This window comes from Pseudoalteromonas sp. GutCa3 (assembly GCF_002836155.1).
GTDB classification, from domain to species: Bacteria; Pseudomonadota; Gammaproteobacteria; order Enterobacterales; family Alteromonadaceae; genus Pseudoalteromonas; species Pseudoalteromonas arctica.
Genome location: NZ_PJBK01000026.1, coordinates 1 through 47611, shown reverse-complemented (window position 1 = coordinate 47611; position 47611 = coordinate 1). Strand labels below are relative to the sequence as shown.

Below are 47611 nucleotides of genomic sequence, written 5' to 3'. Positions count from 1 at the left end.
TGAATTAATGAATTTAAATGAAATCAATTCTTATTACCTATTAAATAAATTGTTGCAAATTTATTACAAGCAATATAACTTGTGTCTCAGCCCAGCTGGCAATAATTATTGGTAATGTTTGTTTGTAAACCAAGAGTGGTTTTTTTACATTTTACTTATTACCAATTACACATAAAAACACAAGTTAAAACCTGTTTACAGGCGGTGATCTAGGCTCAAGTGAAATACTCATTTATAGCCATGTAGTAAGATTTTTTCATGTACAGGTTTGGAGAAATAAAGATAATGATTAACCAAAAATCCCTATTTATGCTTGCAGCAATGACTGCTAGCTCAAGTTTTGTACAAGCGGCAACTGTTAATAATGCTGGATTTGAAGATGGTTGGAATAACTGGAATGAAACAGAACCAGCGGCTATTTCAGGTAGTGCTTACAAGGGCTCTAAATCATTAAAAATTCAAGGTAGCCCAGGGCGTGTTTACCAAAATGTAGATGTAGATCGAAATACTCAGTACACGTTAAGTGCGTACGTACTTGGCAAGGGACAAATCGGCATTAACGATCTTAATGGTTTGTTTAAAAGTGAGAAATTTAACGTTTCTTCGTGGACAAAAGTATCTAAAACTTTCACTACAGCTAATACAGGTACGCTACAAGTATTTGCTAAGCATGATAAGAGCTCAAGCGATGTTCGTTTTGATGACTTTTCGTTAACTAAGGGGAGTTCTTCTGGCGGCGGAGACACAGGTGGTGGTGATACTGGCGGTGGCGACACTGGTAGTGGCTCAGGTATAGCAAGCAACATCACCAACGGTAGTATTTTTGACCTTGAAGGTAACGATCCTCATCCATTAGTAAATAGCGACACTTTAGAGTTTGTTCCTCTAGAAGCGCGTCATATCACTCCAAACGGGAATGGCTGGCGTCATGAATATAAAGTAAAAGAAAGTGCACGTGTTGCAATGACCGAAACCTATGAGGTTTTTGAGGCAACTGTAAAAGTTGAAATGTCAGATGGTGGTAAAACGATTATTTCTCAGCACCACGCTAGCGATACGGGTACGATTTCAAAAGTATATGTTTCAGATACTGATGAATCCGGTTTTGATGATAGCGTAGCAGATAACGGGATTTTTGACGTTTATGTTCGCCTGCGTAACACCAGTGGTAAAGAAGAAAAGCATGCACTAGGTACTATCAGAAGTGGTGGTTCATTCAATCTAAAAGTAGTTAATAATTACGGTGATGTAGATGTGACTGCATTAGGTACTACCTTTGGTATTCCGGTAGAAGATGATTCAGAATCTTACTTTAAGTTTGGTAATTATTTACAATCACAAGACCCATATACACTAGATGAGTGTGGCGAGTCAGGAAACTCAGATTCATTTAAAGAGTGCTTTAAGGATTTAGGAATTACAAAAGCTAAAGTAACAATGACTGACGTTAGTTATACGCGTAAAACTAACTAATTATTTAGTAGTTTAGAAAGCCACTCAGTTTAAAACTGAGTGGCTTTTTTAATGCTTTTTAAATGTATAAACTTAATTTATAACCATTTTTTATTTTTAAAATACACACCAATACCGCCAGTAAGTACAATCAAAAATATAACAAACGCACTAAATGCATAGGGGCTCTCGGTACCCGGAATACCCCCTACGTTTACGCCTAACAGGCCGGTTAAAAAGCCTAAAGGTAAAAACAATGCAGCTACAACCGACATTACATACATACGCTGATTTAATTGCTCAGACACTTGGTTAGTGATTGTTTGCTGAATGATTTGCGCACGTTCAATAGAGCTATCAAGCTCCTCTAAATAACGAATAAGTAAGTTTGTTGTTTCGTTTAATTTTGCTTTATCGTCATCTAACAGCCACGGGTAGTGATTATTTACCATTGAGCTAAGGGCTTCTTTTTGCGGTTTTAAATAACGCTTTAAGGCAATTGTTTGACGGCGCAACTGTGATAAACCTTGGTTATCAAACTTTTTACTTGGTTCATCTATTTCTTCTTCAAACTCGTCGAGTGTTTCATCTAGTGAGTCAATAACGCTTTGCATGCGAGAAGTTAGTTTTTGTGTAATAGAGCACACTAATTCAGAAATATTGCATGGGCCTTTATTTTCATTTAAACAGGTGAGCGTATCCTGCACCGATAATAAACGACGCTTGCGGGTAGTAATAAGAATGTCTTCGCTAATAAATAAACGAATTGAAACCATGTCTTCAGGGCTTTGTGCTGGATTTAAATTTACACCACGTAAAAATAACATATGTCCGTTAGTCGTTGATGTAATTCGCGGGCGTGTTTCATCAGCAATTAAGGACTCTAATTCGTAATCGTTTAAATGAGGTTGTGCCTTGAGCCACTCAACAGCCTCGCTTTGGCTATAGTCCATGTGCACCCAAAGTTTTCCGTGGCTTGGTTGCCAGCTATTTAGCTCATTAGTGCTTTCAATAGGGCGAGCGCCGCCTTGTCCATCAAGTACAAGTGCATGTAGTAAACCATTAATCATAATTATTTCTCATAATAGTGTATTTTTAATACCGTTAACTATAGTGTATCTACTTAAGTATTTTAAACTTACCTTTATTTTTAATAAGTTAAGCTTAAATAGCAAAATATATGCAGAGCCTTTGGGCTGAGTAAAGTGGCATAAAGTACTATTCAGCAAGGCGTGCATTGTGTGACCAGTTGTTTAAAAAGATCAATTTAATTTACTAATCGACTAGATAAATTTATTTCGTTGGTGTTTTTTTACCTGTAGCGTATAAGTCACTTTTTTATTAAGGGCACATTTATGACAGCAAAGATCACAGTTGGTTGGCGTGAGTGGTTAAGTTTACCTGGGCTTGGTATTAACGAGATAAAAGCAAAAATTGATACTGGCGCTCGCACTTCATGTATTCATGCAATTAACATTGAAGAATACGAAGTTGACTCAGAAAAATGGGTTAAATTTACGGCCCAGCCACTGCAAGATGATGAGCAAACACAAGTCACTTGCAATGCAAAAGTTAAAAAAATGAAGTACGTAACCAGCTCAAGTGGGCAAAAAGAGTTACGTTACTTTATAGAAACTACATTGCATGCAGGCGAGCATAGCTGGCCTATCGAGCTTACTTTAACAAGCCGTGCAACAATGAAGTTTAGAATGTTATTAGGGCGTACAGCCATGGAAAATCGTATAGTCGTTGACCCGGCTTTATCTCAACTATTAGGTCGTAAGGTTTAACTATGAAAATCGGTATTTTATCTCGCAACAGAAAATTATATTCAACACGTCGCTTAATTGAGGCGGCAGAGGCACGCGGTCACGAAGTTAAAGTGATTGATGCATTGCGCTGTTATATGAATATCAACTCTGAGCAACCAGAAATTCACTATCGCGGTGAAAACTTAAAAGAATTTGACGCAATCGTCCCGCGTATTGGTGCATCGGTTACATTTTATGGCTGTTCGGTACTTCGTCAGTTTGAAATGATGGGTGTTTACCCTGTAAACGAATCAGTCGCTATTTCTCGTTCGCGCGATAAATTACGCTCACTTCAGTTACTTTCGCGCAAAGGCGTTGGTATGCCAGTAACAGGTTTTGCTAGCAAACCAGATGATGTAAAAGACTTACTAGAAATGGTAGGCGGTGCACCTGTTGTAATTAAATTACTTGAAGGCACACAAGGCATTGGTGTTGTACTTGCTGAAACACGCAAAGCGGCAGAAAGCGTTATTGAAGCATTTATGGGCTTAAAAGCTAATATTATGGTTCAGGAATACATTAAGGAAGCGGGTGGTGCCGATATACGTTGTTTCGTATTAGGCGATAAAGTAATAGCAGCTATGAAGCGCCAAGCACAAGAAGGTGAGTTCCGTTCTAACCTTCACCGTGGCGGTAGTGCTACATTAGTTCGTATTACTCCAGAAGAACGTAAAACGGCAGTAGCGGCGGCTAAATCAATGGGCTTGAACGTAGCGGGAGTTGATTTACTTCGCTCATCTCGTGGACCACTTGTGATGGAAGTAAACTCATCACCAGGTTTAGAGGGCATTGAAATAGCAACAGGTAAAGACATTGCAGGCATGGTGATTGATTTCATCGAAAAAAATGCTTCAAGTAAAGGAACAGCAACACGTGGCAAAGGTTAAAATTAACCGTCCTTTTTCCTTATTAGGAGAGAGTGTAGGCGTAGGCGAGCGTAAAACACTTGCCTTAGAGGCAGCTAAACTTTATACCCATTCACCACTTAATATTCCTATTGAAGTGGTTAACGGTGTAATGGAAGGTCCTGTGCTTATGGTGTGTGCGGCTATTCATGGTGATGAGCTAAATGGCGTAGAAGTTGTGCGTCAGTTAATTGCTAAAATAGACCCAAGCCAACTGCGCGGCACAATAATCGCTGTGCCTATTGTGAATGTGTTTGGCTTTATTCATAAATCGCGTTACTTACCAGACAGACGTGATATGAACCGTAGCTTTCCAGGTTCTGAGCGTGGCTCACTTGCTGGGCGTATGGCTTATATGTTTTTTAATCAAGTGGCAATACATTGTACCCACATTATTGATTTACATACTGGCGCTATTCATCGAACTAACTTACCGCAAATTCGCGCTAACTTAGCTGATGAAGCAACCGCTGAAATGGCTAAAGCATTCGGCACGCCAGCAGTTATAGATGCATCATTGCGTAATGGCTCACTACGAAGTGAAGCTGCAAACCTAGGTATACCGGTTATAACCTATGAAGCTGGTGAAGCACTGCGTTTTGATCCAATCGCAATTGCGGCAGGTGTGCAGGGTGTTGATTATGTTATGCGTCATTTAAAAATGATCCGTGGCAAGCGTCCTAAAAAGTTACCAGATCCTATTATTGCAGGTTCAACTAGTTGGATACGTGCTGAAGTTGATGGCATTGTGCGTGCACAAGTATCACTAGGGGAACATGTAACTAAAGGGCAAGTACTTGCTTATATTAGTAGCCCACTAGGTGACTCTGAGCTTGAGCTTTTAGCGCCTAAAGGCGGTATTGTTATTGGTCAGCAAACTATGCCATTGGTAAATGAAGGTGATGCGGTATTCCACCTTGCTTACTTTGCAAATGACAATAGTTTAGTAGAGCAGCAACTAGAGAACTTTATTGATGAGATAAACGATTTAGATGACGAGCTTAAAACAGCTGAACTAAATAACTAATAGTTAACCTTAATTTTGGTTAGTTAAAGCATTAAAAAAACCGCAGAAGTTAATTACTTACTGCGGCTTTTTTGTGACTATTACTTTTTTAACTATGTTTTTTAGGGCCAATAATACGCTTTATAACGGGAGCTTTTGTTGGCTTTGGTTCTTTATTTAAAACCATGACAGGGCGTGTCACAAATAAATTATTAGGGTAAATTACACGGTGCCCATCAATATGCTCAAGTACTACATTCATTAAGCCCATTTCAACAATGCGGCCTTCAATATGATTCGCACCATCAATAATTCGTACCCAATAGCCAACACGGCAATCGTTTTGAATAAACATTAGTAAAAATGCGGTGAGATTACTCAATAATGACCAAGCGGCAAAAAGTGCTACGCCCAACATAGCGAATAAAGAAGAGCCTAAAACCAATAAACCACGCAGCTCTATACCCCAAAATACTAAAACCAAACACAGGACTACAAAGGCGAGTATAATTTTTAGTAAAAGCTCTGCACGGTATTTTCGGTGTAAATCAACTTTCCCCTTAATTGCTTTTTCGAGTAATTTTTTGGTTATTTTTAATAGCAGAGGGAAAACCAAAATAGCGATTATAGTTACAACCAACTTATATTGTGATGCAAACAATTCTAAAACTTCTATTATTTCCACATTAGGTCCTGAACTTTCATAACAATGTAATTTAATGCAATTGGTATTAGTTTAACGTGTTTGTATTATTTAAAAAGTGTTTTTAACGCTTACTAGCCACTGTACTGAGTCTACGTCATCGTAGCTATCAACTGGGGCGGCAATATCAATGTGGATCATGGTTCCTGAATTTGCACGACTCGGTGCTAAACGAAGACCCACGCCTATATTTTTTAATACATGTGCGTTTTCACCATTATCTTTATCGTTAAACCATGCTCTGCCCACATCTACAAAAGCTGCGCCACCCACTTTAAATAGTTGTAGTAAATCGTACTCCCAGTAATAGCGCTTTTCTAGATTAACTAAAAAGCTGCGGTCGCCATGTTGATAATCCATAGGGTAACCACGCAGGCCTGTTTCGCCGCCTAAAGTAAGCTGTTGATCAGCAGTAAGGTTTTTTGCGTATTGCACGCGGGCTTTAACATACCAAGATTGGTCTTCACTGGTATTTAAATAATATTGTACTTGGCTGGTGGCCATAAAGTTTTCGAGTTTTTTCTGTTCTTTATTCCAATAGCCATCAATATCAGCACTAAAACGCCATAAGGTATTATCGTTAGTAAAGTGGGCTTTTTTAAAGTTAAAAGAATACACCGCGCGGCTGTCGTCATTACTTAATGATTCGTCTGAATAGCCAATTAAGCTTTTAATATTCCAACCTAAGTTTAAATCCTCAGTGCGAGATATACTGTCAAAATTGCGTACTTTTATGTAGTTATCTTCAAACCAATGGCCGCTTATAAAGGGATAACTTAAACTTCTGTCATCGGCAAGTGGTGCAAATGTAGTGTCTATAGCTTCAAAGGTATGCTGCTCGTCGGTATAACCTAAGGTTAAGCGTTGGGTCCAATTATTATTAAGCGCTTTAGAGTGTCCTATAAATGCACGGTTTAAATCGGTAGTTTGATCAAATTCGCTAAACTCTTCGCCGCGTTTATATAGTGACTCTTCGCGCTGCTCAGAATAGCTTAAAATACCGTAACTAAAAGGGGTGTCTATCGCGTAAAATGGATAGGTTAGCTCAAGTAAATGGCGCTTGCCATCGCTGTTATCAGCGTACTCTAAACGGCCGCGGTAGCGAGTAGATAAAATATTAGGATCGTCGTAAACAAATAAATAACCGCTACGATCGCTGTCGGTCGTGCGTGACAAAGAAAGGCGCTTCCCCCAACCAAGCAGGTTTGATTCTCTAAAACCTATACTCGATTTATTTTCTCCGCCGCTACGGCTAAAGTTTACTTCAGGTAAAAGTGTCCATAAGTCGCGGGTAACCACTTCTACATTAACGTCACCGTCGCAGTTTTCGATTGCACTAATTTGTGCATCATATAAGTAGCTTTCTTTACGAAGTAGGCGCTCAGACTCTGCAAGCTTTTTAGCATCGTACTTGTCACCAGGGGAGAATAATAAAAGGTTATTAATGACATCGGGCTCTGTTTGAATATGAGCGCGGTTAGCAAATCGGAATAGGGCATTATTTTCCTCTTCAAGCTCAGTATTAAATACATTAAGTTGCTTGAGCTTTATTGAGGCTATTTTAGCGTTACTATTACTGTGCGTGAGGGTTGTTTTGTCTTGAACTTCTCGGCGTAAGTTTTTATTTGTGCTTAAATCTGTCTGTTCTACAAGGCAGTTATCAGTTTTCGTTGAAGATTGTTGTGCGAATGCATTAGGCACATAAAAGCTTAAAACCGTTAAGCTAATACAACATTGTGCTATCCATTTCTTGTTCACCATTAAACCTCTTTACTGCTACGTAGCAAATGACTATCGTAATATCAGCTTACATCATTGTTATTATAATGTAAGTAAAAGGTATGGATTTTGAAACTAATTAATTGTTACTCATATTCACTTATGTTAATAACCAACCTGGTTTAGAACCGCCTGTGGGCGGGGTATTAAAAGCTAACTTAAATAAAATGCTAAAGCTGCTAATAAGTGCTCAGCTTCATGGCCTTCGGCATTAATCCAAATACTTTGGCTGTAATGCTCATAGTTTAAATTAAAGGTCTGCTGATTATAGGTAAAGCGGACTTGATGGCGATCGGCGCCTGCAGAATACTCATTGAGTGTTACATCGTCTGAGTGTAAAAAGAGTGTGCTCCACAGTTCAAAGTCTTCATCGTGTGGAGGCTCGACTGGCGTAATTAAAATGTATTTATGGGCGTGGTCATATTCTATTTGGGTCATAACATACTTAATTTGTAGCTAGGTAATTGCGAATTGCAGTTAAAAATTCGCCGCCGTACTTATTTAACTTAGTAAAACCCACACCCGACACTTTTAAAAATTCACTGTCGTTTGTTGGCATAAGCTGCGCCATTTCGGCTAGCGTTTTATCATTAAATACCACATAAGGTGGTACATCATCGGCATCAGCAAGTTCTTTACGTAGTGCGCGCAGGCGAGCAAACAGTTTTTTGTCGTAATTAAATTGTGCTAATTTATCTTGATAAACGTGTTTGGCTTGCAGGCGTGGCTCGGCTAATTGCAGTGCGTACTCACCTTTTAAAATTGCACGCGCGGCTTCGGTTAACCTAAGTGACGCACCTTGCGTTATATCTTGGCTAAGTAAGCCTTGATGAATAAGTTGGCGTAAAATACTAAGCCAAAATTCACTGCTTTTATCTTTACCTATGCCGTAAGTGCTTAGCTCATGATGATTGTTATCGCGTATGCGGCTAGTATTTGCACCACGTAGTAATTCAACAATGTACCCAAGACCAAAGCGCTGGTCAGCTCTATACACACAAGAAAGCGCTTGTTGGGCAACCAATGTACCATCAAAGCTTTTAGGTGGATTTAGACAAATATCGCAGTTACCACAAGGTTCGCGCTGATACTCACTAAAATAGTTAAGCAATATTTGGCGGCGACACGTTTGTGCTTCTGCAAAGCTTGCCATTGCGTTAAAGCGTTGTTCTTCTACACGGCGGCGTTGCTCGTCGTCTATGTCTTCAAAAAAGCGTCTTACACGGCCAATATCAGCTGGGTCAAAATACATTATGGCTTCTGCGGCAAGTCCATCTCGCCCAGCACGCCCCGTTTCTTGATAGTACGACTCGATACTTTTTGGAATATCGTAATGCAATACAAAGCGTACATTGGGTTTATTAATCCCCATACCAAAGGCAACGGTTGCGACCACTATTTGTATATCGTCACGGGCAAAACCAGTTTGTACAAATTGTCGTTGCTCGTTACTCATACCTGCATGGTAAGCGGCAGCGTTTAGCCCTGCATCTGCAATTTTTTCAGCAATGTCGTCTACGCGTTTACGGCTGGTGCAATAAATAATACCGCTTTGGCTTTTTTGCTCTTTTAAGTAGCGAAGCAGTTGCACCATAGGTTTAAATTTTTCTTCTATGGTGTAGCGAATATTGGGGCGATCAAAGCTGCCAGTATGAATATAAGGCTGTTGTAGTTTTAGTTGCTCAACTATATCAAAACGGGTGGCTTTATCGGCAGTTGCAGTGAGCGCCATCATGGGTACATGTGCAAAACGTTGCTTTAATTCGTTTAAGCGAAAGTAATGAGGCCTAAAATCGTGACCCCAATGCGACACACAATGCGCTTCGTCAATGGCAAATAAGCTTACATTTAAATGCGATAAACGCTCTAAAAATTCGCGTTGTAATACTTTTTCAGGTGCCACATATAAAAGCTTAATTTGCCCCTGATGAAGCTGTTGATACACCAATTGCTGCTCTTCTCGCGCTAAGCTGTTATTTACGTAAGCGGCTTTTACCCCAAGAGCTTGCAGTTGCGTTACCTGATCTTGCATTAGCGAAATAAGCGGAGATATAACAATAGTGACGCCTTCAAGCACTAAAGCGGGTATTTGATAGCAAACCGATTTTCCGCCGCCAGTAGGGAGCAATACAAGCGAGTCTTGGCCGTTAATAGCAGCATCAATAACTGTTTTTTGGCCGTCGCGAAATTCACTGTAGCCAAACACTTGTTTGAGGACAGTTTCAGGTTTACGCACAAGGGTGCTAGAAGGTGGTGTTGATGTATTCATTGGCGGGTATTTTAGTGGTTTTTTAGTGGGATGTCTTTAGCTGAGTTACTTATACCAATCCGCAATACTACTTAATCAATTTGAGGGATCAAATCTGACGCTAGCTGCGTTAAAAATTTCTGATATAGAACAACTAAATAACGAGTTTTTTGCCTTGTTATAGACACTATTTTCTTACCTCCAGATAGATCACTTAATTAAGCTAATTGGTATTAACCTCAACTCTATTGTAAGTAAATTAAACTCTGGTAGTGTTGAAACCGCTTATTAAGATAGATCTGCTTTCTTAAAGTTAGGTTGCTAAGTAAATGATTTAACTAGAACCTCGTAGTTTTGCTTAAGTTATGCTTTACTCATCGTACCAGTTTAAACATAGAGAATAATAATGAATAAGGAAATGTTAATTGAACAAGTGGGCGCATTATTTGTAAATGGCATGCCGTTTAACCAGTTTTTACAAATATCGGTTGAGTCGTTGAGCCCTGAACAGGCCAAAATTACGTTTCCGTGGCAGGATGTACTCATTGGTAACCCTGCGCAAAAAATACTGCACGGTGGTGTTATTTCAGCCGTACTTGATAATGTAGGCGGTATGCTCGCTGCAGCAAGCGTGATTGATAAGCTCACCGATTTAGATATCACAAGTGTGCAAACAAAATTAGCCACGCTTGGGACTATCGACTTGCGCACTGATTATTTGCGCCCTGGTAAAGGAGAGAGCTTTACAGCGAGTGCCACACTTATTCGCTCAGGTAATAAAGTATGTGTATGCAGAATGGAATTACATAATGAGCAATCAGTTCAAATTGCTTTTGGGACAGGCACGTATTTAGTTGGATAAAACGTGTATGGGAAGTAAACTAGCGGCCTTTTAAATCACTAAGTGTTTATTATGTCGATTGATACTGAGCAGCGTAAAGGTGCTATTTTTGCTTGTCTTGCTTTTTTTATGTGGGGCCTTGCGCCAATATATTTTAAGTTAATTCAGCATGTTTCTGCCTTTGAAATTTTAATGCATCGGGTTGTTTGGTCGGTTGTATTTTTAGTACTAGTAGTAAGTGTTTTAAAGTATTGGGATAAAGTTAAACGCATTATTGTTCAGCCTAAGCTTTTGCTTATGCTTGTTATTACCTCAACATTACTAGGGTTTAACTGGGGTTTATTTATATGGGCTATAAATAATAACCATATGCTTGATGCGAGTTTGGGCTATTACATAAACCCTCTTTTAAATGTATTACTGGGTATGCTCTTTTTAGGTGAACGCCTGCGTAAGTTTCAAGGTGTAGCAGTGGCACTGGCCTTTACCGGTGTTGTGCTGCAGCTAATTAGTTTTGGCTCGTTTCCGGTAGTGGCATTTTCATTAGCTATATCGTTTGCGCTTTATGGTTTGTTACGTAAAAAACTACCCGTTGAAGCCTTGCCTGGCATTTTACTCGAAGCACTTATATTACTGCCTGTTGCACTCATTTATTGGTGGTTAATGGTGCCTACAGCAACATCAAGCCTGCCAGCTAACGATTGGCATACTAATGCATTACTGATTAGTGCAGGTATTGTAACTACATTACCATTGCTGTGTTTTACCGGCGCCGCTAAGCGTTTGCAATACACTACATTAGGCTTTTTTCAGTATATTGGGCCAAGCCTAATGTTTATATTGGCAGTGGTGTTTTACGGTGAAGTGTTTGACGCTGAGAGATTAGTAACGTTTGCATGTATTTGGAGTGCGCTAGCTATTTTTAGTTGGGACTCTTACCATCAATCACGCAAACGTAAAAAAGCGGCTATTACAGCCGCAGAAGTATAATTAACCTAATAGAGCTGTTAGCTAACTACTTTATTACGACCAGATTCTTTAGCGTCGTAAAGCTTTAAATCGGCCTGTTTTAATAATTCATCAATTTGATAAACAGGCCCATCTGCAAAACCAATAGATATAGTAAATTTGATTTTTTCTTTACTAAACTCTTGGCTGTTCGCCTCTATAAAGTACCTAAAACCTTCAAGTCTTTTTAGTGCTTCTTGTTTATCCGCATTTGCAAAGTAAACGGCAAACTCTTCACCACCTAAGCGGGCCACTAAATACTTTTTAAAATATTTACTAAAGCAAATGGAGAGCCCTTTTAATACTTCGTCGCCTACATCATGCCCGTGAGTGTCATTAATTATTTTAAAATGGTCAATATCAAGCATGGCTAGCGCTCCTGAACCTTGCTTATTTTTAATATTTTTAAGTGATTTGCTTGTTTCTTCAAAAAAGTAACGACGATTAGGTAGATTAGTTAGGTAATCGGTGTTGGCTTGGCGTTTAATTGTGGCTATTTGCTCTAGCATATCGACGTTTTGGCTAAGCCTGCAGTAAAACTCTTCACTATTAAAAGGTTTATGTAAATAATCGTTTGCGCCATTTTTTAAAAATAAACTAGAAAGCCCTAAAGAGTCAGAGCCCGAAATACCAATAATGGCTTTTTCGTCGTTGCTATATAAGCGGCGAATTTCGCTACATAACTCATCACCATTCATGTTTGGCATTTCGTTATCAGTAATGATGACTGAAATGTCGGGTGAATTTTCGAGCATTTTTAATGCTTCTTGTCCGTCTTGTGCTTCAATAATTTGATATTTGTGACGAACTAACAAGCTGCAAATGTATCGGCGAGTCGATTTAGAATCATCAACAACGAGTACTTTTACATTTTCATTGCGAGGTAAGCGGTGTAATTGTTTTTCTAGGTATTGGTAAGCTTGTTTGTTTTCTTTAATGATGTAATCGATGATTGGGTATTTTTCTACGGTGTCGCGAGTTTTTTTATCAATATTGCCCGTCATTACAATCGTTGGAATATCAGCATTAACAGTGCAGGGTACTGCTTCACCTGATGGGGCATCAGGTAATATAAAGTCAACTACAGCGCAAAAGTAGCTATTTTTACTTATAAGCTCTTTTGTTTGTGCTAATGACTCTGCTATATCAACTTCATAGCCTGCTTTAAGCGCGATGTGCTTTTGCACTCGCGCCATTGCAGGTGTATCTTCAACTATTAGTATTTTTCGCGTCACGGAACAACCCTGTTTATATTTTGCAAAAATATTTGCTTATACAAGTTGTAACTGTTAAAACGCAAAAAAGCAAATAACTTAAGTACTTACAGATTATCCGCTTCTGAATAATACTCTTGGCTAATCGGTGCCGGTCCTGACATTTTTGAGCGGCCAAATAAAGTATGAAACTTAGTTTTACAGGTCGTTAGCTTTAAGTATTTTACCCAAGCACGTTCGATTGGATTAGTAGGTTCTTGTGAGCCAGTTACTACTGCTACAAACTGTTCTTGATGTTCGTTTTGCGGCTCAATTGTTTTACTGTATAAGCCTCTTAATACAACACCGTGTTGTTCTAATATACTGGCTTCTAATAAGGTGAAGTTTCCGCTGCGGCTAAAACCACGTGGAAAATTCTGATCATCATAAAATTGACGTTGGCTAACAAATGCTTGGCGTAGTAATGAAATGTTATTGCTCATAGCTTTATCCTCATACCCTATTAATTAGCTGGAGTATGATGCAAGTTTGGCAATTTATTAAACAAATTATTTTTATCGTGAGGATAAAAAATTGGATATCGATTTATTAAAAACATTTGTTGAAGTAGTGCGTACGCGTCACTTTGGTAAAGCGGCCGAAAACCTTTATATTACGCAGTCTGCAGTGAGCTTTAGAATTCGCCAATTAGAGCAAGGGCTTGGTGTTAATTTGTTTATTCGCCAGCGTAATAATATTCAACTTACAGCACCTGGCGAGCGCTTATTACCGCACGCACAAATGATTATTACGGGCATGCAGCGCGCCAAAGTCGATGTTGCACTTGCCGACAATATGCATAAGCAAATTAGCTTAGCAGGAACGCCTAATATTTGGGATGCTTTTTTACAGTTTGGTATAACAAATATTGTATCGGCGATGCCGGGCGTGTCGTTGGTTGCAGAAGTTAAAGCACAACAAGAGAGCACTCGACTTTTATTAGAGCGTACTCTCGATTTGGCAATATTATTTGATCCGCCAAAAGTAGATGAATTAGTGGTAGAGCGAATTTGTGAGTTGCCAATCATTCCAGTAAGCGGATACGACACCGCAACGAACGAAAACTTTTTTGATAATCAATATGTGTATGTTGATTGGGGAACTACTTTTTCTCTTTGGCATGCGCGTCAGTTTACAGGAAAAACGCCACCTTACTTTAGAACCAGCACGGGACGTATTGCACTTGATTTAATACTGCAATGTGGTGGTAGTGCATTTATACCTCAAGTATTGGTTGAAGGGCATTTAGAAAAAGGTGAGTTGTTTCATGTTAAAGGGGTAGAAAACACCTCAAGAGACGTATTTATAGCGTATCACAGAGACAACGAGCAAAAAGAGCTAATAGAAACCTTAGTTAATTTACTTTCGAAAATGACGCCAAGCTTGTCATTAAAGCAAGATAAGTAAGTACGACCACTTACTAGGCTTTCATGTTATTTTGATTTCACATTTAATGCATTTTTATTAACAAAAAAAGACATTAATATTTCCGTTGTAATATTACTGTCATTTATGAATGACAAAATGCAGCAGTTTTGAAAATTAGTCTTTTGTGATTATCCAAGGAAATAACATGAAATTTGTAAAATCGAGCTTATGCTTAGCACTATTAAGTGGTTTATCTTTTAATGCACTTGCCGACGTAGACATTTACGGTAAAGCGAATGTAACAGTGCAATCATCTGATGATGGCGAAGGGTCTTTTACCGAGATAAAAAGTAATGCATCTCGTCTTGGTGTTAAAGGTTCTGAAAAAATAAATGATAGTTTAGAAGCGGTATATAAGTTTGAGTTTCAAGTTGATGTGTCTGATGCTGATTCAAAAGGCGATAACGACGACAATATTTCTGCGCGTAACCAATATGTTGGTTTAAAAGGTGCGTTTGGTCAGGTTGTAATTGGTCGTAACGATACTGCGCTTAAGCAATCTCAAGGTAAGTTAGATTTATTTAACGATCTTGAAGGCGACATTAAAAATGTATTTAAAGGTGAAAACCGCTTAGGAAATACAGTTAGTTATTCATCAAACTCATACGAAGGCTTTAAAGTACTTGCTACTTTTGTAGCTGAAGATGATGTAGACGCTGATAACGGTTACTCAATGGCGGTGACATACGGTGACGTGGCACTTAAAAAGAGCGCGGTATACGCCTCTATTGCAGCCGATAGTGAAGTAAATGGCTACGACGTAGTGCGTGCATCAATCCAAGGTAAAGTTGAAAACTTTAAATTGGGCGCAATGTACCAAACACAAGAAGCAGTAGATGGCAGCGCAGAAGCGGATGGTTACTTGCTAAATGCTGCTTACAGCATGGGTAACAACACATTTAAAGTGCAATACCAAGATATGGACTTTGACGACAGCGACGATAAGTCAGCAATTTCAGTTGGTCTTGATCACAAATTAAATAAAAATATTAAAGTATTTGGTTTTTATTCAAGCTTCGATATGGACAACAACGTTGACCAAGACTACGTAGGCTTAGGTATGGAATACAAGTTTTAACGATTAGTTAAAACACTCCCTTTTTAACCGCGCTCTTTTGAGTGCGGTTTTTTTTGCTTTAAATTATTTACTTAGCCGCCCATAATAGAGCTTCATTTGGAATGAGGTGCGAGTCCTCGACTGTTCCCGCAACTGTAATTAGCGCAAAGCTTTAAGTCAGATACAAATGAGCAATACCAATCAGCATAAATATTTGAACAATTTAACGAATTAAATTTATCGCTTAATAGGTTCTATATCTAAATAGATTGGTATAATTTTTTAACGAGCGGGTTTACTCATTTTTATTAATGCACTAGTTATTGTTAGCTGTATTGTTAGTGAGTACACGCCTACCAAGGACTCACTGTTGCACACTAAATCAGCGCTAAACACGCCTTTACTTAACGTTAAAAATGTTTCGTGGGGGATTGCCAATAAAAGCATTTTAAATAATATTAATTTGCAAATATCGCCAGGTAAATTTGTGGGTTTAATAGGCCCAAATGGGGCGGGTAAGTCGAGTTTGCTGCGTTGTTTATATCGTTTTAACCGGCCAATATCAGGGCAGGTTACTTTTAATAACCACGATATTTGGCAACTTAAAAGTGAAGATTATGCAAAGCAAGTCGCTGTGGTACTTCAAGAAACACCTTCGCAATTTAACTTAAGCGTATTTGATGTTATTGCGCTTGGCCTAACGCCTCATAAATCGCTATTTAGCTCAATAACTAACATTGATAAACAAAAAATCATCCAAGCTATCAACACCGTAGGGTTGGCAGATCATAGTGATCAAAGCTTTGAGTCGCTCTCAGGCGGTGAAAAGCAACGTGCCTTGATAGCCCGCGCCATAGTCCAGCAACCTCAACTGTTAATAATGGATGAGCCAACTAGCCATTTAGATGTTAAATACCAAATACAGGTTATGGAGCTTGCTAAATCGTTGGGTGTAACGGTATTTGCATCGTTTCATGATTTAAACTTAGCCTCTGCAATGTGCGATGAACTAGTGGTTATTAAAAACGGTGAAATTACACATACAGGCACGCCAAGTGAGGTATTAACCGAAAGCATGCTAGGCGAGGTTTTTGGTGTCTGCGCCCAAGTAAATAATCACCCGCAAATATCGAAGTCGGGAAATAGCATCCCTCATATCACTTACTTTTATGGTTACAAATAATATGAGCGCAGTTAATACTCGCCACTCACTTGCGCTATTTATAAGTGCTGCAGCTGCTTTATTTAGCTTATTTGCAGCACTTAGTTTTGGTGCAGCAGAAACCTCACTTCAAGACGTACTTAATAGTTTTTTACTCTCAAATGATGCGTCTTTTAATACGCGTATTATTTACGAGCTAAGAATGCCACGCACATTACTCGCCTTTTTAGCTGGCTCTGGTTTAGCAATTGCGGGGCTTATTTTACAAACGGTAACGCGTAACCCTTTAGCCGATCCTTACTTATTTGGTATATCGTCGGGTGCCTCATTTGGCGTGGTGTTACTTATGGCGCTAGCAGGTATTAGCGCAGGCTTTATGCTATCTGCAGCAGCGTTATTAGGTAGCTTGCTTGCTATGAGTTTATTAATACTCATTGCAGGTAGGCAGCAAAGTGCACAGGTAGAATCAATGTTATTAGCTGGTGTTGCTCTGTCATTTTTATTTAGTGCATTTACCAGCTTGTTGCTTTATTGGAGCGACCCTCAGGCGGTAGCCGCTATTTTATTTTGGACACTGGGCAGCTTTGCTCGTGCGCAGTGGGCTACGCTTTGGTTGCCTTTGTTGGTAATTACATTGTGTACGTTTGTAATGCTGAGCTATAGAAGGCAGCTCAATGCCATGTTACTTGGCGATGAAAGCGCAATTACATTAGGTGTTAGGGTCCAGCGCTTTAGAATACTAATGCTGGTTTTGAGCTCATTAATTACCGCTGTGCTGGTGGCTATGTGTGGTGGTATTGGGTTTGTAGGATTAATGGTACCGCACATTGTGCGCTTTTTTATCTCCCAAGGCACCATCGCGGGATTGCTAGTAACCAGCTTAGTGGGCGGTACATTTATGGTGTGGGTTGATGTACTTTCGCGCTCATTGCTAAAAAACCAAGAATTGCCCGTAGGTGTTATAACCGCTGCTATTGGTAGCGTGTTCTTTTTGAGTTTATTGTTTTTTAGAAAGCGAAGGGTGTAATTCCATGAAAACCTTAATGGTGCAAGGCACTACTTCCGACGCAGGTAAAAGTACCCTAGTTGCAGCCCTTTGCAGGGTATTTGCTAAGCGAGGGGTAAAGGTTGCGCCTTTTAAACCACAAAATATGGCACTTAATAGCGCAGTAACAAAAGATGGTGGCGAAATTGGTCGTGCGCAAGCTTTGCAAGCAATAGCAGCTAAAGTAGAGCCCGAAATAGACTTTAATCCTATTTTACTTAAACCTAATAGCGATACGGGCGCACAAGTGATTATTCACGGAAAAGCCATTAGTAATATGGAAGCGGGTAAATATCACGACTATAAAAAAGTGGCGATGGATGCAGTAATAACCTCACATAACCGCTTAGCTAAATGCTTTGATTTACTCCTTGTTGAAGGGGCAGGTAGCCCTGCTGAAATAAACCTGCGTGAAAACGATATTGCCAATATGGGTTACGCCGAAGAGGTAGATTGTCCTGTCATTATTATTGCCGATATTGATAAAGGTGGTGTGTTTGCACATTTGGTAGGTACGCTTGCGTTGTTAAGCGAGTCAGAACAGGCGCGTGTAAAAGGCTTTGTTATAAACCGCTTTAGAGGCGATGTAGGTTTGCTGCAAGGCGGGCTAGATTGGCTTGAAGAATACACAAACAAACCCGTGCTTGGCGTATTACCTTATTTGCACGACCTCGCGCTTGATGCTGAAGACGCTGTTGCAATTGATAATAACGTAACCAACGCCACAATTAATATTGCAGTGCTACTTGTTCCCCACATTAGTAACCACACCGATTTTGATGCACTGCGTTTGCACCCAAACATTAATATAAATTATGTGCGCCATACCCAAACGATCCCAGACGTTGATCTGATAATTCTCCCAGGCAGTAAAAATGTGCTGGGCGATTTAAATTTTTTGAAAAATGAAGGCTGGGACACTCAAATTAAGCGCCACTTACGCTATGGTGGCAAAGTACTTGGCATTTGTGGCGGCATGCAAATGCTGGGCAATACAATCAACGATCCCGATGGTATTGAGTCGTCATTAAAGCAAGTGAATGGGCTTGCTCTATGCGACTTTGAAACCACGCTGACAGCACAAAAAGTATTAACTAAAATAACCGCTACACTGCTTTTAAATAACCAATCAACACCCTGTAGTGGTTACGAAATACATGCAGGGATTAGCCAAGGTGCAGCGCTTGATAAGCCATTTTTAACCTTTGATGAAAACCACCCACATGGTTTTACGTTTGATGGCTTTATTAGCGATGATAACGCCATTGCGGGCACCTATTTACATGGTTTGTTTGATGAAGCCGATGCTACATCGCAAATTTTAAAATGGGTAAAACCAAGCGCCTCAATTAACCCAATTAGTATTGCCGCTCACCGCGAGCAGCAGTTAGAACGATTAGCAACTATGTGCGAAACGCATTTAAACATACAGCAAATTATCTCGATTTATGAAGGGCACAATAATGACTGAACAAAACAACGATAAGCACAAGCAACGTCAGCAAAAAGTAAAAGAACAAGTGGATGCGCGCGTTGCTGCAGCACAAGATGTAAAAGGTATTTTTCAGGTAATCACCGGTAACGGTAAAGGTAAATCAACTTCGGGCTTTGGCGTTGTAGCACGTTGCGTAGGGCATGGTAAAAAAGCAGCCGTCTGCCAATATATTAAAGGTACGTGGGAATGTGGCGAGCGTAATTTATTACAAGGTGCAGGTGTTGAGTTTGTTGTAATGAACACCGGTTTTACCTGGGATACGCAAAATAAAGAAGCCGATACTGCAGCCGCCCAAGCAACATGGCAAGAGTCAAAACGCATGCTTGCTGATAGCAGTATTGGTTTAGTATTACTTGATGAGCTTACGTATATGGTGACCTACGGCTACGTTGATTTAGATGAAGTAGTAACGGCGCTTAATAACCGCCCACCAATGCAGTCAGTTATTATTACAGGACGTGCAGCGCACCGTACTTTAACAGACCTTGCCGACACAGTAAGCGAAGTGCGTAATGTAAAACATGCATTCGACTCAGGTATAAAAGCGCTTGAAGGGTTTGATTACTAATGTTTAAAGCGCTTTTTATTGGGCTGCTGCTTTTTAGTGTATCGGGCAGTGCATTTACAGAGCAGGTTAATGATTCTAAAAAACTGCGAATAATCGCGCTTGCACCACATATAGTCGAAAACCTATTTGCCATAGGAGCGGGCGATAATATTGTGGGCACGGTTGATTACGCCGACTACCCAAGTGAAGCCCAAAGTATTGAGCGCATAGGGGGTTATTACGGCATCTCGCTTGAAAAAGTATTGGCGCTTAAACCCGACTTAGTAATTGCGTGGAAAAGCGGAAATCAAAGCGAAGATTTAGCCCAAATAGAGCGCCTTGGCATAAAAGTATATTTGAGTGATCCCACCACAATCGCTGGTGTAGCCGACGAGTTACTTACTTTTGGTGAATTTACAGGGAACATTAAGCAAAGCCAGCAAGCGGCAAGCGCATTTAAACATAAGCTAAATGGTATTGTTAAAAGCCAGCAAGATAAAAAAAATATTACCGGGTTTTATCAGTTATGGGCTGAGCCCATGATGACAGTAAGTAAAAATACATGGATAAGCCAACTGATTGAAACATGCCATGTAAGTAATGTATTTGCACAGAGCGTTACAGATTACCCACAAATTAGTATCGAAAATGTCATTGTTACTAAGCCACAAGTTATTATTATCCCTGATGAAAAATCAAAAACGCCACAGCCGGTTGTTAATTGGCAAAAGTGGCCAGAAGTGCCTGCAGTTAAAAACGATCAATTTATTAGCGTAAATGCCGATTTATTACATCGTTTTACTCCGCGCATGCTAGATGGACTCGCGGATATGTGTGATAAAATAGACGCATCACGTAAACAGATTAAGAGTACACAATGAGCGATTGGGCTACATTTTTAGAAAGTGAATTACAGCAACCTTACATGCAGCAAACGTTAGAGTATGTGGCTAATCGCCGCAATGAAGGTGTTGCTGTTTATCCGCCTGAACCTCAAGTATTTAGTGCTTTTGATGCCACAGCACTAAATGACATCCGCGTTGTAATTTTAGGACAAGACCCATACCACGGAGAAGGGCAAGCGCATGGCTTGTGTTTTTCGGTATTGCCTGATGTAAAAAAGCTGCCGCCGTCGCTTAAAAATATGTACAAAGAGTTAGCTACCGATATCAGCGGTTTTGCTGTTCCTGAACACGGGTACCTGCAAAGCTGGGCAGATCAGGGCGTGTTTTTACTCAATACAGTATTGACCGTTGAGCAAGGGCAAGCGCATTCTCATAAGCATTTAGGATGGGAGCAATTTACCGATAATGTAATAGCGCATATTAATAAACACTGCGAAGGTGTGGTATTTATTTTATGGGGTGCACATGCACAAAAAAAAGGTAAAGGCATAGATAGCGCTCGCCATCATGTTTTAAAAGGGCCGCACCCATCACCGCTTTCGGCGCATAGAGGCTTTTTTGGCTGTCAGCATTTTTCAAAAACGAATGAGCTATTACAAGCCCAAGGTGAAAAACCGATTAACTGGCAGGTGTAAATAACCTGGGCTCTGAATATAAATTTATCTCATGCAGCTATTTTCAGCGCATTAAAAAAGGCTTCCATATATCGGAAGCCTTTTTGTTTAGTTGGGGCGTATTGAATTAAAAGTCGAGCTCTTCAATCGCAATACTGTCTGTAAAGTAGTCTAGTTCTTGTAGTTCTTTACGTAGGCGCTGTTTGTCTTTTATTGCTTCTATTTCACGCCATTTTCTTTTTTTATTTTTCTGAGAGGTTTTCCTTGTTGTATCTGGTCCTTCTAATATCTCTAATATATCGTTTAGGCTATCCATGAACTTCTCCTATTGATTTTATTGACCTCAAGAATACCTATACCACAGGCCTAGTTAAAATAGAATAAAAAAGTGACAGTTATGTTACATAAGTGTGATTAATTGATGAAGGTTTATACGAAGATTATGCGAAGATTATGCGAAGATTATATGAAGTCGATATGAAGATTATATAGAGAGGTAGCGTATTTTAGGCATAAAAAAACGCCGCTATTGCGACGTTTTTAAAACACGATTATAGCAAATTACATTGCTTTAAAGCGCGCCTCTAGTTGTTCTTGTGCATCAGCAAAAGAGCGAATACCTTCAGCTAGTTTTTCAGTAGCCATAGCATCTTGGTTATGTAACCAACGGAACTGTGCTTCTGTTAATGGCTCTGGTTTTGGCTCTTGTGGAACATCGCTTTCAAGCAAATATTCTTGTGCGCCTTCAAGGTTACCTAAATCTTCTAAAAGATTAGGGCTAATAGTTAGCTTGTCGCAACCTGTAAGTGCAATAATTTCGCCTGTGTTACGGAAACTTGCACCCATCACAACTGTTTTGTAGTCATGACGTTTGTAAAATTCAAAAATGCTGCGTACAGACTGAACACCTGGATCTTGTAGCGGATCGGTTGGTTTTTCCATACCGTTAGCAACGTGCCAATCTAAAATACGGCCAACAAATGGCGAAATTAGAAATACGTTTGCATCGGCACAAGCACGGGCTTGGGCATCGCTAAATAATAAAGTAAGGTTACATTTAGTCCCTTCTTTTTCTAGCTGCTCAGCGGCTTTAATACCTTCCCATGTAGACGCTACTTTAATTAAAATTTTGTCTTTGCTTACACCTTCTTTTTCGTAAAGGCTAAGTAGGGTATGTGCTTTATCAATCGTAGCTTGCGTATTAAACGAAAGGCGTGCATCTACTTCAGTAGAAATATAACCAGGTACAATAGCGCTAATTTCTTTACCTAGTAATACGGCAAAGTAATCACATGCTAGTTCAAGTTGTTTAGCAGGCTCTTGCTCGGTTTCTTTTGCGTAGCTCCAAGCTTTATCTAGGTAAGGCTTATATGCTTCAATCTCGCTCGCTTTTAATAAAAGCGACGGGTTTGTAGTTGCATCTTCTGGTTGATGCTTTTTAATAGCTTCAATATCACCAGTGTCGGCTACGATAGATGAATGTTGTTTTAGCCTTTGTAGAGCTGAAGTCATTTGCTTTCCTCATTCCAAGCAAGTTAAAAGAAAAATCTAATCACTCTTAATATATCTAATCCATACTGCAACAGTGTGACAATGCTTGATAGGTCTTATGTCCTGATCAATAAAAAAACGGCAATGCATGGGTTATTAAGAGAGGATTTATTTAAACAAAACGTGCTTTTCGTTTCATTTAATGTTGAAATTGACACTAAATAAATTACAAGTCAATAGCTAACTATGATCACTGTTATTTCACCTGCAAAAAATCTTGATTACGAAACGCCACCCGCAACAGACAAGTTCACTCAGCCTGAATTACTAGAGCACAGCGAAGAGCTCATGAAAGTATGCCGTGAACTAACACCAGCGCAAATTGGCAGTTTAATGAAAATTAGCGACAAGCTATCTGGGCTTAACGCAGCACGCTTTAGTGAGTGGGCGCAGCCGTTTACACAAAGCAATGCTAAACAAGCCGCTCTTGCCTTTAATGGTGATGTATATGGCGGTTTAGATGCAAGTACACTTAAAACTAGTGAGCTTGATTACGCACAAAACCATTTACGTATCCTTTCGGGTTTATACGGCTTATTAAAACCACTTGATTTAATGCAAGCTTACCGTCTTGAAATGGGCACCAAGCTCGAAAATTCACGTGGCAAAAACTTATACGAGTTTTGGGGCAGCGTAATAGCGAATAAACTAAACGACGTATTAAAAGCGCAAGACGCACAATATTTAGTTAACCTTGCTTCAAACGAATACTTTAAAGCGGTAGATAAGAAAGCATTAAATGCACAAATTATTACCCCACACTTTAAAGACTGTAAAAACGGTCAATACAAAGTAATTAGCTTTTACGCTAAAAAAGCACGCGGCATGATGGCGCGCTACATTATCGAAAATAAAGTAACGCAGTTAAGCCAACTTAAAGAGTTTACGGTAGCAGGTTATTACTTTAGCCCAGAGGCAACAGTTAAAGAGCTTGAGCCGGTATTTATGCGCGACGAACAAAATTAGGTTTATAAGCTTAAATAAAAAATTTAAAAGCCATGCATTGCATGGCTTTTTTGATGTTGGCGTTATATTTGCAATCTCATCTAATATTAATGAGAACACTAATTAAATAGGTGCAAATAAAATGATCAGCATTCCGTCAATTGACGAAGCCGAAAAACTAATAGAAGAAAAGCTCGGAGGGTGGTTTGATGTTGTAATAAGCCATATCCCTAATTTTATAGTTGCGATACTGATCGCAATTGTGTTTTCAATATTGGCGCGCTTTGCTGGCAAGCTGATGAAAAACGTATTACGCCGCTCACTCGACTCAACACAAATTGCCGACTTAATGGCGTCAATTTTTAAAGTTATTGTGTTGTGCATAGGTTTATTTATAGCGCTTGATTTTGTTGGGCTAAAAGGTACTGTTACTTCGCTACTTGCTGGTGCAGGTATTGTGGGTTTAGCCATTGGTTTTGCGTTTCAAGACATGACCGAAAACCTAATTGCTGGTATAGCAATGGGTGTACGTAAGCCATTTAAAACAGGTGACGTAATAGAAACCGATGATGTGTTTGGTTCAATACATTCTATAAACCTACGTAACACGCTAATAGAGAGCTTTTACGGGCAGTTAATACTGGTACCAAACAAAGTATTATTTAGAAACGTACTAAAAAACTACACCACTTTAGGTGTTAGGCGCATAGAGGTACCCGTAGGTATTTCGTACGGCGACGACATAGAAAAAGCAAAAGACGTCATCGTCGATAAAATAAATGAATTTGATTTCGTAATACGTAAAGACGAAACCGCAGTATACGCCGAAGGTTTTGGTGACAGCAGCATTAACTTACTGGTATGGTTTTGGATTAAATACCCAGGCGAGCCTGACTTTATGACGGTACGCCACAAAGGTGTTGTTGCCGTTAAGCAGGCACTTGATGAAGCTGATATTAGTATTCCATTCCCAATTCGTACTTTAGATTTTGGTATTAAAGGCGGCGAAAAACTCGATGCCATGATAAGCGATAAAATAAGCCAGCAATCATCAAATAAAGACGGTACTGACTCTGACCAAAGTGAGTAATTTAGTTAAAACTCACTAGGCAAAAGCATTGGGAAATAGTTACTTACCAACAGCGCGTTTTTACAGAGTAAAACGCGCTTTTTAGACATTTTATAAAATAAAGGATATTTCTAATTTTAAAGTTAAGTCCCTTAATATAAGTATAAATTATCATTTTCCCATAAGAGCGCAATAAATAAACTTGTAACCATTATAAATACATAAACAACGAGATGTTTGGATAATAAATGCATTTTAGTGGTTTTATGTTCCTATTTTGTTTGTTTCCCTCTGTAAATTCGGTTTTTTTGAATAAATAAATTCATTTTTAGCTTTTGGTAGGCTAGATTTAACTTAACTGCTCTTTATTTAGTAAATACAAATGCCAAGCAAGAAAGAAAGTTCAGCTTTTCAAACGAGTCACTGGAGTTTAAAAACTAAGCTAACATTAATTTTCCTACTCGTAGGGATAATACCTGCCCTCATAATTACTACAATTTCTACATTACAATCAAAATCACGCGTCGAATACAATATATCTCAGTCGCTTGAGGCGATTAATCAAATAAAAAAAACTCAGATCGAAAATTATTTTAATCAAAAAAGGGCAGATATTGAGCTTTTGGCTTTAATTGTTCCGCAGCTTGAGGAAGACAACTATGATCGCTTTTTTACAGAATATATACAGAAGTATGACTATTACGATGTGTTTTTAATTAATAACAATGGGCTTATTTATTACACTCAAGCTAGAGAATCTGATTATCAAACAAACATATTAAAAGGGAAATATGCGAGTTCAAATTTAGGAGATTTAATTAAAGAGGTTAAACAATCTAAAAGTTTTAGTATTGCTGATTACAAACCGTATGCACCAAGTAATGGAGAACCCGCTGCGTTTATTGCTATACCTGTTGATGGTAGCGATACAATAGTTGCTTTGCAGCTTTCAAGTGAAGGGACTAATCAAATAATGGGTGTTCGCGAAGGGATGGGAGAAACTGGTGAGAGTTACCTAGTTGGAGAAGATAAGCTAATGCGTTCTGATTCATATCTTGACCCAGAAGGACATTCACTCAAAGCAAGTTTTGCAGGAACTGTAACAAATAATGGTGCTGATACAGAGGCTGTAAATTTAGCTTTAAATGCTCAACATGGTACTAAAATAATAAAAGATTATAATGGAAATAACGTACTTTCTGCCTTCGATAGTATAAAGATTGGAGATTTTAGCTGGATTATATTAAGTGAAATTGACGAATCAGAAGCATTTTCACCAGTCCATCAGACTGTGCTTTTTAGTGTGATTTCTATAATAGTAGCTGCAATTGTTGTTGTATTTATTGGTGTTTTCTTTTCTCGAAAAATAGCGACTCCAATAATTGTAGCTTCCAATTTTGCTAAAAAAGTGGCGGCAGGAGATCTTAGCAGTAATATCGAAGTTAATTCACACGATGAGGTAGGCATGCTACAAGTTGCATTGCATACCATGTTAGAAAATCTCAGAAAAATGATTGGTGAATTATCTAACGTTGCAGTTCAGCAAGGCAGTACAGCAACAGAGCTTGCCTCAGTTACTGAGCAAACTAGCTTAGCAGTTACCGAGCAGCAAGCACAAACTATACAAGTTGCAGCCGCCACTACCGAAATGACTGAAACAGTAAAAGAGATAGCGAGTACAACTGCTAGTGCATCATTATTATGTGAAAATATTCAAAGAATGGCTCGAGAAGGCTCTGAAAATAATGATAGTACTTACAACGCACTTGTTTCTCTTGGAGAAGCTACAAAAAAATCAGCACATGAAGTGACGGAGTTGAAGCATAATTCAGAAAAAATAGTGAATGTATTAGGCGTTATTAAAAAGATAGCTGATCAGACTAATTTACTTGCTTTGAACGCAGCAATTGAAGCAGCTAGAGCTGGTGAACAAGGGCGTGGTTTTGCTGTTGTTGCTGATGAAGTACGAAGCTTAGCTAAGTCTACGCAAGAGTCTACAATGGAGGTTGAAGTGATAATTGAAGCTGTTGTGAGTGCCAGTAACGCAGCTGTTCAAGCAATGACAGACAATGTAGGACAAACAACTCAAGTTCAGGAAATAGCTAAGAAAGCAAACTTAATCAATAGTAATGTAGGCAAAGCAGTAGATGAAATTTTTGATATGGTTGTTCAAATTGCAACCGCCTCTGAGCAGCAGGCAACCACCATCGATGAAATATCACGAAATATAGGTGTCATAAATATGGGTATATCAGAGACCGAGCAGGCAGTTAGAGATATCGCACAGTCAAGTAGCGAATTGTCTAGGATGGCAAACGGTTTAAATGATGAGGCCCAAAAGTTTAGTCTTTAACTTACTCTATTAATTTAGAAATCTTTGATTTAATGACGCTAATCATACAGATATAACTACGGTAGGATGTTACAGGGACGTACAATAAAAGACGTAAATAAGCGCGTGCCAAATAGTGCACGCGCATAAATGAATATTAGAGTTGGTGAGACATTTTGCAACCGATGAGCTCGTAAATTACAAACTTCCAACATATTTATGTTTTATTCTAATATGTTAAATAACGCTAATTTTATTACGAATGATTTTTACGCCATCCATATTTTCTAAAAACTTTTGAGCTAGTGCGCGCTGAAAACCAGTTTGTGCTTCACCGTATAAATCTACTTCACCATTTTTTACCTGCACACGAATATCACTTAACGCTAGGTTAGGATTAGTTCGTAGGGTGTTGGTGATAGCTTGTTGTAAGTTAGGTTGAGTGGCTACACTGCTTACTACGGCCATGTTGGTTGCTGCACTTACCTTTGTAGCGCAAGCTAATAAAAATAAACAACAAAATGATACTAAAGCGATAGTTAACTTGAAGCGGTTCATAACTTAATCCTTACATTACGGTGAATAGTGCAGCCACAATATGGAAATTCCATCGGCTAGGTTATCTTTGTAGTTACAATTTCGGTGCCAATATTAACACTATGAAATATAAGGGAATTTTATTAATTGGGAATTCAGGTAGGCAAAAATTACATTTAAATGAGTATGAGTTACATGCTTGGGTTACATATGTAACAGGTACAAACAGCAGAGCCTCCAAGGCTTGCATTAAAAAGCCGACAAAAGTCGGCTTAGTATAAAAATGTTTTAGGTTACTTTTTCTTTTTAACCTTAGCCTTTTTCTTGGCTTTCATTTTTACTGGATCTTTACGCTTTTTAGCTGGTGGCTTAGCTTCTTTATGTTGTGGCTCGACACCTCTAATTACACGGCGTTTTAATTTTTGTTCAACGTAGCGCTCTACTTTATATAAAATACCAATATCGTGTGCTTCAACTAGCGATATTGCTATCCCTTTTTTACCAGCACGGCCAGTACGACCAATACGGTGTACATATACGTCGGCAGTACGCGGCATATCAAAGTTAATAACGTGGCTGATATCAGATACGTCAATACCACGTGCAGCTACGTCGGTAGCAACTAATATGCTTGTTTTGCCACTGTGGAAGTTTTCCATGGCTTTCATACGTTTGTCTTGTGGCATTTCGCCGCGTAACCACGCTGCTTTTACATCATTAGTTGTAAGTTCGCCAATCAATGTTTCTAAGCGTTCGCGAGTTTTAACAAACACAATCGCTTTAGTTACGTCAGGATTTTTTAGCGTATTAACTAATAATTCAAGTTTGTGATGATAATCGTCGGCTAAATGTACCCATTGGTGAATTTTTGCTTTTTCTTTACGTGACGATTCGGCTTCTAATAGAGCTGGGTCGTTTAATGTTTTTTCAGCAAACCTTTCTACGCTGTCACCTTCAAGTGTTGCTGAGAATAAAAAACATTGGCGACGATTTTTAGCTTCGTCACAAATACGGCTCATTTCTTTTTTAAAACCCATATCTAACATGCGATCTGCTTCATCAATAATAAGCATTTCTACATGTTCAGCATGAAAGTTTTCGGTTTCTAGGTATTCCATTAATCGACCTGGTGTGGCGATTAAAATATCGTTATTTTTTTCAAAAATTTCTTTATGCGTGCCGTAGTTAATACCGCCTGTTACTACACCAATTTTTAGGTGTGTGCGCTTAGCTAGCAGTTCACATTGTTCATGAATTTGATAAGCCAACTCACGAGTTGGGGTCATAACGAGTACGCGCGCAAAACCAGGGTCACGACGTGGGAAATCCAGTAAGTACTGAATAGCCGGAATTAAAAATGCCGCTGTTTTACCTGTACCAGTAGGCGCAGATGCTAAAATGTCGCGCCCCTGTAGTGCTTCAGGAATAGCTTGTTGTTGAATGCTGGTTGGCGTCTCGTAGCCCATTTTATTAATGGCATCGAGTAGCTTGTTATCAAGATCAAATTCAGAAAATTGCATAGAGTGTCTAAAATAAGGGACAATTACCCTGATTATACGCGCTATGCTGCGCTTGGTGAATGAAAAGGTGAAAAAATGTCTGGTTTTGTATTTAAACAATTTAAAGTTGAACACGACCACTGTGCAATGAAAGTTTCTACCGATGGCATTTTGCTTGGTGCATGGGCTAATTTAAGCGGCGCAAAGTCATTACTTGATATAGGCACCGGCACCGGCTTACTAGCACTAATGTGTAAGCAGCGCAGTAATGAGCTTGATATAACTGCGGTAGAAATTGACGAAAGCGCCTATACCCAAGCATTAAAAAATGTAGCTAATAGTCCGTGGCCAACTATAAGTATTACGCACCAAACTATTCAACGCTTTAGTAGTGAAGTTAAATTTGACGTGGTTATCTCTAATCCACCGTATTTTAATCACAGTTTAAAAGGCGATAATGCTGCGCGTAATGCCGCACGCCATACAGACGGATTAAGTTTTGAAGAGTTAATTAATGCGTTTAAACGCTTAAGCCATAGCCGCGCTCGCTTTAGCTTAATACTCCCAAGCGTTGAAGGCGCATTATTTATAGAGCTTGCTACTCAAAATGGGCTTTATTTAAATGCTCATTGCCAAGTAAAAGCCACGCCCAACAAAGATATTAGCCGCAGTTTAATGACATTTAGCTACGTAAAAAGCGATATAGAATCATCAATCCTGTGTATTAGAAACTTAGATAATACCTACACCGCTGATTATATAGCTCTGTGCAAAGCATTTTATTTAAAAATGTAAATTGCCAAGTTATTTAGGTTATCTAGTAATAAAGGATAATTTACCTATTATGCATACGTATTCAGTTTTTATTTAATCAATTCTCAATCTAGTGTTAACCACTTGTAAATAACATCGAGTAGTTGTTTTGCTCGCTCAACAGTTGGATCACACACTATGAAACTCAATAAAATAATCACCACCGCAGGTTTAAGCCTAGGGTTGCTCTTACCTAGTATTGCCACAGCTACGCCCACCACATTTGTGCATTTGTTTGAATGGAATTGGCAAGATGTAGCGCAAGAATGTGAGCAATACCTAGGACCAAAAGGCTACGCTGCAGTACAGGTCTCGCCGCCTAATGAGCACATTACAGGAAGCCAATGGTGGACACGTTATCAGCCAGTAAGTTATGAACTGCAAAGTCGTGGCGGAAACCGTGCACAGTTTATCGATATGGTAAATCGCTGTAGTGCAGCTGGGGTCGATATTTACGTTGATACGCTTATTAACCATATGGCAGCAGGAAGTGGCACAGGCACAGCGGGAAATAGCTTTGGTAATAAAAGCTTTCCTATTTATAGCCCACAAGATTTTCATGAAAGTTGTACCATTAGTAGTTCTGACTATGGCAACGATCGCTACCGAGTACAAAATTGTGAACTCGTTGGACTTGCCGATTTAGATACCGCTTCAAACTATGTGCAAAATACCATTGCAGCATATATTAACGACTTGCAAGCTATTGGCGTAAAAGGCTTTCGGTTTGATGCTTCTAAACATGTTGCAGCAAGCGATATCCAAAGTTTAATGGCCAAAGTAAATGGCTCGCCAGTGGTTTTTCAAGAAGTGATTGATCAAGGTGGGGAGGCTGTTGGTGCCTCTGAATATTTAAGCACAGGTTTAGTAACTGAATTTAAATATAGCACTGAGCTTGGTAACACCTTTAGAAACGGCTCGCTTGCATGGCTGAGTAATTTTGGCGAAGGGTGGGGCTTCATGCCAAGCTCTTCTGCGGTAGTATTTGTAGATAATCACGACAATCAGCGCGGGCACGGCGGCGCTGGTAATGTAATTACCTTTGAGGATGGCCGCTTATATGACTTAGCCAATGTCTTTATGTTGGCTTATCCGTACGGTTATCCAAAAGTAATGTCGAGTTATGATTTTCATGGTGATACAGATGCTGGTGGGCCAAATGTACCGGTACATAATAATGGTAACTTAGAGTGTTTTGCGAGTAATTGGAAGTGTGAGCATCGCTGGTCATATATTGCAGGCGGGGTCGATTTTAGAAATAACACCGCCGACAATTGGGCAGTAACAAACTGGTGGGATAACACAAATAATCAAATTTCATTTGGCCGAGGTAGCTCGGGTCATATGGCTATTAATAAAGAAGACTCAACACTTAGTGCAACTGTGCAAACCGATATGGCGCCAGGGCAATACTGTAATGTGTTAAAAGGCGAGTTGTCAGCTTATGCTAAAAGTTGTAGTGGTGAGGTTATAACGGTTAATTCCGACGGTACTATTAATCTTAATATTGGCGCTTGGGATGCGATGGCAATTCATAAAAATGCCAAGTTAAATACAAGTTCAGTCCCAAGCACTGAAGGTGACTGGCAGCGAACGGTTATTTTTATTAATGCACAAACACAAAGCGGACAAGATATGTTTTTGCGCGGTGGAATTGACCACGCTTATGCAAACGCAAACCTTGGTCGAAATTGCCAAACAAGTAATTTTAAGTGTGCAATGCCTATTCGTCATAACAATTTAAAAAATGTCACAACAGGCCCTTGGAAAGCAAATGATAACTACCTTGATTGGTATGGTATAGAAAATGGGCAAAGTAGCGAAGCAGAAGGTTCTGCTACCGACTGGACAACGAACGTTTGGCCTGCAGGTTGGGGCGCTGAAAAAACTGTAAACACAGATGGTTTTGGTGTAACACCATTAAATATATGGGGCGAACACTATTGGATGCTTGATGTGGATATGGATTGCAGTAAAGCGGTTAATGGATGGTTTGAACTAAAAGCATTCATTAAAAATGGCCAAGGATGGGAGACTGCTATTGCTCAAAACAATACACCTTATACAAGTACTAATCATATGGCGCAATGCGGAAAAGTTAATAAATTTGAGTTTAATAATTCAAGTGTAGTAATTCGTAGTTTTTAAAAGTAAACAAAAAAGCTCATATGAAAACCTAAACTAATGATTATTAGTTTAGGTTTTTTTGATTTTAGGTACGGCGCTTTAATAGTGTGTTTATAAATCACCTGTTATGATTTAACCATTGGCCACTTAATTTTAAAGACAACACAATGAAAAAGTTAAATAAATTAGCAGTACTTAGCACGTTAGCAGCCACCATTTTTGCAAGCCAAGGTGTGTTTGCTGCTATTACGCCTGTAGGCCTTTGGAAAACGATTGATGAGGATACAAACCAAGCTAAGTCGTATGTACGTATTACCCAAACCAACGGTGTATTAAGCGGCAAAGTTGAAACCATTCTTAACCCTGCAAAACAAAATGATATATGTAGTAAATGCGATGATGAGTTAAAAGATCAGCCTATTTTAGGAATGACTATAATCACGGGTGTAAAAGCACAAGATGATGGTGTTTGGGGAGACGGTGAAATACTCGACCCAACAAATGGTAAAACCTACACTTTACAACTAACCCCGCAGGATGAAGGTAAAAAGCTCGAAGTACGAGGCTACATTGGCTTTTTTTACCGTAATCAATATTGGTTAAAAGTAGAGTAAGTTTTACTGTTTATTTATTTACTAAACGTTAAATAATTAAGTATTAACTGAAATCATTTTTGCGCTTTGCCTTTCTTACTCACTAAGCCAGCTATATTTAATTGGCATTCAATTTTGAGTAAATAATAAAGGAAAAAAGATGATTAAGTACATAGTTGCTTTAATAATGCTTAGCGCACTGTTAATAAGCGGTGGGGCAAATGCAAAGGATGATGCTGTAAATACGGGTTGGTTTAATAACACGGCTATTAAAGGGTACGACAGCGTTGCTTATTTTACGCAAAATAAAGCCGTTAAAGGCAGCGACAAATACACGTTTAGTTATTTAGGTGCCAACTGGCACTTTTCGAGTGAAGAAAACAAAACGACATTTGCAGAAAACCCAAAACGTTATGCACCGCAATACGGTGGTTGGTGTGCTTATGCAATGGCTGATGAAGGTAACGCTGTAGGTATAGACCCAGAAGCATTTTATATTCACGAAGGTAAGCTTTACTTAAACTATAGCGAAAGCGTGCAGCAAAAATGGTTAAGTAATTTACTACCGTACATTGTTATGGCTGATGGATATTACCCACAAACGACCAATGTGATGACGTTTCAATAAATTACTCATATTACTAATCAAAAGCCCGCAACTAAACTAGTTGCGGGCTTTTTGCTTTTTATTTATTAGCTTATTAATTAAAGCGTTTCGCCGTATTCAGTCATTACCTGTTCAACCCATGTTGCAATGCGGTCGTCGCTTAGCTCGTATTGACTGTCTTCGTCGAGCGCGAGTCCTACAAACTGTTTACCATCAGGCGTTAATGCTTTTGAAGCTTCAAACTCGTAACTACTGTCGTTTGGCCAAAAACCAAGTTGAGTAAATGTTTGCGTATTTATTTCGTCGTGTAGCATGCCTAGCGCATCTTGAAACCACTGCCCGTAACCTTGTTGATCGCCCATGCCAAATAAAGCAATGGTTTTACCATTTAGGTTTACGTCGGCTATGTCGTCCCACTTTGACTCCCAGTCTTCTTGTATTTCACCAAAATCCCATGTTGAAATACCAAAGATGATAAAGTCATACTGCTCTGCATTTTTTAGTGGCTCGTCTTTAATATTGTGCAGGGTAACTATATCGGCACCAATAATGTCGCGAATCTTTTCTGCTGCCATTTCGGTGTAGCACGTAGTAGAACCAAAAAATAAACCAATTTGCATCGTATTTATCACTGTGTAATTGCCTGATATGATAGGCTCAAGTTTACCGTAAGGTATTTTTAATTGATACCTTAGCAAAGCATGAGAGCATAATGTGACAACGCTATCTGACGATTCTTTTGAAAATAACAGCAGTATGAGCAGTAATAGCGACTACCTAGAAACCTTTTTAGATAGCCTGTACTTAGAACAAGGCGTAAGCGAAAACACATTAAGTGCTTATCGCAGTGATTTAGATAAGTTTTGCCTATTTTTAAAGGGCGAAAATTTAATGACGGTAACAGGGCTTGATGTTGAAAGTTACTTAGCGTACCGAGTCGATTTAGGCTTAAAACCACGCAGTACGGCACGTAGCATTAGTGCGTTAAAGCGTTTTTATCAGTACTTTGTGCGCGAAAAACTAATTAGCGACACCCCCATGCTAAATATTTCTCAGCCAAAAGCAGGGCAGTCGTTACCTAAAACACTCTCAGAGGCCGAAGTTGAGGCATTATTAAATGCGCCTAATACCGAAGAAGCGATGGGACTGCGCGATAAAGCCATGCTAGAGCTACTTTATGCAACGGGTTTGCGTGTAAGTGAGCTTGTTGGACTGCGCATGGAACAAATTAATTTGCGCCAAGCAGTGGTGTTTGTAAAAGGTAAAGGTAATAAAGAGCGCTTAGTTCCACTGGGCGAAGAGGCTATGTATTGGCTTGAGCAATTTTTAAAAGGTGGGCGTGCGCAAATGATAAAACATGCCACCGATTTTGTGTTCCCATCTAAACGCGGAGTAGGCATGACGCGACAAACCTTTTGGCATAGAATTAAACACTATGCTATTTTGGCAGCAGTAGAGTCTCCATTATCGCCCCATACTATGCGCCATGCTTTTGCTACGCACTTATTAAATCATGGGGCAGATTTACGTGTGGTACAAATGATGTTGGGCCATAGCGATTTATCAACGACGCAAATTTATACCCATGTTGCCAATGAACGGTTAAAGTCGGTACACGCAGAGCATCATCCGCGTGCGTAAGTTTGAAAGTAAATATCATTAAGCCGGTCAATATATTAAGTATTTTTAGGATAGAGAGAAGTTATGAAAAAATTAATGTTAGCAGGTGCCATGTTGTGCACAAGTATTAGTGCATTTGCAAATGGCGTTGCTGTAACACCAGATGCTAATGATCCTATTATTACTAAATTTGCCGAGCTTGGTGTAACTGTAAAGCAAATTAATCCAAGTCCAGTAACGGGTTTAAAAGAATTAATCACTAATAAGGGCGTGCTTTACGCAAGTCCAGACGGTCAATATTTAATGCAAGGTACGTTAATTGATTTAAATAATCGTAATAACCTAACAGAGCAAGCATTAAATGGCGTGCGTGTTGAAGGTCTTAAAGAATACGAAGAATCGATGATTGTGTACAAAGCGCCAAACGAAAAACACAGCATTACTGTATTTACCGACATTAGCTGTGGTTACTGTCGTAAATTACACCGCGAGTTAGACGATTTACTTGATGCGGGTATTACCGTTAAGTACCTTGCGTTTCCACGTGGTGGCTTACAGGGTTCAGGTTACGCAGATTTAATGAACGTATGGTGTGCACGCGATCAGCAAGAAGCACTAACAGAAGCTAAATCGGGCACAAGCACTAAAGTAGTTGCAGGCTGTAGCGCACCGGTTGCAGAGCATTACCAATTAGGTCAAAGCTTTGGTATTAGCGGCACACCCGCTATTATTTTAGAAGATGGTACGATGATCCCTGGTTACCAGCCAGCAGCAGCATTAAAAGCAGCATTAGAAGCTAACAAAGCGTCGTAATTAAACGCTTAGTTATTATTAAAAAGGCCTTAATGGCCTTTTTTTGTCTTTTTAATACGACTCAATAAGTTAAAACTCTGCATGAAAAAACTAATCATTGCGCGTGAAAACGTTGACGACTCGCATCTGCCGAGTAATTTACACCCTGTAATTAAACAAATTTATGCTAACCGCAATGTATTCAATGCCGAAGAGCTAAATAACAGCGTAGCGACGCTCCACGACTTTAAATTGTTTAAAGACATCGACAAAGCCAGCGACTTATTAATTAAAGCATTAAAAGCGCAAAGCCAAATATTAATAGTTGGCGATTTTGATGCCGATGGCGCAACAAGTACTGCAACTTTAATGCAAGGCCTTGAGATGTTTGGCTTTAAGCATTTAGATTACTTAATTCCTGACAGGTTTAGCTTAGGTTATGGTTTAAGTCCCGCGCTTGCAGAGCAAATAGTACAAATAAAACCTGATTTAGTGATCACCGTAGATAACGGCATATCGTGTATTGCCGGTATTGATATTTTAAAAGCGGTTGGCATAAAAGTGCTGGTAACAGATCACCACTTACAAGGTGAGCAGCTGCCAAATGCCGATGCAATAGTAAACCCAAACAGGCATGAATGTGATTTTCCGTCTAAATCCATTGCTGGCGTTGGCGTTGCTTTTTACTTATTAATAGCACTGAGAAGCGTAATGCGAGACTTAGGTTATTTTGAGCAGCAACCGCCGCCTAATTTAGCTAACTTACTCGACATTGTAGCGCTTGGTACGGTTGCTGACGTGGTCGCACTTGATGCGAACAACCGTACGTTAGTGCATCAAGGTTTAGCACGTATTCGCAGTGGTAAAACACGCCCTGGTATTACCGCGCTTATTGAAGTGGCAAATCGTAATGCTGCCCGTTTAAGTGCCAGTGATTTTGGTTTTTCGCTTGCGCCGCGTTTGAATGCAGCAGGGCGATTGGACGACATGAGTTTGGGTATAGCGTGCTTGCTTAGCACCGACATAAACCAAGCGCGTAGTATAGCGGGCGAACTCGATAGCTTAAACTTTGCAAGGCGCGAAATAGAACAAGGCATGCAAGCCGAGGCGCAAGCCGTGCTTGATAGGCTCGCATTTAGCGACGATAACATTCCTGATGCTATTTGTTTGTTTCAAGACGATTGGCATCAAGGTGTTATTGGTATTTTGGCTGGTCGCTTAAAAGAAAAATACCACCGCCCTACCGTTATATTCGCTGGTGGCGAAAACGGTGAAATTAAAGGCTCGTGCCGCTCTATTGAAGGGCTACACATGCGCGATTTACTCGAAGGGCTTAATACAGCCGACCCACACTTGATTAATAAATTTGGTGGCCACGCAATGGCTGCTGGTTTAAGTATTAACGAGCAACACTTTAACGACTTTAAAAAAGCGTTTGATGCCGCCGTTAGCGCGCAACTGAGTGAAGAAAGTAAACGCTGTATTGTATTTACCGACGGTGAGCTGCCAAACGACTGCTTTACAATGGAGTTTGCTCAGCTATTAAAGCAATCGGGCCCGTGGGGGCAGCAATTTCCTGAGCCGGTGTTTGAGCATACCTTTGAAGTAATACAGCAGCGCATAGTAGGCGAAAAGCATTTAAAGCTCGTGTTAAAGCATCAATCTGGTCGATTAGTTGACGCCATTGCTTTTGGTATTGATGTAAAAGAATGGCCAGATACTGAGGCTAAGTTTGTAAAAGTAGCGTACCAGCTCGATATAAATGAGTTTAGAGGTAAATTTACGCTGCAATTAATAGTTAGAGAGCTTGAAAAAGTGCACTAAAAAATATGTAATATCATGCATAAAATGCTAATAAAGCGCGCGGTTTTTTGTTAAAATCGGGCGTTTTTATCATTTGACGATAATTTATTGCGAAAATCCCATTTAAAGGGGCGCAATTACCTAGCCATTTTGGAGTGATGTACATGTTTGAAGTGAATCCTGTGATTAATCAAATCAAGGAAATTCGCGAACGTACTGAATTGCTTCGGGGGTACCTTTGACTACGCTCTTAAACAAGAACGCTTAGAAGAAGTTAACGCCGAGCTTGAAGATTCAGCCGTGTGGAATGAGCCTGAACGCGCACAAGCGCTTGGCCGTGAAAAATCAGCATTAGAAGCGGTTGTTGAAACAATCGATAACCTAGTAGCCGGTACTGACGACGTTGAAGGCTTACTTGAGCTTGCTGTAGAAGCTGAAGATCAAGATACCTTTGATGAAGCGCAAAGCGAATTAACTGATCTAAACGAACAGTTAGAAGGTTTAGAGTTTCGTCGTATGTTTTCAGGTCCTCATGACTCAAACGATGCGTACCTTGATTTACAATCAGGTTCTGGCGGTACTGAAGCACAAGACTGGTGTAATATTCTACTTCGTATGTATTTACGTTGGGGCGAGGCTAAAGGCTTTAAAGTTGAGCTAGTTGAAGCGACCGACGGTGATGTTGCTGGTATTAAAGGCGCAACTGTCCGCTTTGTTGGCGAATACGCTTACGGTTGGTTACGCACAGAAACTGGTGTACATCGCTTAGTACGTAAAAGCCCATTTGACTCAAGTGGTCGTCGTCATACTTCATTTGCTTCTGCGTTTGTATACCCAGAAGTTGACGATAATATTGAAATTGATATGAATCCGTCAGACCTGCGTATAGACGTTTACCGTGCATCTGGCGCGGGTGGTCAGCACGTTAACACCACCGAATCGGCGGTTCGTATCACTCACGTACCAACAAATACCGTAGTGCAGTGTCAAAACGAGCGTTCGCAGCATAAAAATAAAGCCCAAGCGATGAAGCAGTTAAAAGCTAAATTATTTGAGCTTGAGCTACAACAGCAAAATGCTGAAAAACAAACGCAAGAAGATGCTAAATCTGATATTGGTTGGGGTAGTCAAATTCGTTCATACGTACTTGATGACGCACGCATTAAAGATTTACGTACAGGCGTTGAAAACCGCAATACCCAATCGGTACTTGACGGTAACTTAGATAAATTTATTGAAGCCAGCCTTAAATCTGGCCTATAACCACCAAGCTAATAAAGAGCTAAAAAATGACTGATAAAATCCAAGACGAAAACAAGTTAATCGCTGAGCGTCGCGGCAAGTTAGACGCTATACGCGAAAATTGCCCAGCCAACGGTCATCCAAACCAATTCCGTCGTGAGCATTACACGGCTGATTTGCAAGCCCAGTTTGGTGATAAGAGCAAAGAAGAATTAGTAGAGATGCAAGAAGTTGTGTCTATCGCTGGCCGTATTTTAGCAAAGCGTGGACCGTTTTTTGTAATTCAAGACATGAAAGGTCGCGTACAAGCGTATGCATCTAAAGATGTTCAAAAAGATCTTAAAGAAAAGTATGGTCAACTAGACACTGGCGATATTATTGGTGTTAAAGGCGCATTAAATAAATCAGGTAAAGGCGATTTATACGTAGAAATGACTGAGTACCAACTATTAACTAAGTCACTTCGTCCGTTACCAGAAAAATTCCATGGCTTATCAGATCAAGAAACAAAGTACCGCCAACGTTACGTTGATTTAATTACTAACGAAGCAACGCGCGAAACATTCCGTATTCGTTCACAAGTAGTTGAAGGCATTCGTCGCTTTTTAGCAGATCGTGACTTTATGGAAGTAGAAACACCAATGCTACAGGTTATACCAGGCGGTGCATCTGCGCGTCCGTTTGTAACTCACCATAACGCGCTTGATATCGACATGTACTTGCGTATAGCGCCTGAGCTTTACTTAAAGCGCTTAGTGGTAGGTGGTTTTGACCGTGTATTCGAAATTAACCGTAACTTCCGTAACGAAGGGTTATCTACGCGTCACAATCCAGAATTCACAATGATTGAATTTTACCAAGCATACGCTGATTACATCGACCTGATGAACATCACCGAAGACATGCTACGTACGGTTGCAGAAAACGTACTAGGTAGTGCAGTTGTAGTTAATACAACTAAAGACGAAAACGGCGAAGTAATTGACTCAGTTGAATACGACTTTGGCCAACCGTTTACACGTTTAAGCATGAGCGATGCAATATTAAAATATAACCCTGAGTTTGATGCTGCGGTATTTAACGACCCAGAAAACCACTTTGACGAATTAAAAGCGTACGCTAAACAAGTGCACGTTAAAATTCCTGAAAATTGTGTTTGGGGCCCAGGTAAGTTCTTGTGTGAAATATTTGAAGAAACAGCAGAGCACATGCTTATTCAACCTACGTTTATTACTGGCTACCCGTGGGAAGTTTCTCCACTTGCACGCCGTAACGACGAAAATGCATTTGTTACAGACCGTTTTGAATTTTTTGTTGGCGGTCGTGAACTTGCAAATGGTTTCTCTGAGCTTAACGATGCACAAGACCAAGCTGAGCGCTTTACTCGCCAAGTTGAAGAGAAAGACGCAGGCGATGATGAAGCAATGCATTACGATGAAGACTACATACGCGCACTTGAGTACGGCTTACCGCCAACTGCAGGTGAAGGTATTGGTATTGACCGTTTAGTAATGTTGTTTACTGACTCATCAACAATTAAAGACGTTATTTTGTTCCCGCATATGCGTCCACAAGCTGACTAAGCTTTGGGTAGAACAAAGTAAGTTAATAAACGCCGCTTAATAGCGGCGTTTTTTTTGCTTTGCATTAGTATTTTAATTAATAAGTACTACACTAAAAATTAAATGTAGTTATTAGTGATGGTTAATGTGCAATTCAGCTTCGCTAATTTATTGTTATTGGCAGTTTTTAATATTAAAACTAACAGTGCTATAACTTTTTAGTATGATTGTTTTTTAAACATATGTTGTATTTATGTAAAGGTTTTAGCTAGAATACGCACGAAATTTACACTGCTTGGTATTTAGCAGTTAAATATAGATTCTTAAAGGACTTAGAATAATAGTATGAAAGACAAACGAGTAGATGATTTATCAGAAGAATGCACATCAGAGCAAGAAAGAAATGCTTACTACCGTGCTTGTATTGCTGAATTTCAACAATTAGGTTACCAAGAACAGTATTTGGCTCAGTTAACTGATGACTTAGTTCCTGTGCTAGGTGTTAATCCTTCAAATAAGAATACGTAACCCGCTTAAATTTCAAACTAATTACACTTTTAAACCAAGCATATGTGCAATCTATAACCATATAGTCGTTTTTGGTAGAAAAGTGTTTGACATATTTTCTGAAATCTTTATTATACGCCCCACAAGACGGAGAGGTGTCCGAGTGGCCGAAGGAGCTCCCCTGCTAAGGGAGTATAGAGTTTGTAGCTCTATCGAGGGTTCGAATCCCTCCCTCTCCACCATTTCTTTTAATGGCGTGTTTTGTAAAGTTTTAAAGTATGGGTGCATAGCTCAGCTGGATAGAGTACTCGGCTACGAACCGAGCGGTCGGAGGTTCGAATCCTCCTGCGCCCACCATACTTTAATAACTCGCTTAGAGTCTAAATAAGCAATTAAAGTGTTTGGTTTTATAACCAAGCGGTCGGAGGTTCATTCTTAGAAGATACGTCCTGCGCCCAGCATACTTTAATAACTCGCTTAGAGTCTAAATAAGTAAAAGCTCTACTTAGAGTTAAAATAAGTAAACTATAAAGTGGGTGCATAGCTCAGCTGGATAGAGTACTCGGCTACGAACCGAGCGGTCGGAGGTTCGAATCCTCCTGCGCCCACCACTTTATAAACTCTGCTTAGAGTATAAATAAGTAAAACTCTTACTTAGAGTAAAAACAAGTAATAGTAAAAATGAAAGTGGGTGCATAGCTCAGCTGGATAGAGTACTCGGCTACGAACCGAGCGGTCGGAGGTTCGAATCCTCCTGCGCCCACCACTTTCATATTTTCATACACTTTTAAGTGTAAGAAAAATAAACCGATGGAAATCGGTTTTTTTATGTCTGAATTTATACGCTCTGCTTAGAGTTTAAATAAGCAATCTATGAAAGTGGGTGCATAGCTCAGCTGGATAGAGTACTCGGCTACGAACCGAGCGGTCGGAGGTTCGAATCCTCCTGCGCCCACCACTTTCATAAACAAGCCGACATTAAGTCGGTTTTTTTGTGCCTAAAATAAAGTGAAATAACAGAGAGGCACTTGTAGACGCTGAGCTTGCTCGCGTGAGAAGCGGAAGCTTCTAATCACTGATACTTTATTTACGAGCGTTGCTCGTCGCGTCAGCAAGCTGCACGCCTACAAGTAAAACTAGCCCTAATCTTTAAATCTAAACTCCGAGTTTATTTATCCGTTGTAGACGCTGAGCTTGCTCGCGTGAGAAGCGACAGCTTCTAATCACTTACCACCGATATAACTGATACTTTATTTACGAGCTTCGCTCGTCGCGTCAGCAAGCTGTACGCCTACAAGTAGAAACAGCTCTAATCTTTAAATCCAAACTCCGAGCTTATTTATCCGTTGTAGACGCTGAGCTTGCTCGCGTGAGAAGCGCCAGCTTCTATTCCCCCCTCAAAAATATAATTTATAAGATTTTATTCGTTGGCAACGCCAGAAATAAGTAATTTATTCACAAAGAGTTAAGAGGCGCTGCGCTTTTAGAGGTAGTAATAAAGCTAAGCTAAACTAAACTAATAAACCCGGGCTTATGTCTTCTCATTTACTTCTCTTTTGCTTCTCTTTGTGTAATGGATCTTTAGGTGGTTCATTGACCAAGAAATTAAATAACTAGAAGCGTTTAGCTCTAAGAAGGTTAAATACGGTCTTTAAGCTTAAAATGGGAGGTGGTATTTTCAAGTAAAACTAGCTCTAATCTTTAAATCTAAACTCCGAGTTTTATTTATCCGTTGTAGACGCTGAGCTTGCTCGCGTGAGAAGCGCCAGCTTCTAATCACTGTATCTGCTCAAGCCCACTAACCCTTTTCTAAAGCTGCTCTTTAATATTACCTATGTTATTTTAAACGCCTTGTTTAAAAGGATATTGCAGTATGTTTAAAACCCTATTTATTACGTTATTTTTTATTTTTAGCGCTACTCTTATTTCCAGCGCACAAGCCAACGAAGCCAATAACTCACTTGTGGTAGGTGCGCAGCAATATACTAAATATTTACCGCAGTTAAAAAATAAACGCGTAGGGCTTGTAGTTAATCAAACATCAACGGTAGGGCAAACTCACTTAGTAGATGCGCTGCTGACTAAAAATATTAATATAACTAAAATTTTTGCACCTGAGCATGGCTTTCGCGGCGATCACGATGCGGGCGCGCATGTAAAAAATGCCGTTGATAGCAAAACCGGTATTCCGCTTATTTCTATTTACGGTAAAAATAAAAAACCAAGCCAAGCTGCTTTAGCTGATGTTGATGTGATTATTTTTGACATTCAGGATGTGGGAGTGCGCTTTTATACCTACATAAGCTCTATGCACTACATGATGGAAGCCGCTGCAGAGCAGGGGATAGAATTTTTAGTACTCGACAGACCCAATCCAAATATTGCCTACGTTGATGGGCCAATATTAGAGCCAGAATTTAAATCGTTTGTAGGCATGCACCCAATTCCTGTGTTACACGGCATGACCGTTGGCGAACTTGCCAAAATGATCAAGGGCGAGGGCTGGATCAATAAAGCGCCCGATTTAAAATTAACGGTGATCCCTGTTGATCATTACACTCGCAAAAGTACTTACAGCTTGCCTGTAAAACCCAGCCCTAACTTACCTAACGATCAAGCGATTGCACTTTACCCATCACTTTGCTTTTTTGAAGCAACACCTATCAGTATTGGTAGAGGCACCGACTTTGCATTTCAAGTAATTGGCTATTCGCCAGTTGCATTAGGTGATTTTAATTTTACACCGCGCGCAATTAAAGGGGCTGCTTTAAACCCTAAATTTAAAAACCAAGCCGTGCAAGGGCTCGATTTAAGACAAGCAATTACCACAGGCCTAAATTTAACTTACTTAATAAATGCGTACACGGAGCTTAGTAAAAACAACATCTCGTTTTTTGAGCGCGCTGACTTTATGGATAAACTAGCGGGTACTAATAAATTGCGCTTAGCTATTGAAGCAGGGCAATCAGAAGCGCAAATAAAACAAAGTTGGCAGGCGGGGCTTGTGCAATTTAAAGCGCAAAGAGCGCCTTACTTGTTATATAAATAAGGGCTAAGCATGTTTATTGCTTTTAAAAATCAAAGGTGTAGTTATATAAAAAATGCATTTATAGCGGCGTTAAGCTTTATTGTTGTGGGTTGTAGTACGCCACCTGAGCCTATTAGCTCGGTGCTACCACTTACAAAAAGCCAACTTGTAGAGCTGCCTAGTGCACAAGTGGTTGCAACGTTTCCTGAGGTAAACCCAAGTAGCCGGTTTTATGTAAATAATCGAGGGACGTTTAAAGCTTACAAAGGGCGCGGGCAATTATTAATACAAAACCACAACGCACAAAGCGCCGATATTTACATTAATAATCAAAAGCTCGACGTTAGCCAACTGAGCGCCAACACCTTATACAATTACAGTTTGGCAAAAAATACTCACAATGGTGTTAATACCTTTAAAGTTGAAAATATTCTCCCTGCTGGCGCAAGCTTAACACTGCGTTTTGCATTTCCTACTTTAAGTGATGAACCAAAAAAGCATATAGATTTTACTGAAGTAGACACATTAATTGGACGCGATATAAAAGCGGGTTTTCCTGGGGCTGTGTTGGCCGTTGTTAAAAATGGTGAGCTAATAAAATTAACCGCCTATGGCGATGCAAAGCAATATCAGCAAAGTGATTTAATGCTACTTCGTCCAGAGTCCATGCAAACTAATACCTTGTTTGATCTTGCCTCAAACACCAAAATATTTGCCACCAACTTTGCACTTATGAAATTAGTAAGCGAAGGGCTGTTAAATATTAATAAACCCGTGCAAAGCTACCTAAGCGAATATAAAGGCGAAGGGCGAGCAAAGCGCAGAGTAAAAGACTTACTCACACACAGCGCCGGATACCCGCCAGTATTTGACTTTCACCGTAAAGATGGCAGCAATGGCGACGCGTTTTATTCGCAAAACAGTAAAACCACCAAACAGCTATTACTTACCAGCGTGCCTTTTAGTAGTAAATCATCTGGGCAGCATGTTTACTCAGATATTGATTACATGATTTTAGGTGTGCTAATTGAGCGTATTACAGGGCAGCCCCTTGACGAATACCTAGAGCAGCAAGTGTACGCGCCACTAAAATTAACTAACACGTTATTTAATCCACTTAAAAAAGGCTTTAAGCCGCAGCAATTTGCAGCCACTGAGCTTAGCGGCAACACACGAGACGGGCGCATTAAGTTTGATAATGTTCGCACTGGGGTTTTACAAGGCCAAGTGCATGACGAGCGCGCTTACTATTCTCTTGATGGTGTAGCAGGGCATGCAGGATTATTTAGTAATGCTCACGACTTAGCCGTGCTTTGCCAGCTATTATTAAATAGCGGTGGCTACGGCGACCAACAATTATTTAGTGCAAGCGCCTTAGCGCAATTTTTAACGCCGCAATCAAGCGATGAAACCTACGGGCTTGGTTTTAGGCTAGCTGGTAACAATCAAGCAAGGCGCTGGCACTTTGGCCCTTATGCAAGCGCACAAGCATACGGGCACACTGGTTGGACGGGGACAGTGACCGTAATTGACCCCGCTTACGACTTAGCTATTGTTTTACTTACTAATGCTCGCCATAGCGCAATTAAAGGTTCGCTAAAACGTTACGAATTTACAGGCAAACAATTTGAAACCGCACAGTACGGATCGGTGGTGTCGCTTATTTATGAAGCGTTACTAAATCAATAAGCTATCGTATAGGTTAAAACGTACTAACCGTGCCACCTTAAGTGATTTATTTACAGGTGACTTGAGTAAGCCAATCCATTAAGCTAAGCGGTCTATAAAACTAAGCCGGTTTATGTTGTTAGGCTTAACAAATAAGCGTTAAAACGCGTACAAAGCGAGGTTTACTCGCTAATAATTAAGGTTAACTTTTTATGCATTGGTATTCTATTTTACCGCCGCTAATTGCGATTGCTATCGTGTTTTGGCGAAAAGAAGTGATTATGGCGCTACTTGTTGCTGTTGCTTCTTCTGAGTTTTTACTCGCCTTTCAGGGCGAAGGTAATAGCTTGTTTGACACTTTTTTAAATACCATTGAACGTATTATTTCGGTTGCCAGCTCGCCAGGTAATACACGCATACTAATTTTTAGTATTTTAATTGGTGCACTGCTTGCCTATATTCGCGAATCTGGCGGCGTTGCAGCAACTGTTAATATGCTAATGAACAAAGGCATTGCAAAAAGTAAGCGCCAAGTGGGCTTTTTAACCATGTTTACCGGCATTGCGGTGTTTATAGAATCTAACCTGAGCGTACTTACCTCGGGTATTTTATCGCGTGGCTTGTTCGATAAATTTAAAATGAGCCGAGCGCGTCTAGCGTACATTATTGACAGCACCAGTGCGCCAGTGTGTATTTTAATACTACTTAACGGCTGGGGCGCATTTGTACTTGGTTTGTTAGGTAACTACGAGCTAGGTGAGTCGGCTGTATCGGTATTGTGGGGCAGCGTTGGGTATAACTTTTACGCCATAATTACCCTTGTTATTGTTTTTTACACAATCGCGTTTGATAAAGTGCATGGCCCAATGAAAGAAGCCGAAGAAAAACTAGAGCTTCAAAAAACCGACTTAAAAGATGAAATAAAAGCCTCTAAAGCGCGTTATATGTTAATCCCGCTTATTACGCTCATTACCAGCATGGTTGGTTTTATGTATTACACCGGTAATGGTGTGTTGGCAGAGGGTAGTGGCTCTAAGTCAGTATTGTACGCAACGGTTTTAGCCATTGTTGTCGCTTACTTTTTAATGATTGGTTCTCGTAAATTTACGCACCATCAATTAGTTGATACCGGTTTTAAAGGTATGGGCGAATTAATGCCGCTAGTCGCTATTGTACTGCTTTCGCTTACACTTGGCGCAAGCTTAAAAGAGCTTGGTACTGGCGTATTTGTAGCGTCACTTGTTGGTGACTACTTACCTATTTACCTAATAGTACCGGTGCTGTTTTTAACCGGCGCAGTTATGTCGTTTACTACGGGTACATCGTGGGGCACGTTTGCTATATTAATCCCAATTGGTGTGCCACTTATTCAAGCGCTAGGTTTACCACCGTCGCTTGTGGTAGGTGCTATTTTGGGTGGTGGTATATTTGGCGACCACTGCTCGCCTATATCCGACACCAGTGCTGTATCGGCTATTGCATCGGGGTGTGACTTACTCACCCACGTTAAAACGCAGCTACCGTATGCCTTATTTGGTGGTGGCCTTACGTTTTTAGCTTACTTAGTAACAAGCATTATTGTTTTATAAAATTTGATTATTTAAATAGTCAAAAAGCCTGCTTAATCGCAGGCTTTTTTGTTTATTAAAATTATAAATGAATACTCTTCAATAGAATGAAGCTAAATTGACAAGGTGGGATTGTCCTCGTATATTTATGCCCATAATGGAATTTAAATATATTAGGAATAAAAATGGTAAAGGAATACATTGTAAAAAAAGGTGATACATTATGGGATATATCTTCTAAGCACTTAGGGTCTCCAATGGAATGGCCTAGGTTGTGGAGATTTAATAACCGAAAAGAAGTTTTAGCTATTACTAATAAGCCTATAACTAATCCTGACCTAATTTATCCAGGGCAAAAAATACTTATACCCTTGCTTAGCCAAGCGATTAAAAATCAAAAAGATATAGGAAAACCTCAAGTAAGGCCTAAGAAATCCCTCTCAGAAAATCTGAGAACATTAAAATCTCCAATTTCTATTAGCTATAAAC

At 39.7% G+C, this 47611-nt stretch carries 43 protein-coding genes, 5 tRNA genes and 1 riboswitch; of the genes, 36 read left to right on the top strand and 12 right to left on the bottom strand.

The window, feature by feature from the left end:
- Nucleotides 1-285 precede the first annotated feature (285 nt).
- The gene (locus CXF64_RS05395) at nt 286-1473 is read left to right on the top strand and encodes a polysaccharide lyase family 7 protein (protein WP_101216529.1); all 1188 of its coding nucleotides are present in this window, start codon (nt 286-288) and stop codon (nt 1471-1473) included.
- A gap of 77 nt (nt 1474-1550) precedes the next feature.
- Here CXF64_RS05395 and CXF64_RS05390 read toward each other — a convergent pair whose 3' ends face one another.
- Complete coding sequence (locus CXF64_RS05390; protein WP_007585782.1) at nt 1551-2522, bottom strand: zinc transporter ZntB; 972 nt, start codon at nt 2520-2522, stop codon at nt 1551-1553.
- 285 nt (nt 2523-2807) lie between these two features.
- On the opposite strand from CXF64_RS05390, the gene CXF64_RS05385 reads away from it, so the two are divergent.
- The 3 genes from CXF64_RS05385 to CXF64_RS05375 are packed head-to-tail and all read left to right on the top strand — an operon-like array spanning nt 2808 to nt 5195.
- Nucleotides 2808-3242: an ATP-dependent zinc protease family protein gene (locus CXF64_RS05385; RefSeq protein ID WP_007585784.1), complete on the top strand. Its 435-nt coding sequence runs from the start codon at nt 2808-2810 to the stop codon at nt 3240-3242.
- A gap of 2 nt (nt 3243-3244) precedes the next feature.
- Nucleotides 3245-4150 carry a 30S ribosomal protein S6--L-glutamate ligase gene (gene rimK, locus CXF64_RS05380; protein ID WP_002961977.1) on the top strand — a complete coding sequence of 302 codons (906 nt, stop codon included), beginning with the start codon at nt 3245-3247 and terminating at the stop codon, nt 4148-4150.
- Complete coding sequence (locus tag CXF64_RS05375; RefSeq protein ID WP_007585786.1) at nt 4137-5195, top strand: succinylglutamate desuccinylase/aspartoacylase family protein; 1059 nt, start codon at nt 4137-4139, stop codon at nt 5193-5195. Before rimK ends, CXF64_RS05375 begins: the two co-directional genes overlap by 14 nt.
- Before the next feature lie 88 nt (nt 5196-5283).
- On the opposite strand, the gene CXF64_RS05370 is transcribed toward CXF64_RS05375, so the two are convergent.
- The 4 genes from CXF64_RS05370 to recQ all read right to left on the bottom strand — a co-directional run bounded on the left by CXF64_RS05370 (nt 5284) and on the right by recQ (nt 9925).
- Nucleotides 5284-5859: a mechanosensitive ion channel domain-containing protein gene (locus tag CXF64_RS05370; RefSeq protein ID WP_101216528.1), complete on the bottom strand. Its 576-nt coding sequence runs from the start codon at nt 5857-5859 to the stop codon at nt 5284-5286.
- Between the two features lie 69 nt (nt 5860-5928).
- Nucleotides 5929-7638, bottom strand: a complete 1710-nt coding sequence (locus tag CXF64_RS05365) for a ShlB/FhaC/HecB family hemolysin secretion/activation protein (RefSeq protein WP_024609055.1) — start codon at nt 7636-7638, stop codon at nt 5929-5931.
- A 171-nt stretch (nt 7639-7809) separates the two neighbouring features.
- Entirely contained in the window at nt 7810-8094 is a 285-nt protein-coding gene (locus CXF64_RS05360; protein WP_007583724.1) for a DUF3630 family protein, read from the bottom strand.
- A gap of 7 nt (nt 8095-8101) precedes the next feature.
- Entirely contained in the window at nt 8102-9925 is a 1824-nt protein-coding gene (gene recQ, locus CXF64_RS05355; protein WP_101216527.1) for a DNA helicase RecQ, read from the bottom strand.
- Nucleotides 9926-10310: 385 nt separating this feature from the next.
- On the opposite strand from recQ, the gene CXF64_RS05350 reads away from it, so the two are divergent.
- Both CXF64_RS05350 and rarD read left to right on the top strand, forming a co-directional pair.
- The gene (locus CXF64_RS05350; RefSeq protein WP_024596241.1) at nt 10311-10766 is read left to right on the top strand and encodes a thioesterase family protein; all 456 of its coding nucleotides are present in this window, start codon (nt 10311-10313) and stop codon (nt 10764-10766) included.
- 51 nt (nt 10767-10817) lie between these two features.
- Nucleotides 10818-11735, top strand: coding sequence for an EamA family transporter RarD (rarD, locus tag CXF64_RS05345; RefSeq protein WP_101216526.1), 918 nt, complete (start codon nt 10818-10820; stop codon nt 11733-11735).
- Nucleotides 11736-11752: 17 nt separating this feature from the next.
- Here the strand turns inward: rarD and CXF64_RS05340 are convergent, their stop codons facing one another.
- Nucleotides 11753-12988: a GGDEF domain-containing response regulator gene (locus CXF64_RS05340; protein WP_101216525.1), complete on the bottom strand. Its 1236-nt coding sequence runs from the start codon at nt 12986-12988 to the stop codon at nt 11753-11755.
- An 86-nt stretch (nt 12989-13074) separates the two neighbouring features.
- On the bottom strand, nt 13075-13449 hold the full coding sequence (locus tag CXF64_RS05335; protein ID WP_007583734.1) for a DUF413 domain-containing protein: 375 nt from the start codon (nt 13447-13449) through the stop codon (nt 13075-13077).
- Between the two features lie 91 nt (nt 13450-13540).
- Between CXF64_RS05335 and CXF64_RS05330 the strand changes: the two genes are divergently transcribed.
- From CXF64_RS05330 to ung, 8 genes are all read left to right on the top strand, one after another.
- Nucleotides 13541-14413 (top strand): LysR family transcriptional regulator, encoded by an 873-nt coding sequence (locus tag CXF64_RS05330; RefSeq protein ID WP_101216524.1) that lies wholly within the window; start codon nt 13541-13543, stop codon nt 14411-14413.
- Between the two features lie 166 nt (nt 14414-14579).
- The gene (locus tag CXF64_RS05325; protein ID WP_024590705.1) at nt 14580-15512 is read left to right on the top strand and encodes a porin; all 933 of its coding nucleotides are present in this window, start codon (nt 14580-14582) and stop codon (nt 15510-15512) included.
- Nucleotides 15513-15546: 34 nt separating this feature from the next.
- A riboswitch (cobalamin riboswitch) is annotated at nt 15547-15698 on the top strand.
- Nucleotides 15699-15861: 163 nt separating this feature from the next.
- A complete protein-coding gene (locus CXF64_RS05320; RefSeq protein ID WP_101216523.1) occupies nt 15862-16674 on the top strand; it encodes an ABC transporter ATP-binding protein in 813 nt (270 codons plus the stop codon).
- 1 nt (nt 16675) lies between these two features.
- Nucleotides 16676-17680 carry a FecCD family ABC transporter permease gene (locus tag CXF64_RS05315; protein ID WP_024590707.1) on the top strand — a complete coding sequence of 335 codons (1005 nt, stop codon included), beginning with the start codon at nt 16676-16678 and terminating at the stop codon, nt 17678-17680.
- Between the two features lie 4 nt (nt 17681-17684).
- Nucleotides 17685-19169: a cobyric acid synthase gene (locus CXF64_RS05310; RefSeq protein WP_101216522.1), complete on the top strand. Its 1485-nt coding sequence runs from the start codon at nt 17685-17687 to the stop codon at nt 19167-19169.
- Complete coding sequence (gene cobO / locus CXF64_RS05305; protein ID WP_101216521.1) at nt 19162-19761, top strand: cob(I)yrinic acid a,c-diamide adenosyltransferase; 600 nt, start codon at nt 19162-19164, stop codon at nt 19759-19761. Before CXF64_RS05310 ends, cobO begins: the two co-directional genes overlap by 8 nt.
- Entirely contained in the window at nt 19761-20621 is an 861-nt protein-coding gene (locus tag CXF64_RS05300) for a cobalamin-binding protein (RefSeq protein WP_101216520.1), read from the top strand. The genes cobO and CXF64_RS05300 overlap by 1 nt, the downstream gene beginning before the upstream one ends.
- Nucleotides 20618-21280: a uracil-DNA glycosylase gene (gene ung, locus CXF64_RS05295; protein WP_101216519.1), complete on the top strand. Its 663-nt coding sequence runs from the start codon at nt 20618-20620 to the stop codon at nt 21278-21280. The genes CXF64_RS05300 and ung overlap by 4 nt, the downstream gene beginning before the upstream one ends.
- 106 nt (nt 21281-21386) lie before the next feature.
- On the opposite strand, the gene CXF64_RS05290 is transcribed toward ung, so the two are convergent.
- Together CXF64_RS05290 and tal are read right to left on the bottom strand one after the other, a co-directional pair.
- A complete protein-coding gene (locus CXF64_RS05290; RefSeq protein ID WP_007583746.1) occupies nt 21387-21575 on the bottom strand; it encodes a DUF3545 family protein in 189 nt (62 codons plus the stop codon).
- Between the two features lie 245 nt (nt 21576-21820).
- Complete coding sequence (gene tal, locus CXF64_RS05285) at nt 21821-22771, bottom strand: transaldolase (protein WP_007376481.1); 951 nt, start codon at nt 22769-22771, stop codon at nt 21821-21823.
- A 225-nt stretch (nt 22772-22996) separates the two neighbouring features.
- On the opposite strand from tal, the gene yaaA reads away from it, so the two are divergent.
- From yaaA to CXF64_RS05270, 3 genes are all read left to right on the top strand, one after another.
- Nucleotides 22997-23776: a peroxide stress protein YaaA gene (gene yaaA / locus CXF64_RS05280; RefSeq protein ID WP_101216518.1), complete on the top strand. Its 780-nt coding sequence runs from the start codon at nt 22997-22999 to the stop codon at nt 23774-23776.
- Between the two features lie 121 nt (nt 23777-23897).
- On the top strand, nt 23898-24845 hold the full coding sequence (locus tag CXF64_RS05275) for a mechanosensitive ion channel family protein (protein WP_101216517.1): 948 nt from the start codon (nt 23898-23900) through the stop codon (nt 24843-24845).
- A 361-nt stretch (nt 24846-25206) separates the two neighbouring features.
- On the top strand, nt 25207-27177 hold the full coding sequence (locus tag CXF64_RS05270; RefSeq protein ID WP_101216516.1) for a methyl-accepting chemotaxis protein: 1971 nt from the start codon (nt 25207-25209) through the stop codon (nt 27175-27177).
- A 216-nt stretch (nt 27178-27393) separates the two neighbouring features.
- Here the strand turns inward: CXF64_RS05270 and CXF64_RS05265 are convergent, their stop codons facing one another.
- Nucleotides 27394-27714, bottom strand: a complete 321-nt coding sequence (locus tag CXF64_RS05265; RefSeq protein ID WP_010553266.1) for a BON domain-containing protein — start codon at nt 27712-27714, stop codon at nt 27394-27396.
- A gap of 272 nt (nt 27715-27986) precedes the next feature.
- Entirely contained in the window at nt 27987-29213 is a 1227-nt protein-coding gene (gene srmB / locus CXF64_RS05260; RefSeq protein WP_007376476.1) for an ATP-dependent RNA helicase SrmB, read from the bottom strand.
- Nucleotides 29214-29288: 75 nt separating this feature from the next.
- On the opposite strand from srmB, the gene CXF64_RS05255 reads away from it, so the two are divergent.
- From CXF64_RS05255 to CXF64_RS05240, 4 genes are all read left to right on the top strand, one after another.
- On the top strand, nt 29289-29987 hold the full coding sequence (locus tag CXF64_RS05255) for a tRNA1(Val) (adenine(37)-N6)-methyltransferase (RefSeq protein ID WP_101216515.1): 699 nt from the start codon (nt 29289-29291) through the stop codon (nt 29985-29987).
- 156 nt (nt 29988-30143) lie between these two features.
- The gene (locus CXF64_RS05250) at nt 30144-32153 is read left to right on the top strand and encodes an alpha-amylase (RefSeq protein WP_101216514.1); all 2010 of its coding nucleotides are present in this window, start codon (nt 30144-30146) and stop codon (nt 32151-32153) included.
- Between the two features lie 146 nt (nt 32154-32299).
- Nucleotides 32300-32746 (top strand): DUF2147 domain-containing protein, encoded by a 447-nt coding sequence (locus CXF64_RS05245; protein ID WP_101216513.1) that lies wholly within the window; start codon nt 32300-32302, stop codon nt 32744-32746.
- 139 nt (nt 32747-32885) lie between these two features.
- On the top strand, nt 32886-33353 hold the full coding sequence (locus CXF64_RS05240) for a YHS domain-containing (seleno)protein (protein ID WP_007583762.1): 468 nt from the start codon (nt 32886-32888) through the stop codon (nt 33351-33353).
- A gap of 77 nt (nt 33354-33430) precedes the next feature.
- On the opposite strand, the gene fldB is transcribed toward CXF64_RS05240, so the two are convergent.
- Nucleotides 33431-33952 carry a flavodoxin FldB gene (gene fldB, locus CXF64_RS05235; protein WP_007583764.1) on the bottom strand — a complete coding sequence of 174 codons (522 nt, stop codon included), beginning with the start codon at nt 33950-33952 and terminating at the stop codon, nt 33431-33433.
- 94 nt (nt 33953-34046) lie between these two features.
- On the opposite strand from fldB, the gene xerD reads away from it, so the two are divergent.
- From xerD to CXF64_RS05160, 15 genes are all read left to right on the top strand, one after another.
- A complete protein-coding gene (xerD, locus tag CXF64_RS05230) occupies nt 34047-34973 on the top strand; it encodes a site-specific tyrosine recombinase XerD (RefSeq protein ID WP_101216512.1) in 927 nt (308 codons plus the stop codon).
- 63 nt (nt 34974-35036) lie between these two features.
- Nucleotides 35037-35765 carry a bifunctional protein-disulfide isomerase/oxidoreductase DsbC gene (dsbC, locus tag CXF64_RS05225; protein WP_007583768.1) on the top strand — a complete coding sequence of 243 codons (729 nt, stop codon included), beginning with the start codon at nt 35037-35039 and terminating at the stop codon, nt 35763-35765.
- Between the two features lie 81 nt (nt 35766-35846).
- Complete coding sequence (gene recJ / locus CXF64_RS05220; protein ID WP_101216511.1) at nt 35847-37568, top strand: single-stranded-DNA-specific exonuclease RecJ; 1722 nt, start codon at nt 35847-35849, stop codon at nt 37566-37568.
- A 143-nt stretch (nt 37569-37711) separates the two neighbouring features.
- Nucleotides 37712-38810 (top strand): peptide chain release factor 2 gene (gene prfB / locus CXF64_RS05215; RefSeq protein WP_096058065.1). Its coding sequence is split into 2 segments (ribosomal slippage): nt 37712-37786 and nt 37788-38810, totalling 1098 coding nucleotides; the frame shifts between segments, so codons are not numbered across the junction.
- A gap of 26 nt (nt 38811-38836) precedes the next feature.
- The gene (gene lysS / locus CXF64_RS05210) at nt 38837-40372 is read left to right on the top strand and encodes a lysine--tRNA ligase (protein WP_007583775.1); all 1536 of its coding nucleotides are present in this window, start codon (nt 38837-38839) and stop codon (nt 40370-40372) included.
- Between the two features lie 324 nt (nt 40373-40696).
- Nucleotides 40697-40879 (top strand): hypothetical protein, encoded by a 183-nt coding sequence (locus CXF64_RS05205; protein WP_010553261.1) that lies wholly within the window; start codon nt 40697-40699, stop codon nt 40877-40879.
- A gap of 128 nt (nt 40880-41007) precedes the next feature.
- Nucleotides 41008-41100, top strand: a tRNA-Ser gene (locus tag CXF64_RS05200).
- A 38-nt stretch (nt 41101-41138) separates the two neighbouring features.
- Nucleotides 41139-41215 (top strand) — tRNA-Arg (locus CXF64_RS05195).
- Between the two features lie 177 nt (nt 41216-41392).
- Nucleotides 41393-41469: transfer RNA gene (locus tag CXF64_RS05190), tRNA-Arg, on the top strand.
- A 78-nt stretch (nt 41470-41547) separates the two neighbouring features.
- Nucleotides 41548-41624 (top strand) — tRNA-Arg (locus CXF64_RS05185).
- Nucleotides 41625-41739: 115 nt separating this feature from the next.
- Nucleotides 41740-41816 (top strand) — tRNA-Arg (locus tag CXF64_RS05180).
- A gap of 915 nt (nt 41817-42731) precedes the next feature.
- Complete coding sequence (locus tag CXF64_RS05175) at nt 42732-43907, top strand: exo-beta-N-acetylmuramidase NamZ family protein (RefSeq protein ID WP_101216510.1); 1176 nt, start codon at nt 42732-42734, stop codon at nt 43905-43907.
- Between the two features lie 9 nt (nt 43908-43916).
- Nucleotides 43917-45575, top strand: coding sequence for a penicillin binding protein PBP4B (gene pbp4b / locus CXF64_RS05170; protein WP_101216509.1), 1659 nt, complete (start codon nt 43917-43919; stop codon nt 45573-45575).
- A 191-nt stretch (nt 45576-45766) separates the two neighbouring features.
- Nucleotides 45767-47143, top strand: coding sequence for a Na+/H+ antiporter NhaC family protein (locus CXF64_RS05165; RefSeq protein ID WP_101216508.1), 1377 nt, complete (start codon nt 45767-45769; stop codon nt 47141-47143).
- A 164-nt stretch (nt 47144-47307) separates the two neighbouring features.
- The coding region (locus CXF64_RS05160) for a LysM peptidoglycan-binding domain-containing protein (RefSeq protein WP_133120270.1) at nt 47308-47611 on the top strand (304 nt) is incomplete at its 3' end.

Bases quoted from the DNA above. Each gene is read 5' to 3' on its own strand.
- CXF64_RS05275 (WP_101216517.1), top strand. From the start codon at position 23,898: ATGATCAGCATTCCGTCAATTGACGAAGCCGAAAAACTAATAGAAGAA.
- dsbC (WP_007583768.1), top strand. From the start codon at position 35,037: ATGAAAAAATTAATGTTAGCAGGTGCCATGTTGTGCACAAGTATTAGT.
- recJ (WP_101216511.1), top strand. From the start codon at position 35,847: ATGAAAAAACTAATCATTGCGCGTGAAAACGTTGACGACTCGCATCTG.
- CXF64_RS05350 (WP_024596241.1), top strand. From the start codon at position 10,311: ATGAATAAGGAAATGTTAATTGAACAAGTGGGCGCATTATTTGTAAAT.
- CXF64_RS05325 (WP_024590705.1), top strand. From the start codon at position 14,580: ATGAAATTTGTAAAATCGAGCTTATGCTTAGCACTATTAAGTGGTTTA.
- CXF64_RS05300 (WP_101216520.1), top strand. From the start codon at position 19,761: ATGTTTAAAGCGCTTTTTATTGGGCTGCTGCTTTTTAGTGTATCGGGC.
- CXF64_RS05385 (WP_007585784.1), top strand. From the start codon at position 2,808: ATGACAGCAAAGATCACAGTTGGTTGGCGTGAGTGGTTAAGTTTACCT.
- CXF64_RS05250 (WP_101216514.1), top strand. From the start codon at position 30,144: ATGAAACTCAATAAAATAATCACCACCGCAGGTTTAAGCCTAGGGTTG.
- rarD (WP_101216526.1), top strand. From the start codon at position 10,818: ATGTCGATTGATACTGAGCAGCGTAAAGGTGCTATTTTTGCTTGTCTT.
- yaaA (WP_101216518.1), top strand. From the start codon at position 22,997: ATGATCACTGTTATTTCACCTGCAAAAAATCTTGATTACGAAACGCCA.
- CXF64_RS05175 (WP_101216510.1), top strand. From the start codon at position 42,732: ATGTTTAAAACCCTATTTATTACGTTATTTTTTATTTTTAGCGCTACT.
- recQ (WP_101216527.1), bottom strand. From the start codon at position 9,925: ATGAATACATCAACACCACCTTCTAGCACCCTTGTGCGTAAACCTGAA.
- CXF64_RS05265 (WP_010553266.1), bottom strand. From the start codon at position 27,714: ATGAACCGCTTCAAGTTAACTATCGCTTTAGTATCATTTTGTTGTTTA.
- CXF64_RS05245 (WP_101216513.1), top strand. From the start codon at position 32,300: ATGAAAAAGTTAAATAAATTAGCAGTACTTAGCACGTTAGCAGCCACC.
- CXF64_RS05315 (WP_024590707.1), top strand. From the start codon at position 16,676: ATGAGCGCAGTTAATACTCGCCACTCACTTGCGCTATTTATAAGTGCT.
- cobO (WP_101216521.1), top strand. From the start codon at position 19,162: ATGACTGAACAAAACAACGATAAGCACAAGCAACGTCAGCAAAAAGTA.
- CXF64_RS05335 (WP_007583734.1), bottom strand. From the start codon at position 13,449: ATGAGCAATAACATTTCATTACTACGCCAAGCATTTGTTAGCCAACGT.
- CXF64_RS05310 (WP_101216522.1), top strand. From the start codon at position 17,685: ATGAAAACCTTAATGGTGCAAGGCACTACTTCCGACGCAGGTAAAAGT.
- ung (WP_101216519.1), top strand. From the start codon at position 20,618: ATGAGCGATTGGGCTACATTTTTAGAAAGTGAATTACAGCAACCTTAC.
- pbp4b (WP_101216509.1), top strand. From the start codon at position 43,917: ATGTTTATTGCTTTTAAAAATCAAAGGTGTAGTTATATAAAAAATGCA.
- CXF64_RS05395 (WP_101216529.1), top strand. From the start codon at position 286: ATGATTAACCAAAAATCCCTATTTATGCTTGCAGCAATGACTGCTAGC.
- CXF64_RS05270 (WP_101216516.1), top strand. From the start codon at position 25,207: ATGCCAAGCAAGAAAGAAAGTTCAGCTTTTCAAACGAGTCACTGGAGT.
- srmB (WP_007376476.1), bottom strand. From the start codon at position 29,213: ATGCAATTTTCTGAATTTGATCTTGATAACAAGCTACTCGATGCCATT.
- CXF64_RS05365 (WP_024609055.1), bottom strand. From the start codon at position 7,638: ATGGTGAACAAGAAATGGATAGCACAATGTTGTATTAGCTTAACGGTT.
- fldB (WP_007583764.1), bottom strand. From the start codon at position 33,952: ATGCAAATTGGTTTATTTTTTGGTTCTACTACGTGCTACACCGAAATG.
- CXF64_RS05255 (WP_101216515.1), top strand. From the start codon at position 29,289: ATGTCTGGTTTTGTATTTAAACAATTTAAAGTTGAACACGACCACTGT.
- tal (WP_007376481.1), bottom strand. From the start codon at position 22,771: ATGACTTCAGCTCTACAAAGGCTAAAACAACATTCATCTATCGTAGCC.
- CXF64_RS05205 (WP_010553261.1), top strand. From the start codon at position 40,697: ATGAAAGACAAACGAGTAGATGATTTATCAGAAGAATGCACATCAGAG.
- CXF64_RS05165 (WP_101216508.1), top strand. From the start codon at position 45,767: ATGCATTGGTATTCTATTTTACCGCCGCTAATTGCGATTGCTATCGTG.
- CXF64_RS05390 (WP_007585782.1), bottom strand. From the start codon at position 2,522: ATGATTAATGGTTTACTACATGCACTTGTACTTGATGGACAAGGCGGC.
- lysS (WP_007583775.1), top strand. From the start codon at position 38,837: ATGACTGATAAAATCCAAGACGAAAACAAGTTAATCGCTGAGCGTCGC.
- CXF64_RS05360 (WP_007583724.1), bottom strand. From the start codon at position 8,094: ATGACCCAAATAGAATATGACCACGCCCATAAATACATTTTAATTACG.
- CXF64_RS05240 (WP_007583762.1), top strand. From the start codon at position 32,886: ATGATTAAGTACATAGTTGCTTTAATAATGCTTAGCGCACTGTTAATA.
- CXF64_RS05290 (WP_007583746.1), bottom strand. From the start codon at position 21,575: ATGGATAGCCTAAACGATATATTAGAGATATTAGAAGGACCAGATACA.
- rimK (WP_002961977.1), top strand. From the start codon at position 3,245: ATGAAAATCGGTATTTTATCTCGCAACAGAAAATTATATTCAACACGT.